At 66.1% G+C, this 56,734-nt stretch carries 51 protein-coding genes, 1 other RNA gene and 1 pseudogene (2 of these 53 cut by a window edge); 33 read left to right on the forward strand and 20 right to left on the reverse strand.

The genetic code is table 11. From position 1 onward, the window contains the following. Positions 1-49, forward strand: the 3' end of a protein-coding gene (rsmA, locus tag Q9K01_RS09565; protein WP_305930022.1) for a 16S rRNA (adenine(1518)-N(6)/adenine(1519)-N(6))-dimethyltransferase RsmA. 773 nt of this gene lie to the left of the window's left edge; the window shows 49 of its 822 coding nt (coding positions 774-822); its start codon lies off the left edge, out of view; its stop codon occupies positions 47-49. Positions 50-73: 24 nt separating this feature from the next. On the opposite strand, the gene Q9K01_RS09570 is transcribed toward rsmA, so the two are convergent. Then, positions 74-805 (reverse strand): Crp/Fnr family transcriptional regulator, encoded by a 732-nt coding sequence (locus Q9K01_RS09570; protein ID WP_305930023.1) that lies wholly within the window; start codon positions 803-805, stop codon positions 74-76. Positions 806-1,210: 405 nt separating this feature from the next. Between Q9K01_RS09570 and Q9K01_RS15465 the strand changes: the two are divergent. Both Q9K01_RS15465 and Q9K01_RS09580 read left to right on the forward strand, forming a co-directional pair. After that, positions 1,211-1,621: pseudogene (locus tag Q9K01_RS15465) on the forward strand (GAF domain-containing protein); the annotation flags it as partial. A gap of 102 nt (positions 1,622-1,723) precedes the next feature. Then, positions 1,724-3,451 carry a putative bifunctional diguanylate cyclase/phosphodiesterase gene (locus Q9K01_RS09580; protein ID WP_305930025.1) on the forward strand — a complete coding sequence of 576 codons (1,728 nt, stop codon included), beginning with the start codon at positions 1,724-1,726 and terminating at the stop codon, positions 3,449-3,451. Positions 3,452-3,454: 3 nt separating this feature from the next. Here Q9K01_RS09580 and Q9K01_RS09585 read toward each other — a convergent pair whose 3' ends face one another. Further along, entirely contained in the window at positions 3,455-5,557 is a 2,103-nt protein-coding gene (locus Q9K01_RS09585) for a malate synthase G (RefSeq protein ID WP_305930026.1), read from the reverse strand. Between the two features lie 168 nt (positions 5,558-5,725). On the opposite strand from Q9K01_RS09585, the gene Q9K01_RS09590 reads away from it, so the two are divergent. From Q9K01_RS09590 to Q9K01_RS09605, 4 genes are all read left to right on the forward strand, one after another. After that, positions 5,726-6,964 carry a hydrolase gene (locus tag Q9K01_RS09590; protein ID WP_305930027.1) on the forward strand — a complete coding sequence of 413 codons (1,239 nt, stop codon included), beginning with the start codon at positions 5,726-5,728 and terminating at the stop codon, positions 6,962-6,964. Continuing rightward, a complete protein-coding gene (locus Q9K01_RS09595) occupies positions 6,961-7,977 on the forward strand; it encodes an arginine N-succinyltransferase (RefSeq protein ID WP_305930028.1) in 1,017 nt (338 codons plus the stop codon). The genes Q9K01_RS09590 and Q9K01_RS09595 overlap by 4 nt, the downstream gene beginning before the upstream one ends. A 106-nt stretch (positions 7,978-8,083) precedes the next feature. After that, the gene (locus Q9K01_RS09600; RefSeq protein WP_305930029.1) at positions 8,084-9,334 is read left to right on the forward strand and encodes an N-succinylarginine dihydrolase; all 1,251 of its coding nucleotides are present in this window, start codon (positions 8,084-8,086) and stop codon (positions 9,332-9,334) included. A gap of 196 nt (positions 9,335-9,530) precedes the next feature. Beyond that, positions 9,531-9,770 (forward strand): hypothetical protein, encoded by a 240-nt coding sequence (locus tag Q9K01_RS09605; protein ID WP_305930030.1) that lies wholly within the window; start codon positions 9,531-9,533, stop codon positions 9,768-9,770. Between the two features lie 70 nt (positions 9,771-9,840). Here the strand turns inward: Q9K01_RS09605 and ssrA are convergent. Further along, positions 9,841-10,182, reverse strand: a transfer-messenger RNA (tmRNA) gene (ssrA, locus tag Q9K01_RS09610). Next, positions 10,169-10,669: a large conductance mechanosensitive channel protein MscL gene (mscL, locus tag Q9K01_RS09615; protein ID WP_305930031.1), complete on the reverse strand. Its 501-nt coding sequence runs from the start codon at positions 10,667-10,669 to the stop codon at positions 10,169-10,171. Before mscL ends, ssrA begins: the two co-directional genes overlap by 14 nt. A gap of 158 nt (positions 10,670-10,827) precedes the next feature. Between mscL and Q9K01_RS09620 the strand changes: the two genes are divergently transcribed. From Q9K01_RS09620 to Q9K01_RS09640, 5 genes are all read left to right on the forward strand, one after another. Continuing rightward, positions 10,828-11,469, forward strand: a complete 642-nt coding sequence (locus Q9K01_RS09620) for a LemA family protein (RefSeq protein ID WP_305930032.1) — start codon at positions 10,828-10,830, stop codon at positions 11,467-11,469. A gap of 38 nt (positions 11,470-11,507) precedes the next feature. Beyond that, the gene (locus tag Q9K01_RS09625) at positions 11,508-12,329 is read left to right on the forward strand and encodes a TPM domain-containing protein (RefSeq protein WP_305930033.1); all 822 of its coding nucleotides are present in this window, start codon (positions 11,508-11,510) and stop codon (positions 12,327-12,329) included. Continuing rightward, a complete protein-coding gene (locus Q9K01_RS09630; protein WP_305930034.1) occupies positions 12,330-13,004 on the forward strand; it encodes a TPM domain-containing protein in 675 nt (224 codons plus the stop codon). A gap of 128 nt (positions 13,005-13,132) precedes the next feature. Continuing rightward, a complete protein-coding gene (locus Q9K01_RS09635; protein ID WP_305930035.1) occupies positions 13,133-13,678 on the forward strand; it encodes an NUDIX hydrolase in 546 nt (181 codons plus the stop codon). Beyond that, the gene (locus Q9K01_RS09640; RefSeq protein WP_305930036.1) at positions 13,675-14,469 is read left to right on the forward strand and encodes an SDR family oxidoreductase; all 795 of its coding nucleotides are present in this window, start codon (positions 13,675-13,677) and stop codon (positions 14,467-14,469) included. Before Q9K01_RS09635 ends, Q9K01_RS09640 begins: the two co-directional genes overlap by 4 nt. 43 nt (positions 14,470-14,512) lie before the next feature. Here Q9K01_RS09640 and Q9K01_RS09645 read toward each other — a convergent pair whose 3' ends face one another. Continuing rightward, positions 14,513-14,728, reverse strand: a complete 216-nt coding sequence (locus Q9K01_RS09645) for a PspC domain-containing protein (RefSeq protein ID WP_305930037.1) — start codon at positions 14,726-14,728, stop codon at positions 14,513-14,515. Next, entirely contained in the window at positions 14,725-14,838 is a 114-nt protein-coding gene (locus tag Q9K01_RS09650) for a recombination protein F (protein ID WP_305930038.1), read from the reverse strand. Before Q9K01_RS09650 ends, Q9K01_RS09645 begins: the two co-directional genes overlap by 4 nt. A gap of 383 nt (positions 14,839-15,221) precedes the next feature. Here Q9K01_RS09650 and recF point away from each other — a divergent pair, with 383 nt between their 5' ends. Continuing rightward, entirely contained in the window at positions 15,222-16,313 is a 1,092-nt protein-coding gene (gene recF, locus Q9K01_RS09660; RefSeq protein ID WP_305930040.1) for a DNA replication/repair protein RecF, read from the forward strand. 9 nt (positions 16,314-16,322) lie between these two features. Here the strand turns inward: recF and Q9K01_RS09665 are convergent, their stop codons facing one another. Further along, positions 16,323-17,024 carry an arylesterase gene (locus Q9K01_RS09665; protein WP_305930041.1) on the reverse strand — a complete coding sequence of 234 codons (702 nt, stop codon included), beginning with the start codon at positions 17,022-17,024 and terminating at the stop codon, positions 16,323-16,325. A gap of 47 nt (positions 17,025-17,071) precedes the next feature. On the opposite strand from Q9K01_RS09665, the gene Q9K01_RS09670 reads away from it, so the two are divergent. After that, complete coding sequence (locus Q9K01_RS09670) at positions 17,072-17,788, forward strand: ABC transporter ATP-binding protein (RefSeq protein ID WP_305930042.1); 717 nt, start codon at positions 17,072-17,074, stop codon at positions 17,786-17,788. Further along, complete coding sequence (locus tag Q9K01_RS09675; protein ID WP_305930043.1) at positions 17,785-20,292, forward strand: ABC transporter permease; 2,508 nt, start codon at positions 17,785-17,787, stop codon at positions 20,290-20,292. The genes Q9K01_RS09670 and Q9K01_RS09675 overlap by 4 nt, the downstream gene beginning before the upstream one ends. A gap of 132 nt (positions 20,293-20,424) precedes the next feature. Here the strand turns inward: Q9K01_RS09675 and Q9K01_RS09680 are convergent, their stop codons facing one another. Then, a complete protein-coding gene (locus tag Q9K01_RS09680) occupies positions 20,425-23,067 on the reverse strand; it encodes a TonB-dependent receptor (protein WP_305930044.1) in 2,643 nt (880 codons plus the stop codon). Between the two features lie 254 nt (positions 23,068-23,321). Between Q9K01_RS09680 and typA the strand changes: the two genes are divergently transcribed. Further along, positions 23,322-25,151: a translational GTPase TypA gene (gene typA / locus Q9K01_RS09685; RefSeq protein WP_305930045.1), complete on the forward strand. Its 1,830-nt coding sequence runs from the start codon at positions 23,322-23,324 to the stop codon at positions 25,149-25,151. 7 nt (positions 25,152-25,158) lie between these two features. On the opposite strand, the gene Q9K01_RS09690 is transcribed toward typA, so the two are convergent. After that, entirely contained in the window at positions 25,159-25,956 is a 798-nt protein-coding gene (locus Q9K01_RS09690) for a hypothetical protein (RefSeq protein WP_305930046.1), read from the reverse strand. A 70-nt stretch (positions 25,957-26,026) separates the two neighbouring features. Beyond that, on the reverse strand, positions 26,027-28,369 hold the full coding sequence (locus Q9K01_RS09695; RefSeq protein ID WP_305930047.1) for a TonB-dependent receptor: 2,343 nt from the start codon (positions 28,367-28,369) through the stop codon (positions 26,027-26,029). Between the two features lie 156 nt (positions 28,370-28,525). Between Q9K01_RS09695 and putP the strand changes: the two genes are divergently transcribed. The 4 genes from putP (at position 28,526) to Q9K01_RS09715 (ending at position 32,919) form a co-directional block, all read left to right on the forward strand. After that, positions 28,526-30,010 (forward strand): sodium/proline symporter PutP, encoded by a 1,485-nt coding sequence (gene putP / locus Q9K01_RS09700; RefSeq protein ID WP_305930048.1) that lies wholly within the window; start codon positions 28,526-28,528, stop codon positions 30,008-30,010. Further along, the gene (ggt, locus tag Q9K01_RS09705; protein WP_305930049.1) at positions 30,010-31,806 is read left to right on the forward strand and encodes a gamma-glutamyltransferase; all 1,797 of its coding nucleotides are present in this window, start codon (positions 30,010-30,012) and stop codon (positions 31,804-31,806) included. Before putP ends, ggt begins: the two co-directional genes overlap by 1 nt. Positions 31,807-31,817: 11 nt before the next feature. After that, positions 31,818-32,186: a VOC family protein gene (locus Q9K01_RS09710; RefSeq protein ID WP_305930050.1), complete on the forward strand. Its 369-nt coding sequence runs from the start codon at positions 31,818-31,820 to the stop codon at positions 32,184-32,186. A 67-nt stretch (positions 32,187-32,253) separates the two neighbouring features. Next, positions 32,254-32,919 carry an extensin family protein gene (locus Q9K01_RS09715; RefSeq protein WP_305930051.1) on the forward strand — a complete coding sequence of 222 codons (666 nt, stop codon included), beginning with the start codon at positions 32,254-32,256 and terminating at the stop codon, positions 32,917-32,919. A 15-nt stretch (positions 32,920-32,934) separates the two neighbouring features. On the opposite strand, the gene Q9K01_RS09720 is transcribed toward Q9K01_RS09715, so the two are convergent. From Q9K01_RS09720 to Q9K01_RS09745, 6 genes are all read right to left on the reverse strand, one after another. Next, positions 32,935-33,690: a proteasome-type protease gene (locus tag Q9K01_RS09720; protein ID WP_305930052.1), complete on the reverse strand. Its 756-nt coding sequence runs from the start codon at positions 33,688-33,690 to the stop codon at positions 32,935-32,937. Between the two features lie 43 nt (positions 33,691-33,733). Then, positions 33,734-34,549 (reverse strand): transglutaminase family protein, encoded by an 816-nt coding sequence (locus Q9K01_RS09725; protein ID WP_305930053.1) that lies wholly within the window; start codon positions 34,547-34,549, stop codon positions 33,734-33,736. Next, positions 34,549-35,493 (reverse strand): alpha-E domain-containing protein, encoded by a 945-nt coding sequence (locus Q9K01_RS09730; RefSeq protein ID WP_305930054.1) that lies wholly within the window; start codon positions 35,491-35,493, stop codon positions 34,549-34,551. The genes Q9K01_RS09725 and Q9K01_RS09730 overlap by 1 nt, the downstream gene beginning before the upstream one ends. After that, positions 35,493-36,917 carry a circularly permuted type 2 ATP-grasp protein gene (locus Q9K01_RS09735; protein ID WP_305930055.1) on the reverse strand — a complete coding sequence of 475 codons (1,425 nt, stop codon included), beginning with the start codon at positions 36,915-36,917 and terminating at the stop codon, positions 35,493-35,495. The genes Q9K01_RS09730 and Q9K01_RS09735 overlap by 1 nt, the downstream gene beginning before the upstream one ends. A gap of 78 nt (positions 36,918-36,995) precedes the next feature. Continuing rightward, the gene (locus Q9K01_RS09740; RefSeq protein WP_305930056.1) at positions 36,996-37,769 is read right to left on the reverse strand and encodes an esterase/lipase family protein; all 774 of its coding nucleotides are present in this window, start codon (positions 37,767-37,769) and stop codon (positions 36,996-36,998) included. A 69-nt stretch (positions 37,770-37,838) separates the two neighbouring features. Then, a complete protein-coding gene (locus tag Q9K01_RS09745) occupies positions 37,839-38,384 on the reverse strand; it encodes a DUF3617 domain-containing protein (protein WP_305930057.1) in 546 nt (181 codons plus the stop codon). Between the two features lie 144 nt (positions 38,385-38,528). On the opposite strand from Q9K01_RS09745, the gene uvrB reads away from it, so the two are divergent. Beyond that, on the forward strand, positions 38,529-40,724 hold the full coding sequence (gene uvrB, locus Q9K01_RS09750; RefSeq protein WP_305930058.1) for an excinuclease ABC subunit UvrB: 2,196 nt from the start codon (positions 38,529-38,531) through the stop codon (positions 40,722-40,724). Between the two features lie 85 nt (positions 40,725-40,809). Then, positions 40,810-41,322, forward strand: coding sequence for a hypothetical protein (locus tag Q9K01_RS09755; RefSeq protein ID WP_305930059.1), 513 nt, complete (start codon positions 40,810-40,812; stop codon positions 41,320-41,322). Between the two features lie 546 nt (positions 41,323-41,868). On the opposite strand, the gene Q9K01_RS09760 is transcribed toward Q9K01_RS09755, so the two are convergent. Then, a complete protein-coding gene (locus Q9K01_RS09760) occupies positions 41,869-43,926 on the reverse strand; it encodes a protein-disulfide reductase DsbD family protein (protein ID WP_305930060.1) in 2,058 nt (685 codons plus the stop codon). Positions 43,927-44,044: 118 nt separating this feature from the next. Between Q9K01_RS09760 and Q9K01_RS09765 the strand changes: the two genes are divergently transcribed. Then, positions 44,045-45,286 (forward strand): FAD-dependent monooxygenase, encoded by a 1,242-nt coding sequence (locus tag Q9K01_RS09765; RefSeq protein ID WP_305930061.1) that lies wholly within the window; start codon positions 44,045-44,047, stop codon positions 45,284-45,286. Between the two features lie 9 nt (positions 45,287-45,295). On the opposite strand, the gene Q9K01_RS09770 is transcribed toward Q9K01_RS09765, so the two are convergent. The 3 genes from Q9K01_RS09770 to hemC are packed head-to-tail and all read right to left on the reverse strand — an operon-like array spanning position 45,296 to position 47,902. After that, a complete protein-coding gene (locus Q9K01_RS09770) occupies positions 45,296-46,201 on the reverse strand; it encodes an MICOS complex subunit MIC60 (RefSeq protein WP_305930062.1) in 906 nt (301 codons plus the stop codon). A 22-nt stretch (positions 46,202-46,223) separates the two neighbouring features. Then, positions 46,224-46,952 (reverse strand): uroporphyrinogen-III synthase, encoded by a 729-nt coding sequence (locus Q9K01_RS09775; protein ID WP_305930063.1) that lies wholly within the window; start codon positions 46,950-46,952, stop codon positions 46,224-46,226. Continuing rightward, positions 46,949-47,902, reverse strand: coding sequence for a hydroxymethylbilane synthase (gene hemC, locus Q9K01_RS09780; RefSeq protein ID WP_305930064.1), 954 nt, complete (start codon positions 47,900-47,902; stop codon positions 46,949-46,951). The genes Q9K01_RS09775 and hemC overlap by 4 nt, the downstream gene beginning before the upstream one ends. Before the next feature lie 45 nt (positions 47,903-47,947). Between hemC and tsaD the strand changes: the two genes are divergently transcribed. The 10 genes from tsaD to maiA form a co-directional block, all read left to right on the forward strand. Then, positions 47,948-48,976: a tRNA (adenosine(37)-N6)-threonylcarbamoyltransferase complex transferase subunit TsaD gene (tsaD, locus tag Q9K01_RS09785; protein WP_305930065.1), complete on the forward strand. Its 1,029-nt coding sequence runs from the start codon at positions 47,948-47,950 to the stop codon at positions 48,974-48,976. Further along, complete coding sequence (locus Q9K01_RS09790; RefSeq protein ID WP_305930066.1) at positions 48,973-49,959, forward strand: NAD(P)H-dependent glycerol-3-phosphate dehydrogenase; 987 nt, start codon at positions 48,973-48,975, stop codon at positions 49,957-49,959. The genes tsaD and Q9K01_RS09790 overlap by 4 nt, the downstream gene beginning before the upstream one ends. Positions 49,960-49,961: 2 nt before the next feature. Continuing rightward, the gene (locus Q9K01_RS09795; protein ID WP_305930067.1) at positions 49,962-51,497 is read left to right on the forward strand and encodes a lipopolysaccharide biosynthesis protein; all 1,536 of its coding nucleotides are present in this window, start codon (positions 49,962-49,964) and stop codon (positions 51,495-51,497) included. A 64-nt stretch (positions 51,498-51,561) separates the two neighbouring features. Then, positions 51,562-53,259: a vWA domain-containing protein gene (locus Q9K01_RS09800; protein ID WP_305930068.1), complete on the forward strand. Its 1,698-nt coding sequence runs from the start codon at positions 51,562-51,564 to the stop codon at positions 53,257-53,259. Positions 53,260-53,314: 55 nt separating this feature from the next. After that, entirely contained in the window at positions 53,315-54,055 is a 741-nt protein-coding gene (locus Q9K01_RS09805) for an OmpA family protein (protein WP_305930069.1), read from the forward strand. A gap of 1 nt (position 54,056) precedes the next feature. Further along, complete coding sequence (locus Q9K01_RS09810; RefSeq protein ID WP_305930070.1) at positions 54,057-54,185, forward strand: hypothetical protein; 129 nt, start codon at positions 54,057-54,059, stop codon at positions 54,183-54,185. Continuing rightward, a complete protein-coding gene (locus tag Q9K01_RS09815; RefSeq protein ID WP_305930071.1) occupies positions 54,182-54,775 on the forward strand; it encodes a hypothetical protein in 594 nt (197 codons plus the stop codon). Before Q9K01_RS09810 ends, Q9K01_RS09815 begins: the two co-directional genes overlap by 4 nt. Positions 54,776-54,870: 95 nt before the next feature. Next, positions 54,871-55,227, forward strand: coding sequence for a response regulator (locus Q9K01_RS09820; RefSeq protein ID WP_305930072.1), 357 nt, complete (start codon positions 54,871-54,873; stop codon positions 55,225-55,227). A 123-nt stretch (positions 55,228-55,350) separates the two neighbouring features. Then, positions 55,351-56,526, forward strand: coding sequence for an acyl-CoA dehydrogenase (locus tag Q9K01_RS09825; protein ID WP_305930478.1), 1,176 nt, complete (start codon positions 55,351-55,353; stop codon positions 56,524-56,526). Between the two features lie 130 nt (positions 56,527-56,656). Further along, on the forward strand, positions 56,657-56,734 hold the 5' end (the start) of the coding sequence (maiA, locus tag Q9K01_RS09830) for a maleylacetoacetate isomerase (protein ID WP_305930479.1). 564 nt of this gene lie beyond the right edge of the window; the window shows 78 of its 642 coding nt (coding positions 1-78); its start codon is at positions 56,657-56,659; its stop codon lies beyond the right edge, outside the window.

Consider the following 56,734-nt stretch of genomic DNA (forward strand, 5'->3'; position numbering starts at 1 on the left):
AACGCTGGCGGTGGAGGATTTCGTCGGGATCGCGCGCCTGCTGGGCTGACGCGAAGACGCGCCGGCTCCGGTCTCAGCTGCCCGTAGACTGGTCGTCCGGCATTTGTGGATAGCGCGGGGTGAAATCACCGACCGAGGTCAGCATCTCCCAATCGATCACCTCGATCATGCGGCGGTTGCGCGAGATCAGTTCATCGTTCTCGAGTTCTTTCAGCACCCGGCTGACATGCATCGGAGTTACCCCGATGATGTCCGAAATCTGTTCCTGCGTCAGCGGGAGGACGAAATCATGCCCCTCGGCACCTTGTGAATGCGACAGCCGAACGGAGAGTTCGCACAGCAGATAGGCAATCTTGGTGCGCGAGTCCCGCCTGCCCAGATTGGCCATCCACTCGCGCGATATCGAAGCGTTCAACGCCGTTTCGCGGAACAATGCCTTGCCGATGGCGGGATGTTCGAAAACCACCTCCATCAGGTCTTCGCAATGGAACCGAGACATCGTGCATTCGGAAATCGCCTGCACGTTGAAGTCGATCGACGGCAGGAACAATCCGTCGAAATCCAGCAATTCACCGGCGAAGAAAACGCCGACGATCTGGCGCCCACCGTTACCCACGATCTTGTGGCTCGCGGCGACGCCAGAGGTGAGCAAAGAGCAGGTGGTCGGACTGGTTCCGTCGCGGACCGAAAAATCTCCTGGCGCCACAACCCGTGCTACGCTCTCGAGCGCCTTCAGCCTGGCGATATCACCTTCTTCGAGTTCGGAATGCCTTCTTAGCCGGTCGATGAATTTCTGAAGCGACACGCAGATTTCCCTCAGGCCGAACCGTTGCGATTCTGCGGCGAACTCACACCTGCCAGTGGTAAGATAGCTTCGGCCATATATCTCACGTTAATGACCCCGTTTATATACATAGATTTAGTTAGCAAAATGAGCGATGGGGCGGGAAGGCGCGCGGATCAAAGATAAGTCTCTGCTGCAGAGGCGTATTATAGAGGGCAGAACGAGAAACAAGATTATTGCTGCGCAGACTGTGCCGACAACAGATCGGATGATTGTGAGCAGCGAGACTTTGCATTTCGACTGGACCCGCCCGTTGCGTCGAACCCGCGCTAGCGGAGCGCCGTTCCTTTTGACGACACCCGCGATCCGAAAAGCACGAAATTGATCTATTATGACAACCTATCGCAATTCACGGAGCGAAGCGTTTTGAAACACGGATCTCGCGAGGAAACCCTGCGCGGAGAACTCGCATCTTCCTTTGAGAATGTCGCCGATCGGGTCCGTGCCTCGCTCGACCGGATCGTAACCCATTGTGCAGATGAGTTCGCGTGTCGCATCTCCCTGGTTTCGCTGGTCAAATCGACCGAGCAGAGATTCCTCGCAGGTGTGGGTATGGAAATCGACAGCGCGCCTCTCGCTGCCTCGTTCTGCGCCCATGTGGTAAATACGCAGCAGCCGCTGGTCGTCGGCAACGCCCGCGACGACGCCCGTTTCCGCGAGAATCAATGTGTGGTCGGAGAACCGCATATCAGCTCCTACATGGGCTACCCGCTCCGACATTCGCGTGGAGCCTTCGTGGGTGCGCTGTGCGTGATCGACAGCCGTCCGGACCGCTTCGCGCCTGATAATCTTCCTCGTCTCGAAATCTTTGCGCGCGTCGTCGAAGACATCCTCGAACTCCACACCATTCATCTCGAAGGGCAGAAACTGACCAGGGAGGTGCATGATCAGAATCATCGCCTGCTCACCTCGAACCGGATCCTGCGACAGGCCGAGGCTGTCGCCAGGATGGGGGCCTGGGAGTTGGACATCGAAGCCGACCAGATGAAATGGTCCGAGGGGACCCAGGCCGTCTTCGAAAGCTCGCGAACCGGGGGCGGAACTCTCAAGGCCTCGATGAAGGGCTACGAGCCTGCTGACCGGCGCGAAATCGAGGAGCGCTGCGAGAAAGCGATCGAATCGGGAACACCATTCGATATCGAAACCGACCTGTTGCTCGGCGAGGGGAAGCGGAAGCGAGTCAGACTTGCCGCCGAACGGGTCGAGGCCGATGGCATGCACCCGGCACGGCTGGTCGGGGTAGTGCAGGATGTAACCGAATCCTACCGCGCGCGCATGGCGCTCCACCATGCCGCCGAGCACGACAGTCTGACCGGACTGTACAATCGCTTCGCCTTCGACCGGACGCTGCAGCAACGGCTGTCGGAAGCGAACGGAACCGGCGAAGAGGTCGCAGTCCTGCTGATCGATCTCGACGGGTTCAAGGACGTGAACGACGTCGTCGGCCATATCGTTGGCGACATCATCCTCAAGGAGGTCGGCGAGCACATCGCCAAGGCTACGCCCGAAGGCGGCTTCGCAGCGCGCTGGGGTGGCGACGAATTCGCCGTGGTTCTTCCGCCCCAGACCGGGAGCAAGCAGGCAAGGGCGATCGGTAAACAGCTGCTGGAGCAATTGCGGTACCAATCCGACATTTCGGGCCATCTCATCGAAATGGGCGCCACAGCAGGCCTGGCGATCGGGACGAGCGGAACCAGCGTCAAGGAACTCGTCCGCCGCGCCGATACCGCACTCTATCACGGCAAGAAGCGCGATCCGGGTAAGGTCCATGTCTACGAGGCCGGTCTCGAACAGGGCAATGTGGCGCGCCAATACGCGTTGAACGAAGTGCGCACGGCAATCCGCGAGGATCGCATCTTTCCCGCCTACCAACCCGTAGTGGAACTGCGCACCGGGCGGCTGGTCGGGTTCGAGGCCTTGATGCGAATTACCAGCCGCATGGGTCGTCGGATCACCGCAACCGAAGTCTTCCCCGCGCTCATCGACCCGTTCCTGTCGCGCGAGGTCAGCACCTGCATGATCGAGCAGGTCGCCAACGAATTCGTCGCGCTCAAGCGCTCCGAACCGGCGCTCGAATTCGTCAGCATCAACGCCAGCGAAGCCGATCTGCTGGCCAGCGGCTTTGCCGCCCAGCTAATGGCACAAATGCGCGAGAAGCGGATCGACCTGTCGCGGATCACGCTGGAAGTGACCGAGACCATGCTGCTGGTCGACAACGCCCAGGCGGTGCGGCGGGTCCTCACCGAGCTGCGCGACAACGGCGTCAGCATCGCGCTGGACGATTTCGGCACCGGCTATTCCTCGCTCAGCCATCTGCGCGATTTTCCCATCGACAAGGTCAAGATCGACGGCAGCTTCATCCAGGCCATGGCGAACGATCAGCACGCCTCGAAGATCGTCCGCGCGCTCATCGGGATGGCCAGCAGCATGGGACTGAGCGTCATCGCCGAAGGGGTCGAAACCGCCACCCAAAGCCGCCTGCTGCAGCAGATGGGTTGCGAATTGGGTCAAGGGTTCCTGTTCGGGCACGCCGAGGACCTGGGCCAGCTGACGCTGGGGCGCTATGGCGATGGCGAGCGGCGATCGCTCTCCTCGGCGGCGGCCTAGGTCCTATTCCGCCTTCTTGCGAGCGCGCCACGCATGGAGGAGCGGCTCGGTATAACCGCTGGGCTGCTCCACGCCTTGGAAGATCAGCGCCTTGGCCGCGCTGAAGGCGGCGCCGTCCTCGTTCGCCAGCAATGGCTCGTAGGCCGGATCGCCTGCATTCTGTTCATCGACCTTGGCGGCCATGCGGTGCAGCGAATCCATCACCTGACCTTCGTTCACCACGCCATGGAGCAGCCAGTTGGCGACGTGCTGCGAGGAAATCCTCAGGGTGGCGCGATCCTCCATCAGCCCGACATCGTTGATATCCGGCACCTTGGAGCAGCCCACCCCGTGATCGATCCAGCGGACCACATAGCCGAGCAGTCCCTGGCAATTGTTGTCGAGTTCCTCGCGGACTTCCTCGTCCGACCAGTTCACCCCCTCGGCGAGCGGGATGGTGAGCAATTCGTCGAGCCCGGGCACCTCGCCCAGCCCCCGCTGGAGCTCGAATACATCCTCGCGGTGATAGTGGATCGCGTGGAGCGTGGCCGCAGTCGGGCTCGGGACCCAGGCGGTGTTCGCGCCGGCGCGCAGATGGCCGATCTTCTCGATCATCATCTTGCCCATCAGATCGGGCGCCGCCCACATCCCCTTGCCGATCTGCGCACGACCCGACAGGCCGTGGCGCAGTCCGATGCCGACATTGCGCGTCTCGTAGGCCCTGAGCCAAGCAGTATCCTTCATCGCGCCTTTGCGCAGCATGGCACCGGCTTGCATCGAGGTGTGGATCTCGTCGCCGGTGCGATCGAGAAAGCCGGTATTGATGAAGACGATGCGGTGCTTCACCGCATGGATGCAGGCGCCCAGATTGGCGCTGGTGCGGCGTTCCTCGTCCATCACGCCGACCTTCATGGTGTGCCGCGGGAGAGCCAGCAGGTCTTCCACCGCATCGAACAGATCGTTCGTGAAACCGCATTCCTCGGGCCCGTGCATCTTGGGCTTGACGATATAGATCGAGCCGCTGCGGCTGTTGCCCAGGCGCGTCTTGCCCGCCACGTCCAACGCCCCGATCGCCCCGGTGACGATCGCATCCATCAGCCCTTCGGGAATATCCTCGCCTGCGAACCGCATCGCCGGAGTGGTCATCAGATGGCCGACGTTGCGAACGAACATCAGGCTGCGCCCCGGCAGCGTGAAGGTCTGCCCCTGCGGATCGCTGTAGCGGCGATCCTCGGCCAGCCTGCGGGTCACGTTCTTGCCGCCCTTGGCGAAGCTTTCTTCCAGATCGCCGCGGATCACGCCGAGCCAGTTGCGATAGCCCAGCAGCTTGTCCTCGGCATCGACCGCGGCGACCGAATCTTCCAGATCGGCAATCGTGGTAAGCGCCGCCTCGAGCAGGATGTCGCTGATCCCCGCTCTGTCCTGCCGCCCGACGGGGCTGGCGGGGTCGAACTGGACCTCGATATGCAGCCCGTTGTTGCGGAACAGCCGCGCGTTCTCGCTCTTGCCGACGAACTGGCTCTCGTCGGCCAGAGGAATGTGATCGTCCCCGATTGCCGTGAGTGCCGCCCAGCTCTTGCCGTTCGCGAGCGGCAGCGTCTGGTCGAGAAAGCGCTTGGCCTCGGCGATCACCGCCTGGCCGCGCAATTCGTCGTAGCCACCCGGCAGCGCAGGCGGCGCATCGAGCGTATCGGTGCCGTAAAGCGCGTCGTAGAGGCTGCCCCAGCGCGCATTCGCCGCGTTCAGCAGGAAGCGCGCGTTGAGGATCGGCACCACCAGCTGCGGGCCGGCCATGGTCGCGATTTCGGCATCGACATTCTCGGTACCGATCCGGAATTCGCCCGGCTCGGGTACGAGATAGCCGATCTCCGCAAGAAAGGCGCGATAGGAGTCCGCATCATGCGGCTGGCCGGCGCGCTCGCGGTGCCAGGCGTCGATCCTTGCCTGCAGTTCCTCGCGCTTCGCCAGCAATTCCCTGTTGCGCGGCACGAACCTGCCCAGCAGGTCTGCACAACCCGACCAGAAGGCCTCGGCATCGCAATCCAGCGAGGCGAGCACCTCGTTTTCGAGGAATTCGGCCAGTGCGGTATCGACTTCGATACCGGCGCGTGTCGTATAATCATTCATGGAATCTGCTCACCCGTATTGGCGACCGCACAGGGAGGCGGTCAGACTGCTGTGTGAATCCCGGGGAGGAGATGGCGCGCATATGGCGGGCTGCGCCAGGCTTGGCAAGCGGATGGGCCTGCGGGGCGGGGTTGGACATGTCGCGCCCGCGGTCTAAGGGCCTTGGCGATGACGATGGACGCTCCCACCAAGGAAATACTCGCCCGCATCGATGGCGACGCGATGCTCGAACAGGTGCTCGACTGGGCGGCAGTCAACAGCGGGACCGGCAATCTTTCCGGCCTGGCGGTGATGGCCGAGAGACTGGGCGCGGCCTTCGCGCGGCTTCCCGGCGAGGTCGAGCTGGTCGAACCTGCCGAAGTTACCGCGATCGCGGCGGACGGCAGCGAATTCGCCAAGCCGCACGGGCACCACATGGTGCTGCGGGTGCGGCCCGAGGCGGCGCGCCGCGTCGTGCTGACCGGCCATATGGACACCGTCTTCCCTGCCGATCATGCGTTCCAGGCGGTCGAATGGCTCGACGAGGAAACGCTCAATGGGCCCGGCACCGCCGATATGAAGGGCGGGCTCTGCGTGATGCTCCACGCGCTGCTGGCCTTCGAGCAAAGCGCGCAGGCCGGCGAACTGGGCTATGATGTGATGATCAATTCGGATGAGGAGACCGGCAGCCTCGCCAGCAGCGGTCTGATCGACGAATTGGCGCGAGGCAAATACGCCGCGCTGACCTACGAACCCTCCGCCCTGCCCGACGGTACTCTCGCCCATGCGCGCGGGGGCACGGGCAATTATTCGATCACCGTCCGCGGCCGCTCGGCGCATGCCGGGCGCAATCCGCAGGACGGGCGCAACGCCGTGGTGGCGGTTTCCGATCTGGTCCTGCGCGTCGCGTCGCTGGCGGGCGAAGACATCACCGTCAATCCGGCGAAGATCGAGGGCGGCGCGGCGAACAATGTGGTGCCCGATCTCGCGATCCTGCGCTTCAACATTCGCCCCAAGACCACAGCGGCGATGAACCGCTTCGATAGCGAGCTCGATGCGCAGCTGCGCGCGATCGAGGCGGAGCACGGGGTCTCGGTCGCGCGCCACGGCGGCGTCACCCGCCCGCCCAAGCCGGTCGATGTCCGCGCGCAGAAATTGTTCGATCTGGTCCGCTCCTGCGGCGCGCAGCTGGGGCGCGAGATCGGCTGGCAGCCGACCGGCGGGGTGTGCGACGGCAACAACATCGCCGCCTCCGGCGTGCCGGTGGTGGACACTATGGGCGTACGCGGCGGCAAGATTCATTCATCCGAGGAGTTCATGATCGTTCCTTCGTTGGTCGAACGCGCCGCCCTGTCGGCGATGGTGCTTGAGAGGCTGGCATCGGGCGATCCGCTCGCCTCCGTCGCTGCTGCCGGAGAGCGCAAGTGAGCTTTCGCCTGCGCGCCTCGCGCCTCGAGGATATCGAACCGCTCTACGAAATGGCCAAGCTGACGGGGGGCGGGTTCACCAACCTTCCCGCGGATCGCCAGTCGCTGGGCGCCAAGCTCGAACGCGCCGCCACTGCCTTCGCCCGCGACGACGATCGCCTCGGCGACGATCAATTCGTGCTGGTGCTCGAAAACACCGAAACCGGTCAGGTGCGCGGCACCTGCCAGCTGTTCACGCAGGTCGGGCAGCAATGGCCGTTCTATTCCTACCGCCTCACCACGCTGACCCAGCATTCGCAGGAATTGGACCGTACGGTCCGGGCCGAGCTGCTCAGCCTGACCACCGATCTGGAAGGTTCGAGCGAGGTCGGGGGCCTGTTCCTGCATCCCAACGAAAGGGCCGGCGGGCTCGGTCTGCTGCTGGCGCGCAGCCGCTATCTGTTCATCGCCATGCACCGGCTGCGCTTCGCCGACCGGATCATCGCCGAATTGCGCGGCATCATCGACGATGCCGGCGGTTCCCCCTTCTGGGACGGGGTAGCGGGGCGGTTCTTCGGCATGAGCTTCCAGGAAGCCGATTATTTCAACGCCATCAACGGCAACCAGTTCATCGCCGATCTGATGCCCAAGCATCCGGTCTATGTCGCCATGCTCGACGAGGAAGCGCGCAAGGTGATAGGCCTGCCCCACCCCACCGGGCGCGCGGCGATGCGGATGCTGGAACACGAAGGCTTCGCCTATGAAGGCTATGTCGACATCTTCGATGGCGGCCCGACCATGTCGACTCGCATCGACCGGGTGCACAGCGTTCGCGATGCGCGCCCGGGCAAGCTCAGCGCGACCGATCTCGACATCGGCCAGCGCGCGCTGATCGCCACCGGAACGCTCGATAGCTTCCGCTGCGCCTATGGCCAGTGCGAGATCGCCGAGGACGGCACGATGGCGATCGACGAAGCCTGCGCGCGGACGCTCGATGTCGTCGCGGGCGACGAGGTGTGGAGCGTGCCGCGGTGACGAAACTGCATCGCGTTATCCCGGCGGAAGCTCGGATCCCTCTTCGCAGGGACGGAGCTTGCGGAACGAGGCCCCGGATCAAGTCCGGGGCGACGAGACCCATGCAATGAGCCTCGTCGAAATCAATTTCGACGGCATCGTCGGTCCTAGCCACAATTACGCCGGCCTCAGCCTGGGTAATATCGCCAGTGCCAGCCACAAGGGCGAACCGTCCTATCCACGCGCCGCCGCGCTGCAGGGCATGGCCAAGATGCGGTCGAACCTTGAGCTGGGGTTGGCGCAGGGCTTCCTGCTGCCGCTGCCGCGCCCCAATTTCGCTCTGATCCGCGAACTCGCGCTCGATGCGGCGAGCGAGCCGGCGCTGATCGCAGCGGCGTGGTCGGCGAGCTCGATGTGGACCGCCAACGCCGCCACGGTCAGTCCCGCACCCGATACGGCGGATGGCCGCTGCCATCTGACCCCGGCCAATCTGGTGACCATGATCCATCGCGGCCAGGAATGGCGCGATACCAGGCGGCAGCTGGCATTGGCCTTTGCCGACGAGCGCCATTTCGCAGTTCACGACGCGGTACCCGCCAGCTTCGGCGACGAGGGCGCGGCGAACCACATGCGGCTGTGCGAGAGCCATTCCGCCACGGGTGTCGAGGTGTTCGTCTATGGCCAGCAGGGCGGCCGCTTCCCTGCCCGCCAGCACGAGCAGGCCAGCCGTGCGGTGGCGCGCAAGCACGGGCTCGATCCGGCGCGCTGCGTTTTCATCGAACAGAACCCCGAGGCGATTGCCGCGGGCGCGTTCCACAACGATGTCGTCGCGGTGGCGAACGAACATGTGCTGTTCACCCATGCGCGCGCCTTTGCCGATCAGCACGGTGCCTATGAGGCAATGCGCAGCGCCTTCCCCGCCCTCGAAGTGGTCGAGGTGCCCGAGGAGGCGGTGAGCCTGGAAGAGGCGATCCGAACCTATCTGTTCAACGCCCAATTGCTCACACTGGCCGATGGGGAGATGGCGCTGGTGGTGCCGAACGAATGCCAGGAGAGCGCTTCGGTTTGGGCATGGTGCGAGCGCATACTCGCGGGCAGTGGACCGATCCGACAGGTCCTTCCCGTCGATGTTCGCCAATCGATGGCCAATGGCGGCGGTCCGGCCTGTTTGCGGCTGCGCGTGGTCGCCGATCCCGCGACGGTGGATCCCCGCTTCCTGCTGGACGAGGGTCGGATCGAGCGGGCGGAATCCGTCATCGCCGAGATGTGGCCCGAACAGATCGACCCCGTCGATATCGGTAGCGAAGCGCTCGCCAAGACCGTGATCGAGGCGCGCGAGGCGTTGCTTGGAGTGCTGGCACTCGACGAACTGGCCTGACCCGGGAGCAAGACGGCAGAGCCGCAATGACCCGCGGCGGGACAGGGTAAAAACGATCGCTGATTTCCGGCGAGCCGCGCTGGACACCGCCTGTCGGCGAACCTTACAGCCCAGCATGCAATTAACCCTTGGAACCGCCGCTATGCCTCATTGGTATAAGGCTTGCATTCCTAGCGGTTAACCCAAGGGAGCAGGCGTGCTGCGCAGGATCAAAAGGCTGTTTGTCATCAAGACGCGCTTCGAAGCGTATCTGATCATCTTCGCCTTGGCTCTGGGCGCGATGACCCGCGGCGTGCAATACACGGTGCAATATCCGGGTATCGGCGGCTATCTGCTGTGGGCCGCAACCGCGGGTGCCGTATTCCTGGGCGGCGCCAAGATCCTCGATGCCATCCGCTACGAACAGGCAGCCAGACGAGCCGAGCAAAGCCGGTAGGCTGCGCGCTGCGATCTGCCGACACTATGAAGAAGGTGGGGGTTTCTGTTGCTAGCTACCCCCGGAGCCCCGGAATCCCTTCTGTTGCCCGGTGGGTCCAACCGCGCTTTGGCTTTGTAAATTCAGGCCGCTAGGCCATCAAATTACGCAGCGAGAGCGAGTGCTTCATTGTCATTGGCACTTATGGTTTTGAGCCTTGAACGGGTTACTCAGCCCGAGCAAAAACTGCGCTTTTCAACACACGTCGATCCTAGTTCGGCCCCAGCATCAAAGGCGGTTTCTCGCCGCTGGTGGTGGAGCCGCCGGGTACTGCCCCCGGGTCCGTTGTGCCTATTGTACGCAGCACTTTATCGCCATAGTCGGCCGAAACCGACCCGCCCCATATAGCGATGCGAAGCTTAATGTGAAGTGGACGAAGGATCGGAGGGCGTGGCGGGTTCGCGTTTGAGCTCGGCGAGAATCTTCTTGAGCACGTCGAGCTGCGGATCGGTAGGCACTTCGGGATTCTGCGAACTGTCCTCGGTCGCCGCCTGCTTGCGCTGCATTTCCTCGGTCACGCGGTTGACGCTGCGCACCAGCACGAACAGCGCCAGGGCGACGATCAGGAAGTTGATCAGTGCGGTCAGCAGCGCGCCATAGCCGATCATCGCCACCCCCGCTTCCTTGAGTTGTTCGTAATTGTCGAGCGCACCTTCGTACCCGTCGGGCACCTCGCCCAGCAGCAGGAACCAGTTCGAAAAGTCGATGTCTCCGAAGATCCAGCCGATCAGCGGCATCAGCACGCCTTGCGTCAGCTGCGTGATGATCCCGCTGAAGGCCGCGCCGATCACCACCCCGACCGCGAGATCGATGACGTTTCCGCGCGCGATGAACTTCTTGAACTCGGATCCCAGTTTCATGGCGTAGCCCCCCGGTTGGCTTATCTTTCGCGTATCGTGGCCGTCCCCCTGCCACGGCGGAGAATCCGCCTCAAGCCTTACCGAAGGAGCCGCTCCCGCTTGAAAGCGACGGCAGCCGTGCTATCTAGCTAAGACAGTTTTCCATCGAGGGGTACGCCATGAATCGCATCGCAACCATCCGCACCGCAGGCAAGGCACTCGGCATCGCCGCCATGGCGCTGACCTTGTCCGCCTGCGGCATCAATTCGGTCCCCGCCGCGGAAGAGAACGCCAAGGCGAAATGGGCCGATGTCGAGGCCCAGTTCCAGCGCCGCGCGAATCTCATCCCCAACCTCCAGCAGGTGGTGCTTTCGTCCGCCGAGCAGGAGCGCGGCACCTTGCAGAGCGTGATCGAAGCGCGCGCCGCCGCTACGCGTCCCGAAATCCAGATCGACGCCGATGATCTGGACGACCCACAGGCGATGCAACAGTATCAGCAGGCGCAGAGCCAGCTGGGTAGCGCGCTGTCGCGGCTCCTGGTCTCGGTCGAACGCTATCCGGAACTCCGCAGCCAGGAGAATTTCGGTCGTCTGATGGTGCAGCTCGAAGGTTCGGAAAACCGCATCTCGACATCGATCCGCGACTACAACGAGGCGGTGCGTCAGTACAACACCACCATCCGCACCTTCCCGGACACGATCGGCGCCAACATCATCCATGGCGCAGAGCCGCTCGTGCCCTATGAGGCCGCGACCGAGGGCGCCGAGGTCGCGCCTACGCTCGACATGGGTCGCAGCGACACCGCCCCCGCCGCCAATTGAGCGGGGCCGACATCGCCCGCATGACCCACCCGGTCGGAATGCTTCGCCGCCTTCTCGTGCTGCTGACCGCCTTCGCGCTGGCGCCCGCCGCGCTGGCTCAGGATTTTCCCGAGCGCGGCACCGCGCCGATCGTCGATGCCGCGAACATCATCGACGAAGCGACCGAAGCGCAGCTGACGCAGCAGCTCGACGCGTTCGAGGAGCGCAACCAGCGCCAGTTCGTGATCGTCACTCTCCCCGATCTGCAGGGCTATGAGATCGCCGATTACGGCTATCGACTGGGCCGCGAATGGGGGATCGGCGACTCCGAACGCGATGACGGTGTGCTGCTGATCGTCGCACCCAACGAACGGCAGATGCGGATCGAGGTCGGCTACGGGCTCGAAGGGATCCTGCCCGATGGCTTGGCGTTCGAATATATCGAGGAAATGAAGGACTTCTTCCGCGACGGGCAATTCTCCGCGGGGATCGCGCTGGGTGCCGAGCGCATTCTGACCCAGCTCCAGCTACCCCCCGAAGAGGCCGCAGCGATCGCTCAGCAGGCCGCGCAGGAGCGCGAGCGCGCAGGCGAAGGCGGTTTCCCGATCGGCGCTCTGATCTGGCTTGGCTTCATTCTCTTCTTCTTCGTGCTGCCGATGTTCGGCCGCCGCGGCAAGCGGCGCTATCGCGGCAGCGGCGCCGGCAATTTCGCGCGCGACATCATTCTGTGGGAAGTCGGCAAAGCGGTGATCGGCGGATTGTCCGATCATGATGGCGGCGGTTTTGGCGGCGGCGGCTTAGGTGGAGGCGGCGGCGGGTTCGGTGGCTTCTCGGGTGGCGGCGGCAGTTTCGGGGGCGGCGGCGCCTCCGGGGGGTGGTAGATGGCCTATTTGACGCAAGACCAACACGCCATCGTCACCGATGCAGTGGCGCAGGCCGAAAGCACCACCAGCGGCGAGATCGTTACCGTGCTCGCCGATCGCTCGGACGGTTATACCGATGTGGTGCTGATGTGGTCCGTCGGGATCGCCTTTACTGCGATGAGCCTGTTCGCGCTTCTGCCGCAGCCCTTCCTCGATCTGTGGGATTCGCTGATCGGCGGCTGGACGCATGAATGGACCACGGGCGAGATCGCGACGATGACGATCATGCTCGGGCTGATCGCATTCGCGCTCGCCTGGCTGCTGCTGACATGGGATGCGCTCAAGTTCCGCGTGGTCCCCGGACCGGTCAAGACCGCACGCGTCCACGACCGCGCGATCTCCCATTTCAAGGTCGGCGCCGAGCGCCGCACGCATGGGCGCACGGGGGTGCTGATCTACCTCTCGATGCAGGAGCACCGCGCAGAGATCGTCGCCGACCGTCCGATCGCGGAGCAGGTTTCCGCCGAGGTCTGGGGCGAGGCGATGGCCGACATGCTGGTTGAAATCAGGCGCGGCTGCGTGGCCGAAGGGCTGGCCGCCGGGGTCCGCGATGTCGGACAGGTATTGGCCGAGCATTTCCCGCGCAGCGCGGACGACGAGAACGAATTGCCCGACCGACTGATCGAGGTTTGATGCTCCCCGGGATATTTTCCGACACTTCGTCATTGCGAGCGGCGAAGCCGCGCGGCAATCCAGAAGCGGCGCGGATGGCTCTCTGGATTGCTTCGCTCCGCTCGCAATGACGAAATGAGAACGACCGCATGACCGTCGACCGCGACGCGCCGGAAGAAATCGTCTGGCAGGGAAAATATGTCGTCGCCAAGACACGGGGGCGCTGGGAATATGTCGGCCGTACGCGGAACATCCGCGCCGCGGTGATCCTCGCGCTGATCGACGACGACGTGATCCTGGTCGAGCAGTACCGCGTGCCTATGGGGCGCAATTGCATCGAACTGCCCGCCGGGTTGATCGGCGACGCGGACGGTGGGGAGGACGAGGACGATCTGGCCGCCGCCGGACGCGAGCTCGAGGAAGAAACCGGTTATCGCGCCGGAAACATCGAGGATTGCGGCACCTTCTATTCTTCGCCTGGCATGGTCAGCGAAAGCTTCACCCTCGTTCGGGCCACGCAATTGGAACAGGTCGGCGAAGGCGGCGGCACCGAGAGCGAGGACATCACGGTCCACCGCGTGCCCCGCACCCAGCTTGCGCAATTCCTCGAGCGCAAGCGCTTCGAAGGTTGCGGCGTGGATGTGCGCCTGCTCTTGCTGCTGGGACACAGCATCATTGCGGGAGAGCAAACATGACAAAAACCAGAGGCAATCGCTGCGCGGGCAAGCTGGCACTGGTGACCGGCGCGGCGCAGGGGCTGGGCCGCGCGCATGCGACCCGGCTGGCAGAGGAAGGCGCGCGCGTGCTGTGCACCGACATCAACGGCGAAGGCGCGCAGGAAACCGCGACGCTGATCAATGCGCAGCTCGGCGCCGGCACCGCCTTTGCCATCGTCCACGACGTCACCAATCCGGAAGCTTGGGAAGCCGCCGTCGAAGCCGCGCGCGACCATCTCGGCGGGCTCAACGTGCTGGTCAACAACGCCGGGATCGGCGTGGGCGGCAATATCGAGACCTGCGATTTCGACGAGTGGAAGCGCTGCTTCTCGGTCAATGTCGATTCGATCTTTCACGGCTGCCAAAAGGCGCTGCCGCTGATGCGCGAGCACGCGCCCGGATCGATCGTGAACATCTCGAGCATCGCCGGGCTGATCGCCAGCGACACCATGCCCGCCTATAATTCGTCCAAGGCGGCGGTGTGGATGCTGTCGAAATCGATCGCGCTGCATTGCGCCAAGAACCGGATGAACATCCGCTGCAATTCGGTGCATCCGACTTTCGTCGACACGCCCATCCTCGATGGGACCGCGCGCCATCACAATCTCGACAAGGCGGTCCTGCTCGAGAAGCTGGCGCGCCAGATCCCGCTCAAGACGGTCGGCGAGCCCGACGATATCGCCAATGCGGTGGTCTATCTCGCCAGCGACGAGAGCAAATTCATGACCGGCGCGGAGCTCAAGCTCGACGGCGGCATCTCGGCCATGTGATCGAACTTGGTGACGAGAAGAGGCGCGGAACGCTCCGCGCCTCTCAATCCGCGATCAGGCCGATCGCGAGGTAGATCAGGATCGGGCTGCCGAAGCCGACCAGCGTGGCGAGCACGAAACCCAGCCGCACCAGCATGACGTCGATCCCAAAGTAGTTGGCGATGCCGGCGCATACGCCCATCAGCTTGCCGCTCTGGCGGTCGAGCCGGAAGCTCTTCGATGGCGGACCGCCGGGACCGGATTGGCGCAGATCGCTCATGCGATCACTCCTGCGGGTGAAGCGGGGACGATGGCCATGGCCAGAAAAATCCCCGAGAGCGCCAGCGAGAAACCGGCGGCGAACAGCTTGCTGCTTGAGAAATTGAGCATGATTTCCTTCCTGCTTGAGTGAGGTTATTGTGCGATGCTTGGATCAGGCGATGAAGCCGGTCGGGCTGGCGGGGACGATCGCGGCGGCCATGACGACGACCGAGAAGGCGATGGCGGCGACGGCGGCGAGGGCGTTGTTGACGGTGTTGAACGACATGGGGCTGGTCCTTTTCTATTCCTGAACCCCGGCCATTCCGGGGACATCGGGTAGTTTGCAACCCCCGTGCCAATTCGCGAAAACCTCTCAATTCAGCCATTGTTCACCATTCCGCCGCCCAATACACCCCTCACCCTTCCGAAAGGTTGGGAATTTTCACCAAGTTTTGGAACCTGCGTTTCCGGCTGGCCTCGCTCGGGGGCCCCCGCTATCGCTCGGCAAGCCCATGGCGCTCGACCGCATCTCGCTTCGTGACTTCCGCAACCACGCCCAGAGCACGCTCGAAGGCGCGGCGCGGATGAACCTGATCGTCGGCGCCAACGGCGCGGGCAAGACCAATGTGCTCGAGGCGCTGTCGCTGCTCTCCCCGGGGCGCGGAATGCGGCGCGCGGCGCTGACTGACATGGTGCGCAGCGGCGCCGGCGACGGGTTCGCGGTGGGCGCGAGCCTTGTTGGAGCAGACACCGGCGCGGACGATCCGGTCAGGCTGGGCACCTACACGCAAGGCGCGCAGCCGGGGCGTCGCAGGGTGCGCGTCAACGGTGCCGAAAGCGCCGCGGTCGCGCTGGGCGAATGGCTGGCGATCGGCTGGCTGACCCCGGCGATGGACGGCCTGTTCACCGGCGCAGCGCAGGACCGGCGGCGCTATCTCGACCGGCTGGCGCTGGCGATCGATCCGATCCACGCGCGCCATGCGGGGCGCTACGAGACCGCGCTGCGCGAACGCAATCGGCTGCTCTCCGACGATCGCGAGCCCGATCCGCGCTGGCTCGATGCGATCGAGGCGCAGCTGGCCGAGCACGGCACCGCGCTGAGCGAGGGGCGCGCGCGGCTGGTCGATGCGCTGATGGCGGAGATCGTGGCGCAGCCCGAAGCGCCCTTCCCCCGCCCCGCGCTGAGCTACGCAGCCGGCGGACCGCTCGGCTACGAAGGCCTTTCGCAGGCGCTGCACGACCATCGCCGCCGCGACCGCGCAGCGCAGCGCACGCTCGACGGCCCCCATCGCGACGATCTCGAGGTGCTCTACGCCGCAAAACGGGTGCCTGCCGCGCGCTGCTCGACCGGAGAGCAGAAGGCCCTGCTGCTCGCGATCACCATCGCGCACGCCGCGCTGGCGGCCAAGGGGCGCGCGTCGCTGCTGCTGCTCGACGAAGTCGCCGCGCATCTCGATCCCGCGCGGCGCGAGGCTTTGTTCGAGCGGCTGCGCGCGGGCGGCGCGCAGGTCTGGATCACCGGAACCGAGCTCGCACCCTTCGAGGCGATCGCCGACGAAGCCGCGGTCTGGGCCGTCGCCGAGGGGTCGGTGGAACGTCGATAGGCGCGCGCCCTATTCGGCTTGCGGCAGCGCCGCCTGAACCTCGTCCAGCGTGTCGGCCACCAGCGCCTCGATCCCCGCTGCCGTCGGATGGATCCGGTCGGACTGGAACAGCGAGGGGTTCTGGTAGATGCTCTCCAGCCAGAACGGCACCAATGGCGCATCGTACTCGCGGGCCAGCTCGCCATAAAGCGCGTCGAAACTCTGCTGGTATTCGGGCCCGTAATTGGGCGGCGCGCGCATTCCCATGATCAGCAACGGAATGTCGCGCTCGCGCAATTCGCCCAGCATGGCCGCGAAATTGGCGCGGGTCTGATCGGGCGAGAGCCCGCGAAGGAGATCGTTTCCGCCCAGCTCGAGCAACACCAGATCGGGCGGTGTCTCCAGCGCATCGAGAGTGAACGCAAGGCGTTGGCGCCCGGCGGCGCTGGTGTCGCCCGACACCCCGGCGTCGATCACGCGAGCGTTCAAGCCCTGACCCCGCAGCGCGGCCTCGAGCTGTTCCGGATAGCCTTCGGTCTCGCCCAGACCATAGCCTGCGAACAGGCTGTTGCCGAAGGCGAGGATTCGCCGCTCCTCGCCGCTGACCGCCACCTCGAGCGCAGGCGCTTCGACGCTCGCTTCGTCGGCGACAGCAGGGGCCTGCGTCGCCTCGCCCGAACAGGCGGCAAGCGCCAGCGCGGCGCAGCCAGTCGACCAGTTTCGTATGTTCATCGGTGTGCTTCCTTGTGCGACCACCTTCCCTATGCCATCGCAGGATCGTGACAAACCCCTCCCCCACGATCCTCGCCCAAAACCTCACCCTCACACTCGGAACCGAGCAGGCCCCGGTCGAAATCCTTCGCGGGATCGACCTGCGGGTCGAGACGGGCGAGACCGTGGCCCTGCTCGGCCCCTCGGGTTCCGGCAAGAGTTCGCTGATGGCGGTGCTGTCCGGGCTGGAACGCGCCAGCGGCGGCACGCTCAGCGTCGCCGGCGAGGATTTCGCCGCGATGGGCGAGGACGCGCTGGCCCATGCCCGCCGCGGCCGGATCGGCATCGTACTGCAAGCCTTCCACCTGCTCCCCACCATGACCGCGCAGGAGAACGTCGCCACGCCGATGGAGCTCGCGGGGGAGAGCGATGCCCAGCCCCGAGCGCGTGCCGAGCTCGAAGCGGTCGGGCTCGGCCACCGGCTCGACCATTATCCGCAGCAATTGTCCGGCGGCGAGCAGCAGCGCGTCGCCATCGCGCGCGCCACCGCGGCGCGCCCCGCGCTGATCTTCGCCGATGAGCCGACCGGCAATCTCGACGCCGCGACCGGTCACGAGATCGTCGACCTGCTTTTCGCCCGCCGCGCCGAGACCGGCGCGACGCTGCTGGTGATCACCCACGATCCCGAGCTCGCCGAGCAATGCGGCCGGATCATCACCCTCGCCGATGGCCGGATCGCAACCGACACAAAGGCCGACACCGGGGAAGCGGCGGCGCGCGGATGAGCTGGGCGACCGCCTGGCGGATTGCGCGGCGCGATCTCAACGCCCGGTTCCGCGGCTTGCGGCTGCTGCTGGTCTGCCTGTTCCTGGGCACCGGGGCACTTACCGCAATCGGCTCTCTGACCGCGGCGATCGAACGGGAAATCGCCGCCAGCGGGCAGGAACTGCTTGGCGGCGATCTCGAGATCGAGCTGTGGCAGCGCGGTCTTGACGATGAGGAAACCGCCGCGCTGGCCGAATATGGCGAACTCTCGCGCGGTTATCGCATGCAAGCGATGGCGCGCGCAGGGGAGCAGGCGGTCCCGGTCGGGCTCAAGGCGGTCGACGACGCTTATCCGCTCTATGGCGAATTGGCGCTCCAGGACGGGCGCTCGGTGGGCGCGCCGCCAGCCGGAGAAGTCTGGCTCGGCCAGGGTGCGGCCGACCGGCTCGGCATCGCGACAGGCGACGCGGTCACCATCGGGACGCAGAGGCTCACGGTCGGCGGCATCATCGCCAGCGAACCCGACAAGCTCAGCGAAGGCTTCCAGCTCGGCCCTATTGTGATCGCCGCCGAAGAGCTGCCGATCCGTGCCGGTCTGATCGCGCCGGGCTCGATGTATCAGACCAAGACCCGCGTCGCCTTCGACTCGATGCGCGATCCGGTGGAGGTGCGCGAGGCGCTGGAGGCCCGCTTCCCCGAAGCCGGGTTCGATTTCCGCACCGCCGACCGCGCCTCGCCGGGCGCCGACCGCTTCGTCAGCCGGATGAGCGAATTCCTGACGCTGGTCGGGCTCGCCGCGCTGGTCATTGCCGGAATCGGCATCGGCGGCGGCGTCACCTCCTATCTCGATGCTCGCCGCCAGGGCATCGCCACGCTCAAGATCCTTGGCGCGAGCAGCGGCGATATCGCACGCATCTACGCGCTGCAGATCTTCGCTGCGGCCATGGTCGGCAGCCTTGCCGGCATTGTGGTGGGCATCGCCGTCACCCCGGTGCTGGCGCTCGCGCTGCAGGGCCTGTTGCCGGTGGACAGCGGCGTGGTGATCGATCCCGGCGCAATCCTGTTGGCGCTGGCCTATGGATTGCTGGTCGCGCTGATCTTCGCCGCTCCGCCCCTGATGCGCGCTCGACAATTTCCCGCGATGGCGCTGATGCGTGCGCGGATCGCCCCGCTCGGCCGCGACCGCCGGGCCTGGAAGATCGTGGCGGCAGGTCTCGTGGCGATCGTCGCGCTGGCGCTGCTGACCGCCAGCCGCCCCGAACTCTCGGCGATGTTCCTTGCCGGAGCCGCCGTCGCGCTCGGACTGCTCGCGCTGCTCGCCATGGGAATCCGCCGCCTCGCCGCCGCGCTGCCGCGCCCGTCCAGTCCGATCGCGCGCAATGCGCTCGCCAATCTTCATCGCCCGGGATCGAACACCACCGCGCTGGTGACCGCGCTCGGCTTCGGTCTTGCCGCCTTCGTCCTGCTGGCAGCGGTGCAAACGGCGATCGACGGCAATATCGAGCAGCGCGTCCCCGAGCAGGCGCCCGATTATTTCGTGCTCGACATCCCGCGCGATCGGGTGGGCGATTTCGAACGGCTGGTCTGGGCCGAGGACGAACAGGCAAGCATCCGTGCCGTCCCGGCGTTGCGCGGAGCGGTGCTCGCCTTCGGCTCCGAAGGCGAGATGACCCGCACCGCCACGCTCGAAGAGATTCCCGACGGGGCCTGGGCGCTGCGCGGCGAGCGCGGCCTGACCTATGCCGACGATGTCCCCGACGGCAACACCATCGTCGCGGGCCAGTGGTGGGGACCGTTCCATAGCGGCGAGCCGCTGGTTTCGATCGACGAGGAATTCGCCGAGGCAGCCGGGCTGGAGATCGGCGATTTGCTGACCTTCGGGGTCCTCGGGGTCGAACGAACCGTGCGGATCGCCAATCTCAGGCGGATCGACTGGGAAAGCCTGGGCTTCAACTACGTCTTCGTACTCAGCCCCAACGCCATCCGCGACGCACCGCACAATCTCGCCGCCACCATCGAGCTGACACAAGGCACCCCGACCGGACCCCTGCTGCAGGCGCTGGTGCGCGAATTCCCCTCGAGTTCCGTGATCGAGGTCGGCAATGTGCTGCAACAGGCGCGCACGCTGCTCGAACAGGTCGGGCTGGCGACGCTCGCTGCCGCAGGCGTGGCGGTGCTGGCGGGGCTCGCCGTGTTGTTGGGCGCGATCGCCGCTGCCCGCGCGCAGCGGACCTACGACACCGTGATCCTGCGCGTGCTCGGCGCCAATCGCCGCCAGATCCTGACGATGCAGCTGGTCGAATATCTGCTGTTGGCCGGTGTGCTGGCGCTGGTGGCACTCGGGCTCGGCAGCCTCACCGCCTGGCTGGTGGTCACCCAACTCTTCGAATTCGACTGGCTGCCCGACTGGCTCACGGTGCTGGCGGTGCTGGGGCTGGGGATAGCGGTGGTGCTGGTGTTCGCGGTGATGGGCTCGTTCCCCCTGCTGCGGGCGAAACCGGCGCAGGCCTTGCGCACGCTCTAGGGAGCGACGGCAGCAGGCGCAAAGCCGCCCGCGTCTTCCTGCGCTTGCGATTTCTCCCCGCGACGGCAGACAAAAAAAGGGGGCCGCGAAGCCCCCTTTTCCCATCGTTTCCCTTGATCGGCGGCTTGCCGCTCAGAAGCGGAAGCGAGCCGTCACGCCGTAGGTGCGCGGTGCGTTGGGGTAGCCCGACACCGTCCCTGCCTGCGCCACACCGTCGAACACCGCCGTGAGGTAGCGTTCGTTGGTGAGGTTGCGGACGTAGCCCGAAAGCTCGAAGCCATTGTCCATCACGAAGGCGAGCGAGGCGTTGACCTGGTTCACCTCGCGGCGGAACTGGCGCGCCACCGCGATGCCCTGCGCGATGGTCGGAAAACCGGTCAGGCCGTTGACGATCTGCGTGTTGCTCTCGTGGTAGAAGTCCACCCGCCCGATCAACAGATTGCCGCTGGCTCCGAATTCATGCGTATAGGTGCCCGAAGTGGCGATGGTGAATTCGGGGATATCCGCCGGACGCTGGCCCGTCAGATCGCCCAGCGTCGAATTCGTGAAGCTGTCGTAGATCGGGTCGAGGTAGGTCAGAGCGAAGGTGAACACCAGCGGATCGGCGGGCGTCACGGTTGCGTCGAATTCGAAGCCCCGGGTCGACTGCTCTTCCGCGTTGGCCAGCGCAAAGCCGGTACCGGTGAAGACGTTCGACTGGAAATTCTCCAGCGTCTGATCGAACAATGCGAGGTTGAACCCGATCCTGTCGAACTGTGCCTTCAGACCCAGCTCGTAGACCATGGCCTCCTCCGGCAAGGCAAAGCGCGTTCCGGTGGTGAGGTTCGGCACTGCCAATCCGGCATCGCGGATCGGCGACGACGGAGCAAGGATCGTGCTGCCGAACGGACCCGGCGTGTAGTCGCTCGGGAACGGACGGCTGTCACGCGACAGATTGACCGAGCTCGCCTTGAAGCCCGTCGCATAGGTGAAATAGGCGTTCACGTTGTCGGTGATGTCGTAGGCGGCGCGGAGCGTGTAGCTCCAGTCGTCGTCGCGGGTCTGGCCCGGCTCAATGGCATTGGGCACGTTCAGGAACGGCGGCAGGAACTGCAGCGGACGCAGCGCCAGCAGCGGGTTGGTGGCAGGGTTGGTTGCCGCAGCCGCGATCGCACCAAAGGCTGCCGGATTGCCTTGCGCGAACTGACCGATCACCGTCGGAGTCACCTGGCCCGGCGCGATGCCCAGGGCACCGGCGATCTGACCGACGATCACCGCATCCACCAGATTGACGTTGGCCAGCGGGTCGAGCGACTGCTGCGCCAGCGTGAAGTCCTTCTTGTCGTCGGTGTAGTTGAAGCCGCCGGTCAGCGTCAGCCGGTCGGTGACTTCGAAATCGACCGTGCCGAAGATCGAGTAGCTTTCGTTATCCAGCGTGAAGAACTCGCGGGTGCTGGGGCCGGTGGCGAAGATCGAACCGCTCTGGAAGCCGAGCGCCGCTTCGACGCCCGCCAGCGTGCCGGGGACGCCCCGACCCGCGAGCAGATCGAAGAACGGCCGCGCCTGCGGGCCGTTGGTCAACCCGCTGTTCTGAGTGACGTCTTCCTTGAAGTAGAAGCCGCCGAGCAGGAAGTTGAGCGGTCCGTCGAAGTCGGAAGTGACCCGCAGTTCCTGCGTGAAGGTGTCGATCGCCTGGTCGCGGAATTCGGAAACCACGTCGGCGCTGGAGAAATCGACATCCTGCTCGCTGAAGCTGCGCAGCTCGCGATAGGCGGTGATCGAGGTCAGCGAGATCGCGCCCAATTCATAATCCGCCTGCAGCGAACCACCATAGCTTTCGATCTCGTTGACCGGCAGCTGGTTGAGATAAGTGCGGTCGGAGAACACGTCCTCGGGCACGATCTGACCGCCGACTGCGAAGATCAGCGGAACGGTCGGGCCGGCGATGAGGTTGCCGGCGTAGCAGCACAGCTCGTCGATCTTGGAATAGTCGCCGATGGCACGCAGACGCAGCGGACCGTTGTTGTCGAACAATAGCTGGCCGCGCACCGAGTAGCGGTTGCGCTCGTTGATCTGCTCGTCGAGATTGACGACATCGACATAGCCGTCGCGCTTGTTGAAATTGCCGTCGAGCGAAAAGGCGACGCTGTCGGTCAGCGGGCCGGTGACATCGCCCTTGAGCACGATGTTGTCGTAATTGCCATAGGTCGCCGAGACCGAGCCGCCGAAGGCAAACTGCGGCTCGCGGGTGACGACCGAGATCACGCCGGCGCTGGCGTTCTTCCCGAACAGCGTGGATTGCGGACCCCGCAGGACCTCGACGCGCTGGACGTTCGCCATATCGTTGATCTGGGCTGCCGACCGCGAACGAAACACGTTGTCGATGAACACGCCGACCGAGGGCTCGACGCCTGCATTGTTGGCGCCATTGCCGAACCCGCGGATGATGAAGGTGGTGTTGGCGGAGCTCTGCAGTTGGCTCACGCGCAGCGAGGGTGACACCGTCTGCAGGTCCTGCAGGTCGCGGATTTCGGCGCGCTCGAGGGTTTCTCCGGTGGTCACGCTGACCGACACGGGAACCTCCTGCAGCGTCTGTTCGCGCTTGGTGGCGGTGACGACGATGACATTGGGATTGGTCGCCGGGGCGACGTCGGCCACATCGTTGGTCAGTTCGGAATCATTGTCCTGGGTGCGGACCGGATCGTTTTCGGTCACGTCCTGCGCAAACACGCTGGCAGGGGTCAAAGCAAAGGCAGCGGCGCCGACAAGCAGGCGCGCGGAAACGGAAATGTGCATGAAAGGTCCTCTTTGTGCGAACGCGACGCGCGTCTCTCCCGTGCGTCTCTGAGGTGGCCCTTAGGGGGAGGATTCGGGTCGCTCAATCCCATTGTTGCGTCGTTGGTCGAATTGTTGCGCGATTGTTGCAGGCAATTCACACCCGCGGCGCCAGCGGGCATTTCGAGCCCTGCGCGCTTGCCGTTGGCGGGCACCTGCGGTAGGGGCGCGCGAACCCGACACCCCCCACACTCCCCCACGAAAGCACCCGCCCCATGTCCCGCGATCTGCGCAATATCGCCATCATCGCCCATGTCGACCATGGCAAGACCACGCTCGTCGACCAGCTTTTCCGCCAGTCCGGCACCTTCCGCGAGAACCAGCGCGTCGAGGAACGCGCGATGGATTCGGGCGACCTCGAGAAGGAGCGCGGGATCACCATTCTCGCCAAATGCACCAGCGTCGAATGGGAGCATGACGGCACCAATACCCGGATCAACATCGTGGACACCCCCGGCCACGCCGATTTCGGCGCCGAGGTGGAGCGCATCCTGTCGATGGTCGACGGCGTGATCCTGCTGGTCGATGCCGCCGAAGGGCCGATGCCGCAGACCAAATTCGTCACCGGCAAGGCGCTGGCGCTGGGCCTCAAGCCGATCGTCGTCGTCAACAAGATCGACCGTTCCGACGCGCGCCCCGACGAGGTGCTCGACGAATGTTTCGAGCTCTTCCTCAGCCTCGACGCCAATGACGAGCAGCTCGACTTCCCCTCGCTCTGGGCCTCGGGCCGCGACGGCTATGCGAGCGCGGACAAGGATGCGCGCTCGGGCGATCTCGATCCCCTGTTCAAGCTCATCGTCGATCACGTGCCCGCGCCGGGTCTCGACCCCGACAGCCCGTTCAGCTTCCTTGCGACGCTGCTCGACCGCGACAATTTCATGGGCCGCGTGCTCACCGGGCGGATCCAGTCCGGCACCGTCCGGGTCAACGATCCGATCCATGCCATCGACGTCGACGGCAAGGTGGTCGAGGTCGGCCGCGCCACCAAGCTGATGAGCTTCGACGGGCTCGACCGCGTTCCGGTCGAAACCGCTCAGGCGGGCGACATCATCGCGCTCGCCGGGCTCGAGAAGGCGACCGTTTCCAACACCGTCGCCGAGCCTTCGGTCAAGACGCCGATCCCCGCACAGCCGATCGATCCGCCGACGCTGGCGATGCGCTTCAGCGTCAACGACAGCCCGCTGGCCGGCCGCGAAGGCTCCAAGGTCACCAGCCGCCTGATCCGCGACCGCCTGCTGCGCGAAGCGGAGACCAATGTCGCCATCCGCGTGACCGAAGCCGAGGACAAGGACAGTTTCGAGGTCGCCGGTCGCGGCGAATTGCAGCTCGGCGTGCTGATCGAAACGATGCGCCGCGAAGGCTTCGAATTGGGTATCAGCCGCCCGCGCGTGCTGTTCCGCGAGGAAGACGGCAAGCGGCTCGAGCCCTATGAAACCGTGGTCATCGATGTCGACGACGAGCATTCGGGCACCGTCGTCGAGAAGATGCAGCGCCGCAAGGCCGAGCTGACCGAGATGCGCCCCAGCGGCAGCGGTAAGACCCGCATCACCTTCTCGGCGCCCAGCCGCGGGCTGATCGGCTATCACGGCGAGTTCCTTTCCGACACGCGCGGCACCGGGATCATGAACCGGCTGTTCGAGAAATACGGCCCCTACAAGGGTGCGGTCGGCGGGCGCCAGAACGGCGTGCTGCTCTCCAATTCCTCCGGCGAAGCGACCGCCTATGCGCTGTTCGCGCTGGAGGAACGCGGCGAGCTGTTCATCGGTGCTGGCGAGAAGATCTACGAGGGCATCATCATCGGCGAGAACGCCAAGCCCGAGGATCTCGAGGTCAACCCGCTCAAGTCCAAGCAGCTGACCAACTTCCGCTCGACCGGCAAGGACGACGCCATCCGTCTCACCCCGCCGCGCGCGATGACGCTGGAGCAGGCGATCGCCTATATCGACGACGACGAGATGGTCGAGGTGACCCCGCAGACGATCCGCCTGCGCAAGGCGATCCTCGATCCCAACGAGCGCAAGAAAGCCAAGCGCAAAGGCGGGTGATCCGCGTTCAGGCGCTCAGCGCCTGTTCGCTCAGCACCAGTGCCGCATAGAGCAGCGTGCCGCCTGCGAAGGGGAGGAAAAAGCTTTTCCTCTCCTCGGGCAGCTCTTCCTTGAGCACCACGAGGACGATCGCGCCCGAAACGAAGGCGAACAACCCGCCGATGGCGATCTCGGGCACGGATAATTGCGTGCCCAGCAACCAACCCGCCAGTGTGGCCGCGCTCAGTATCCAGCGGCCGCGATCGTCGTAGAGTTCGGGATGGTCGCCGCGTGTGCCGAAGTCGGCGGTCACGAAGTGCAGGATCATCGCGAAGAAATACAGCGCCAGCCCGATCAGGCTGGTGTCTTCGCGGTGGTTGAGCAGATAGCCGATGACGAACATCAGCAGGCTGCTGACGGCGATGTGCAGCCAGAACACGCTGCTCTCGGGCCTCGCCTGCTCGATCTGGTCCTTGTCCTGCCCCCGACTGCGTTTCAGCGCCCGCTCGGTGCCGTAGAAGGCCGCCACTCCGAACAAAGCGAGCAGATAGACCGCGCTTTCGGCCATCACCTCGTCGAGTCCAGTCGCACGGTGGAACGCGCCTGCATTTGCACCGAGTTCGGGCAGCATGTGGAGAAAGACGTAGGCCACCGCGACCCCGCCTGAGAAGCTGAGCCAGCGGCTGCGCGGATTCCGGTCGAGAAAACGCAACTGCCCGACGAACAGGTGCACCAGGCAAAACGCCAGGGCCATGAGGCCGGTGAACAGGGTGAGCGAGGCGGTCAAATCCGACCGGTCCCACCTGGCAGCGAACAACGGGAACATCGGGTCATGTCCCGACGATAGCCTCCGCCCTCCCGCTTGGCGAGAGGGCGAAGCCCTTCCAAACCGGCGGTCAGATACGGCCGGTGATCTGAATCCCGTAGAAGCGCGGTTCGGCCGGAATGAAGGTCGGAATGCCGAATGCTCCGCCCGTATTGCCTGCGTCGAGCAGGTAATCCTCGTCGGTCGCATTGCGGATGAAACCTGCAACCTCGAGGCGATCGTCCGCAAAACTCAATCCGGCACGGGCATTTATCAGCGTGACCGGACCTTGCGAGATCAGCGGATCGTTGGGCACCTCGAAGAATATCCGGCTGCGATAGGTGATCGACGGCGTTGCAAAAAAGCGAATTCCGCCGCCAAGCGGCGCGTCGATCGTAAACCCGGCCGCCGCCTGCCATTCGGGCTGGAGACGGAATCGGGCGCCGGCGAACTGCGGGGCGAAATCATTGCCTTCGTCGATGCCGCCGTCGATGTAGCCGACATTGCCAAAGACGCTGAGCCAATCGGTCGGATCGACCGCCAGTTCCGCCTCGACGCCGAGATTGCTCGCCGTGCCCGCGCTTTCGGTGCGCGAGCTGCCGTCGTCCTGAATGACGCTGATCTGGAAGCCGTCGTACTTCTGGTAATAGACGCCGAGCGAGCCCGAGACGATGCCGGTCCCGAACTTCAACCCGCCCTCGTAATTCCACACGGTTTCCTCGGGCACGACCTGCAGGTTGGGCACCGCCACGCCGCCGGCGCGAGCGGCGCTCAATTGCACGACCGGCGACCGGCGACCCTTCGACGCCGTCGCAAAGACGTTGAAATCGTCGTTGAGGCGATAGAGCACGTTGAAACGCGGCAGGACGGCGGAGAAGCTGCGGTCGGCGGTGAACACCTGACCGTTGGTGTCGATCTGTCCGGGGATCAGCGGCGCGCCGCTGAGCACCGAATCGGGCACATCGGTGGTATAGGCCGAGCGCCGCTCCTCGATCAGCAGCCGCGCACCAGCGGTCAGTTCGAGACGGTCGGTCGGGAGCCAGGTGACGTCGGCGAACACCGAATAGCTGTCGTTGTCGCCGCGGTTCTCGAAGGCGGAAGTGTAAGGTATCGCGGTGGCGGCACCGCGGGTCGCGAGGGCGGTCACCAGGCTGGCGGGAACGCTGCCATCGGGGCCGACGCAGGGAATGCCGGGGATCAGCGGCCTGGGCGTCGCCAGGCTGGTGAGGCACTGCAGGAAGGTCCCTTCCTCGGTCGAAAAGGGCACGTTCTGGCGCCCGTCCTCGGTGAAGAAGTTCCAGCCGAACGCCGCGCGCCAGGAACGGTCGACATAGGAAAAGCGCCCTTCGTGGCTGAACTGCCAGCCATCGGCGATCTCCGCGAATTCGAGGAACGGTGCGGGTCCGCCATCGGCATCGAACACTTCGGCGCTGTCGAATTCGCGATAGCCGTTCACCGTCGTGAAGGTCCAGCTGTCACCGAAGGCATATTCGGCGGTCAGGTTCACATCGTAGATTTCGCGCTCGAGCCCGAGCTGGCTGTTGCCCAATGCCGCCTCCGAATAGGGGGAGCCGCCCAGGAATGCGTCGCCGAAGGGATCGGCGGGGCCGGCCGGAGTTGCAAACCTGCCCGATATGAAGGGCGTGCCGCCGTTGCGCTGGCGGTCGAAGGTGCCAATCAGATCGACCGTGAGGTCGGAGTTCGGGGTGAAGCGCAGCGAGCCGCGGACGCCCAGATTGTCCTGCGAATAGAGTTCTTCCTCCTGGCTGGGTGCCAGGTTCTCGACATAGCCGTCGCGGGTGCGCCATTCGAAGGCGATCCGTCCGGCGAGAACATCCGAACCCGCGTTGACATAGCCCGACAGCAGCGTCTGGTCGTAATTGCCGTAGCCGCCGGTCAGTTCGGCGGAAAAGCCCTCGCGCGGTCGCGCGGAAACCAGGCTGATCGCGCCCACCGCCGAGGCGGTGCCGAACAGCGTCGCCTGCGGGCCCTTGATCACCTCGACCCGGTCGAGATCGTAGATCGCCTGATAGGAGCCCCGCGAGCGCGAGATATCGACGCCGTTGTAATAGAGCGTGACGCGCGGACCCTGCTGCGAGGAGCCCGAATCCGAGGTGATCCCGCGGATGACGATCCCCGGATTGTTGGCGCTCTGCTCCTGGATGTTGAGCCCGGGGACATAGTTGGAGAGTTCGTCGAGATCGGTGACGCCGAGCTCGCTGATCCGCTCGCCGGTGAGCGCCGAGATGGTGATCGGCACATCGACCGCGCGCTGTTCGATCTTCTGCGCGGTGACGATGATCTCATTGCCGCGAATGGCTGCATCCTCGGCAGGGCCGTCCGGCTGAGCGGCGGCTTGCGCAAACGCCGGGGCAAACGGGACGAGCGCGGTCGTCGCGACGAAGAAGGCGAAGGCGGAGCGTCTGGCAAGCATGTCGAGGGGCCTTTTTTTTTGGAGGTTCGCCGCGCCCCTGCGCCGCTGTGGTGACAGGGCCACGACACTTATGTTGCGGTGCGGTGAAACGGCGCGAAAAACCCCCCGCAGCCGTGCGAGTGGCAATTCTCCCTCGCCTTTGTTAATCGCCGGCTCATGCAAACCGGAACCCTGATCACCCTCGCCCTCTATTTCATCTTGATGCTTGCCATCGGTCTGTTCGCCTGGAAGCGATCGACCGACACCAGCGAAGGCTATCTGCTGGCCGGCCGCAATCTGTCGCCGGGCGTGGCGGCGCTCTCCGCCGGGGCCTCGGATATGTCGGGCTGGCTGCTCTTGGGGCTACCCGGCGCATTGTTCGCCGCCGGGCTGGTCGAGGCCTGGATCGGGATCGGCCTTTTCCTGGGTGCGGTCGCCAATTGGTTCATCGTCGCGCCGCGGCTGCGCCGCCAGACCGAGGATCTGGGCAATGCGCTGACCATTCCCGAATTCCTCGCCAATCGCTTCCCCGACAAGGCGGTGGTGCTGCGCGTGGTAAGCGCGATCGTGATCGTCGCCTTCTTCACCGTCTACACCGCGGCCGGGCTTGTCGGCGGCGGCAAGCTGTTCGAAACCGCCTTCGTCGCATTGCTGCCTGGAATCGGCATGAGCGATTACATGCTGGGCATCTGGATCACCGCCGGGGTGGTGCTGGCCTACACCATGGTCGGCGGCTTTCTCGCGGTCAGCCTGACCGATTTCGTCCAGGGCTGCATCATGGTCGTCGCGCTGGTGCTGATGCCGCTGGTGGTGATGTTCGGCGAAGGGGGCAGCGGCGGCGCCTCGCTCGCCGAAGTGCCGGTGGAAGGCTTCCTCAGCCTCACGCAGGGGCTGACCGCGCTCGGCTTCATCAGTGCGGTGACCTGGGGGCTGGGCTATTTCGGGCAGCCGCACATCATCGTTCGCTTCATGGCCGTGCGCAGCGTCGAGGATGTGCCGGCTGCGCGCAATATCGGGCTGATCTGGATGGCGGTCGCGCTGGCCGGTTCGCTCGGCGTCGGGCTGGCCGGGCGCGCCTATGCCAATCGCAACGGGCTGGTGGTCGACGATCCCGAGACCATCTTCATCGTCCTGTCCGAACTGCTGTTCCACCCGCTGGTCACCGGCTTCCTGCTCGCCGCGCTGCTGGCCGCGATCATGAGCACGATCAGCTCGCAGCTTCTGGTCTCCTCCAGCTCGCTGACCGAGGATTTCTACCGCCTGTTCCTGCGCAAGCACGCCAGCGAGCGCGAGGCGGTGAATGTCGGGCGGATCTGCGTCGCACTGGTCGCGCTGGCCGCGATCGTCATCGCCGCCGATCCGGACAGCGAAGTCTTGGGGCTGGTCGCCAACGCCTGGGCCGGGTTCGGCGCGGCGTTCGGTCCGCTGATCCTGCTGGCGCTGACCTGGGACCGGATGACCGGCGCGGGCGCGGTGGCCGGGCTGGTGGTCGGCGCGGGCACGGTCGCGCTGTGGATCGCGCTGGGGTTCAACGCCGACTTCATCGGCGGACAGGGGCTCTACGAGATCGTCCCGGGCTTCATCGCCAGCTGGCTCGCCATCGTGCTTGTCAGCAGGGCGACGCAGCCTCAGAGTGCCAGCGGGAATCTGGAGAGAGCATAATGAAGCCTTATACGCTGCTGGCCGGCATCGCCGCGCTCGCGCTCGCCGCGACCGGGGGCCAGGCGCAGGAGACGCCGGGCGCGCGCCCGATCGAACAGCAGATCGGCGCCGGGGGCCGTCCGGTCGGCGCGAACTGGTCGCGCAGCCCGGTGATCGCCGAGCACGGCATGGCCGCCACTGCGCATCCGCTGGCGACGCAGATCGCGCTCGACATCCTCAAGGCGGGCGGCAGCGCGGTCGATGCTGCGATCGCCGCCAATGCCGCGCTGGGGCTGATGGAGCCGACCGGCAACGGCATCGGCGGCGATCTGTTCGCGATCGTCTACGATCCCGCGACAGACAAGCTCCACGGCATCAACGGGTCGGGCCGCTCGCCCAGCGGCCAGACGCTGGCGCAATTGCGCGCCAAGCTCGGCGATGCTGAAGCGCTGCCACCGGTCGGCCCGCTCCCCGTCACCATCCCCGGCACCGTCGACGCCTGGTTCGCGATGCACGAGCGGTTCGGAAAGCTGCCGATGAGCGACGTGCTCGCCCCCACCGTGCGCTACGCCCGCGAAGGGCATCCGGTAGCGCCCGTCATCGCCATGTATCTCGAGCGCAGCCTGCGATCCTTCGAGGCGCGGCAGCAGACCATCCCGTTCGACTTCACCAATGCGCGCGCCACCTGGTTCGCCGACGGCAGCGCGCCCGAGGCGGGCGAGATCTTCCACAACCCCGATCTGGCCGCCACGCTCGAGACCATCGGACGCGAAGGGCGCGATGCCTTTTACGAAGGCGAACTGGCCCAGGTGATGGTCGATTACCTGCAGGCGCAGGGCTCGGCCTACACGCTCGCGGACTTCGCCGCGCATGACAGCGAATGGGTCGACCCGGCCTGCGCGCTCTACCGCGACGGCTATGAATTGTGCGAGCTCCCGCCCAACAGCCAGGGCTTCGCGGCGCTGCAGATGGTCAATATCCTCAAACATGTCGATCTCGCGCAATGGGAGCGCGGCAGCCCCGAGGCGATCCATTACATCACGGAAGCCAAGCGGCTCGCCTATGCCGATGTCGCGCGTTTCTACGCCGATCCGGACTTCGCCGCACTGCCCGCCGAACTGCTGAGCGAGGAATACGGCCGCGAGCGGTTCGCGCTGATCGATCCGGCGCGCGCCACCCCTGAATTCGGACCCGGCGAGCCCAAGCTCGAGGGCGAAGGCGACACCACCTATCTCACCGTAGTCGATGGCGAGGGGATGATGGTCAGCCTGATCCAGTCCAACTACCGCGGCATGGGCGGCGGGCTGACCCCCGACGGGCTGGGCTTCATGTTTCAGGATCGCGGCGAGCTTTACAGCCTCGATCCTGCGCATCCCAACGCCTACGAACCGAACAAGCGCCCCTTCCAGACCATCATCCCTGCCTTCGTGAAGAAGGACGGCAAGCCGTGGATGACGCTGGGGCTGATGGGCGGCGGGATGCAGCCGCAGGGCCATGTCCAGGTGCTGATCAATCTGGTCGACTACGGGATGAACCTGCAGGAAGCGGGCGATGCGTCGCGGATCAACCACGATGGCGGGCGCCAGCCCACCGAACCGCTGACCGGCCCATCCGCCGATCCGCTGGGCACGCTGTTCGTCGAACCGGGCATTCCGGCGGCCACGGTCGAGCGCTTGCGCGCGATGGGCCACAAGGTCGAGGTGATCGACGACGGCATCATGTTCGGCGGTTATCAGGCGATCGCCCGTGACCCTGAAACGGGCGTGCTGACCGGTGCGACCGAGATGCGCAAGGACGGGCAGGCAAGCGGCTACTGAGGAGAGCAGCGATGGCGAAGGTTACCGGACTGGGCGGGGTCTTCTACGTGGTGAAGGACCCCGAAGCGACGCGCCTCTGGTATCGCGAGGTGCTTGGGATCGAGGGTGACTACGGCCCGCAGCTGATGTGGTCGGAAGAGCCCAAGGAGCAGCCCTATTCGCTCGTCAGCCATTTCAAGGATGACGATTATATCAAGCCGGGCGTCGGCGGCTTCATGATCAATCTACGCGTGGACGATTGCGACGCCATGGTTGCGCAACTTGAGGCCAAGGGCGTCGATGTGCTCGACAGCGCGGACGAGGGCTATGGCAAGTTCGCCTGGCTGCTCGATCCCGACGGCATCAAGATCGAGCTGTGGGAGCAATGCGCGGCGCCATAAAGGCCGCGCACGGGCGGGTCGCTGCGCCTTAGGCATTGGTTAAGCATGATTGCGGTAAACCGCGCCCATGCGGTCGTTCTTCTGCTTCCTTGCGATCATCGCACTCGGCGGTTGTTCCGCAGTGCCTCAGTCGCGTGAACCCGACCGGCCCGGCGTAAGCGGTGCGACCAGGCCCGCGGTGTCGATCCGCCCCGAAGGCGCCCAATGCCTCGCGGATCTGGCGCGCGCAGGATCGCTCTATTCCCCCCTTCCCGATCGCTACGATGGCGCCGGTTGCCAGATTTCCAACAGCGTCAGGCTCGACCGGTTGCAGGGCGATGTGGATGGCTTCGCGCTCTCCAATCTGGGCCCGGTCGCCTGTCCGCTGGCAAACACCTTTGCCGGCTGGGCGCGCTACGGGGTCGATCGCGCCGCGCGCCAGCTGCTCGGCAGTCCGCTCGAGCGGATCGAGACCATGGGCAGCTATTCGTGCCGCAACGTCGCCGGTACCGGACGTCTATCGGCGCACGCCCGCGCCGAAGCGATCGATATCGGGGCATTCGTGCTAGCCGACGGACGGCGGATCAGCGTGATCGACGGCTGGTCGTCGCGCGACCGCGACGAACGGGAGTTCCTGCGCGTGGTCCATGGCAGCGCCTGCAAGCGCTTCGGCACCGTCCTCGGACCCGACTACAACGCAGCGCATCGCGACCATCTGCATGTCGAACTCGGGCGCGGCAGCTTCTGCCGGTGACCGTGCAAGGCCCGGCTATTCGCCGTCGTAATCGCTGAAGAAGCTGTAATCGGGAAGCGAGTGGAAGGCGGTGCGCAAGGCGTCGCCCCAGCTAGTCGAGATCGCCAAGAAATACGGATCGTCATGCGCGATCCGACGCTGGTGCGTCACTTCGAACTTGTCGCGCTCGATCACCATCAGATCGAGCGGCAGCCCGACCGAAAGATTGGCCTTGAGCGTGGAATCGAACGAGACCGTCAGCAGCTTGACCGCATCTTCCATGCTCATCGAGCGATCATAGCCGCGCAGGATGATCGGGCGCCCGTATTTGGTTTCGCCGATCTGGAAGAACGGCGTGTCGGCGCTGGCCTCGATGAAATTGCCCTCGGGATAGACCATGAACAGGCGCGGCTCCATCCCGGCGATCTGCCCCGCCACGATGATCGAGGCGGTGAAGCGGCCCTTGCCGCGCTCGCCATTGGCGCGCTGGCGTTCGGAGATGGTTTCGCGGACCAGCTTGCCGATCTCGCTCGCCACCTGGAACATGGTCGGCGATTGCAGCAGCACATTGTCGCGCTGATCGGGTTCCTTGGTGCGCTCTTCAAGCTGGCTCACCACCGCCTGGGTGGTCGCCAGATTGCCCGCGGTCATCACGGTGATGATGCGTTCGCCCGGCACCTGCCAGTGGAACATCTTGCGGAAGACGGAAATGTTGTCGACGCCCGAATTGGTGCGAGTGTCGCTCATCAGGACGAGACCCTTTTCGACGATCATTCCCACGCAATACGTCATGCATTCTCTCTAGCTTGAATCTGCGGTTCAGTTGAACCCGGCGCTATTGCTGAACCTGGCGCTGGGCCACGGCGACCTCGACCTGCAGTTCCTGCGAAGCGCCGCCGAAGGTAATACCGGTGATCGGCGCCGCTTCGCGGTAATCGCGCCCGGTGGCAACCCGGACATAGCGCTGGTCGGGGCTGATCCCGTTGGAGATATCGAAACCGACCCAGCCCAGCCCTTCGACATAGGCCTCGGCCCAGCCGTGGGTGGCATCCTGTTCGACGCGGTCGTCCATCATCAGATAGCCGCTGACATAGCGCGCGGGGATATCGAGCGCGCGCGCCGCACCGATGAAGATCTGCGCGTGATCCTGACACACCCCGTGACCGTCGCAGAGCGATTGTTCGGCGGTGGTGTTCACATCCGTGGTGCCGATCTCGTAGCTGACCGCATCGATGATCCGTGCCGACAGCGTGTGCAGCATGTCGAGCGGTTGCTGGTCTTGCGCGCGGACGCTCTCGGCCAAGGCATTCATCGTCGGCCCCGGCCTGGTCCGCGGGGTCTGGCCGCGGAAGCTCCACAGCGGCAGATGGCCGGCGTGACGCCCGATCACGCCTGCATGATCCGAGGTGTCGACCTCGCCGCTGCAGATCACCGTGACTTCGCTGGCGCCACCGTCCACGGCCACCAGAGTCACCCTGTTGTGATGCTGATCGTCATAGGCCAGTTCCTCGTGCGCGTGTTCCAACTCCATGTTCCAGGCGAGGATTTCCTGGCCCTGGGTGGCCTTGGGCGTCAGCCGCAGGCGCTGGAGCGCGTGGACGACCGGTTCGGAGAAGCGGTAGCGGGTGGTGTGGCGGATCTCGAGGCGCATCAGGCAAGGAACCTGTAATCTTGGGCGATCGCCTGGCCGATCGCCGAGTTGGCGGCGGTGAAATCGGTCAGGAACTGGTGCAGCCCCTTGTCGAAGACGTCTTCGATCGAGAGATCCGATAGCCGCGTGTCGGATTCCCGCATCAATTCGTTGCTCAGCCCTTCGACGCCGTGGATGCGCGCCAGCGCGGCGAGGTTTTCGCGCAAAGCCGCGTGCGAATAGGCGAGGCTGCGCGGAAACCGCTCGTCCAGCACGAGGAAGCTGACGATGCCGCGCGCCTCGATCTGGCCGGCGTTGAGCCAGCGATAGGCGCTGTCTCCCGAGACCGAGCGCAGCACCATGTCCCATTGCCCGGTATCCATGCTCGACCCGACATAGGAGAGCGAGGGCAGCAGCAGATAGTATTTGATGTCCATGATGCGCGCGATGTTGTCGGCGCGTTCGATGAAGGTGCCAGCGCGAGCGAAGTGGAAGCCTTCCTCGCGCAGCATCGACCCCAGCACCGCGCCATGCGCCAGCGTGCCCGCGCGGCGCACCGCGGTGAGGACCTCGCCGACGCGCTGCTCGCCGACCGGGCGTGCGAGCATGTCCTTGATCTGCAGCCAGCTGTCGTTGACCGCTTCCCAGACCTCGCTGGTGATCGCGCTGCGCGCCTCGCGGGCGTTGGAACGGATCTGCTGGAAGGTGTTGAGGACGCTTGCCGAACTGTCCTTGTCGCGCAGGATGTAGTTCCACGCCTGCATGCCCGTGTAGGTGGCATGCTTGGCCTCGTAGCCGCGGCGGTGACCGGCGGTTTCGATGACCGAGCGCCATTCCTCCTCGGCACTCACCGAATCGCGGGTCAGCGCCATGCGCAGCCCGGCATCGAGCAGGCGCGCAGTGTTTTCGGCGCGTTCCAGATAGCGGAACATCCAGAACAGCGAATTGGCGGTCCGACCCAGCATCAGTCTTTCAACACCCAGGTATCCTTGGTGCCCCCGCCCTGGCTCGAATTGACCACCAGTGAACCCGGCTTCATCGCCACGCGGGTCAGCCCGCCCGGGGTGATGTCGACCTTGTCGGGCGACACCAGCACGAAGGGGCGCAGATCTAGATGGCGCGGTGCAAGCCCGCGATTGGTGAAGATCGGACAGGTGGAGAGCGCCAGCGTGGGCTGCGCGATATAGCCGTCGGGATCGGCCCGCAGCTTGGCGGCGAAATCGCTCAGCTCGCGCTTGCTCGCCGCGGGTCCGATCAGCATCCCGTAGCCGCCCGACCCGTGGACTTCCTTGACCACCAGCTCGGCGAGATTATCGAGGACATAGGCCAGACTGTCCGGGTCCGAGCAGCGCCAGGTCTGGACATTGGGCAGGAGCGGCTTCTCGCCGGTATAGAATTCGACGATCTCGGGCATGAAGGAATAGATCGCCTTGTCGTCGGCGACCCCGGTGCCCGGCGCATTGGCGATCGTGACCCGACCGGCGCGATAGACGTCCATGATGCCCGGCACGCCCAGCACGCTGTCGGGGTTGAAGCTGAGCGGATCGAGGAATTCGTCGTCGACCCGGCGATAGATCACATCGACCGGCTTGTAGCCCCTCGTGGTGCGCATCGCCACGCGCCCGTCAACCACCCTGAGATCCTGCCCCTCGACCAGTTCCGCGCCCATCTGTTCGGCGAGGAAAGCGTGCTCGAAATAGGCGGAGTTGAAGATGCCCGGGGTCAGCACCGCGACCACCGGTCGGCCTTCGGCGCAATCGGGCGCGCAGGCCGCGAGGCTCTTGGCGAGCCGGCGCGGATAGTTGGAGACGCTCTCCACCGGCACCCGCATGAACAGTTCGGGGAACATCGCCATCATGGTTTCGCGGTTCTCCAGCATGTAGGAGACCCCGCTGGGCGTGCGGGCATTGTCCTCGAGGACGAAGAATTCGTCCGGACCGGTGCGGACCAGATCGATCCCGACGATGTGGGTGTAGACCCCGCCAGGCGGCGTGAATCCGACCATGTCGGGCAGCCACGCGGCATTGTTGCGGAACAGATGCTCGGGCACCCTTCCGGCGCGGATGATTTCCTGCCGGTGGTAGAGATCGTGCATGAAGGCGTTGAGCGCGGAGACGCGCTGTTCGATTCCCTTGGTCAGCTTGCGCCACTCATGCGCGGTAATGATCCGCGGAACCATGTCGAACGGGATCAGCCGTTCCTCGGCCTCGTCCTCGCCATAAACGTTGAAGGTGATCCCCGTGCGCCGGAACGCGTTTTCGGCGTCGCTGTGCTTGCGCTTGAGGAAGGATTTTTCCTGCTCGCCATACCAGGCCTGGTAGCCCGCATAGGCATCGCGCACACTGCCATCGGGCTTGTGCATCTCGTCGAAAAATTCGCCTGTTGCCATGTTTCCCCAATTAACGCCGCGCCCGAGCCTTGAGTGGCGGGAGCCCGCAGCGATCGTACCCGTCACCATAACAAAGGTTCAGATCGCTTCGAGTTCCCCGAGAATCGTTTCGATGACTTCGGGGGAATAGACAAACCCCATGTGCGTGCAGTGCACGCCGATGGCGCGATCGCGCTCGCCGAGCTTGCCGCGGGCGCAGCGCGGATGGACCACGCCGTCGCGCGGACTCCACAGGGCGATCGTCTCGACCGGCGGCTTCTCGGCGGGTTCGGCATCGATCTCGGGTTCGTCGACCCGGTGTCCGGCGATCGCCTGATAGGCGCGCCAGCCGTTGTTGGCGCGCGGACTGCCCGAGAAGGGCGAGCCCAAGGTGACGATCTTGGCGACCTTCTCGGGGTGCAGCTTGGCGAGTTCGCGCGCCATCACCCCGCCCAGGCTCCAGCCGACCAGCACGATCGGCTCGCCGGCGCGCTCGTAAAGCTCGAGCAGCCGGTGCTCGACTTGTGCAAAGCGTCTCGCGGTGGCTCCGAAATTGTACCCGATGCCCCAGCGCTTGGCCGTATGCCCCGCCTTCTCGAGCATCCGCGCCATATAGCGCATCCGGATCGGATGCGCGCCGAAGCCGGGCAGCAGCATGACTGTCCGGGGTCGTTCGCTGGTAGTGATCTCGAGATTGCGGAACAACCGCTTGATCGGCTCGAACACCCATCCAAGCTCGGCCAGCAGCAGCCATACGCGCGGCGAACGGACATCCTCGGGGCACGGCTCGCTCGCCAGCGCCCAGCGCCGGGAGAGCTCCGCCCTGCTCCAGCCGCTGCCGATCTCGCCGTCCAAGGAACCGGGTGCCGTCATAGGATCGGATGTCGCCATGCCAGATGAATGGCGCATGAGGCAGATCGGTTCCCCCGGCTCACGGGCTTCCTACCCGCAGTCGCCGACCCGCTCATGCGTGGCCTTCATCCGCAGCGTGGATTCGCCCATGCCGGTCATGTTGCCGGTCATGGTCATGTTCATCACCGAGGAAGTCGGTGTCGCGGTTCCGGTCATCGCCATCTCGATCGCGCCGGGCCCCTGCCCCGTGCACACCATCCGGGCATCGATGTCCCCGCCATCCACCTCGAAGCGCTCGAAGCTGCAGTCGCCATCCTGCGACTGGCGGGCCATTTCCTCGTAGCCCTTGTCGACGTCTGCTTGGGTCAGGCAGTATTCGCGCGCTTGGCCATCCATCATCTGGCGCATCATGTCGCCCGCGCCGTCGGGTGCGCCGGGGATGTCGATCTCGATGACCTCCATCACCGCGCGGTAGCGCCCCGGTTGCGGTTGGACGGCGTCGCGCGCAAGCGCGGCCACATCGGACGTGCTCAATTCGCCGTTCAGTCCCTCGGCGGGCGCATCGGGTTCGGCCTCGCCGCAGCCGATCAGTGCGACAATGGCAAGCGGGGCCGCGAGGACAGACGTTCGCATCATTAAACTCTCCCTGAATTCCGATTGGCTGGGCCTGCAACCTGCACCCCCACGCCGCGCTTGCCAAGCTTCCCTTGTTCCACGGCACGCCGCCCTCGGTTTCAGCGCCCGTTGATCGGCGACCTGCCTTCCCCCATATCGGCGCGCATGGCCGAACTCGTAATCCGCCGGGGACTCGACGAACCCGATACCACCGGGGACTTCGTACCCCACAAACCAGCGCGGCCCGAGAAATCGATGCCCGGCCGCAAGTTCGAGCTGGTCTCGCAATACCAGCCCGCGGGCGACCAGCCGACGGCGATCGAGGAACTCGTCGCCTCGGTTCAGGATGGCGAGCAGACGCAGGTGCTGCTGGGGGTGACCGGCAGCGGCAAGACCTACACCATGGCGCAGGTCATCGAACGCGTACAGCGTCCGGCGCTGATCCTGGCGCCCAACAAGATCCTCGCGGCGCAGCTCTATGGCGAGTTCAAGAGCTTCTTTCCCAACAATGCGGTCGAGTATTTCGTCAGCTATTACGACTATTACCAGCCCGAAGCCTACGTTCCGCGCTCGGACACCTACATCGAGAAGGAAAGCTCGGTGAACGAGGCGATCGACCGGATGCGCCACTCGGCCACCCGCGCGCTGCTCGAACGCGACGACGTGATCATCGTCGCATCGGTCTCCTGCCTCTACGGCATCGGCTCGGTCGAGACCTATTCGGCGATGATCTTCGATCTCAAGAAAGGCGAAAGCGTCGACCAGCGCGAGCTGATCCGCAAGCTGGTCGCGTTGCAGTACAAGCGCAACGACGTCGCCTTCGCGCGCGGCAATTTCCGGGTGCGCGGCGACAGTCTGGAAATCTACCCCTCGCATTACGAGGACATGGCCTGGCGGATCGGTTTCTTCGGCGACGAGATCGAGGAAATCAGCGAATTCGACCCGCTCACCGGCAAGAAGGGGGCGAGCCTCGAAAAGGTGCGCGTCTATGCCAATTCGCACTATGTCACCCCGGGCCCGACGATGAAGCAGGCCGCCGAGGCGATCCGTTTCGAGCTGACCGAGCGATTGAAGGAACTGCACGCCGAAGGCCAGTTGCTCGAAGCGCAGCGGCTCGAGCAGCGGACCAATTTCGATCTCGAGATGATCGCCGCGACCGGCAGCTGCAACGGGATCGAAAACTACAGCCGCTTTCTCACCGGTCGCCTGCCCGGCGAACCGCCGCCCACGCTGTTCGAATATCTCCCCGAAAACGCACTGCTGTTCGTCGATGAAAGCCACCAGACGGTGCCGCAGGTCGGCGCCATGGCCAAGGGCGATCACCGCCGCAAGATCACACTGGCGGAATACGGTTTCCGCCTGCCGAGCTGCATCGACAACCGCCCCCTGCGGTTCAATGAATGGGACGCGATGCGCCCGCAGACCGTTGCCGTCTCGGCGACGCCCGGGACCTGGGAAATGGAGCAGACCGGTGGCGTCTTCGCCGAGCAGGTCATCCGCCCCACCGGCTTGATCGATCCCCCGGTCGAGATCCGGCCGGTCGAGGACCAGGTGCAGGATTGCATCGATCAGTGCCTCAAGACCGCCAAACAGGGCTATCGCACGCTGGTCACCACGCTGACCAAGCGGATGGCCGAGGACCTGACCGAGTTCATGCACGAACAGGGCGTGCGGGTCCGCTACATGCATTCCGACGTCGAGACGCTGGAGCGGATCGAACTGATCCGCGACCTGCGGCTGGGCGTTTATGATGTGCTGATCGGGATCAACCTGCTGCGCGAGGGGCTGGACATCCCCGAATGCGGATTGGTGTGCATCCTGGATGCCGACAAGGAGGGTTTTCTGCGATCGGAAACCTCGCTGATCCAGACCATCGGTCGCGCCGCGCGCAATGTCGACGGTCGGGTGATCCTCTATGCCGATCGCATTACCGGATCGATGGAGCGCGCCATGGCGGAGACCGACCGCCGCCGCGAGAAGCAGCGCGCCTACAACGACGAACACGGGATCACCCCGACCACGATCAAGCGCGACATCGCCGATATCGTCGCGCACAGCGCGGCGCAGGACGGGGTGACGGTCGACACCGGCGATCCCGCGGTCAACAATCTGGTGGGCCACAATCTGCGCGGCTATATCGAGGACCTCGAGAAGCGCATGCGCAACGCCGCCGCCAATCTGGAGTTCGAAGAGGCCGGGCGACTGCGCGACGAGATCCGCCGACTCGAGAACGACGAGCTTGGTCTCCCAGATGGCGAGAAGAAGGCGCCGCAGGTCGGCCGTTCGAACGAAGGCAAGCCGGGTACCCGCAAGATGCGCTACGGCAAGACCACCTACAAGAAGATGGGTGGAAAGCCCTAGCATTTACAGTTGGTTAACCATCAACGGGGGAACCCGCCGCGCGAGACACCGTTTCGAGCGCAGCCTCTTTGAAAGGAACTGCGCCTTGCGAAATTCTCTGGTCTTTCTCGCGCCCCTCGCGCTGGCCGCCTGCGCCGACGATCCGGGCGAGAGCGGCGACGCGGCAGCGTCCGTGGCGCAGAGCAGCCCCGCTTCCCAAGTCTCCGACCTGCAGGGCAATCGCTGGTTCTACAAGCCCGCGCCGCAGACCGCGCTGTTCGGCCCCGCGAATTCGGAAGGCATCGTGTCGCTCAGCTGCAATTTGTCGCTCGACGAAGACGATGCGACGGTCGCTTTCCAATGGCTTTCGGCGGCGCAGGAGGGCGCCGAGGAAACCGTCACGGTCGCCTCGGGCGACCGATCGGTCGAATTTGCGGTGACCGGCACCGCTAGTGCGCTCGGGCCCGACGCGATCTGGAACGGCGAGATTGCCGCCGACGACCCCGCAATCGCCTTCCTCGCAGCGGCCTCCGAACCGCTGACTTTCACGCTCGGAAACGAAAGCCTCACCACGCCTGCAGACGAGGCAATCGACCGGGTGGTGACCGCCTGCAACTGACGGGACTTGCTCATGGGCAGGGTGATCGCATACCTGCGCCGATGCGCTCCATCCTCGTCCTGTATGTCGCCGCCTTTCCGCTGCTCGCGCTCTTGTCGTGCAAGCCGCCCGCCGCCGACGACTATGTCGCGCGGATCGGTCTGGAGCAGCGATCAGGCCCGTCTGCCCCGCTGCAGTCGCCCGACACCGAGGAGGCCGGATGGGTCGCCAGCCGCGAGCCCGGACGGATCATCTACGGCAATCCGGGCGAACCGCCGCTTCTGGCTCTGGCCTGCGTCGAAAGCGGAGATACCGCGCAGATCGCCTATGAACGGATCGTCGCCGCCGATCCCGACTCCAAGGCGATCCTCGCGCTGATCGGCAATTCGCACGTCACGCGGCTGTTCGTCGATGCCGAGAAGACCGCCGAAGGCTGGCGCTGGCGCGGCGCCACGCCCGCCGAGGATCCCGCGCTGGAAGTGCTCACCGGTCCGCGGCAGGTCGAAGCCACGGTCCCTGGTGCGGGCAGCGTGATCCTGAACCCCAGCAGCCTGCCGCGCGAGCTGATCAACCAGTGCCGGGCGCTGGTTCGGGAGCAGGACTCGGATCAGATTCCGCAACAGGGGCAGGAGCAGTCGGGGGCGACGAGCCCCGAGCCTGCGCCAGATCGACCAGCAAATCCGGTGTGAGCACCTGCGGCAGGGTTCGTGCCTCTCCCTCGGGCGGGTACCACAGGTAGAGCGGCACCCCCGCCGCGCCCTGTGCCGTTAGGAAGCGCGCGATTTCCTCGTCCCGCCGCGTCCAGTCGCCGCGCATGGCGATCACCCCTGCCGCTTCGAACGCCTCTTGGGTCGCATCGCGCTCGATCGCGACACTCTCGTTCACCTTGCAGGTCAGGCACCAGTCGGCGGTAAACCAGAGGAAGATCGGCTGACCCGAGGCGCGAGCCTCCGCGAGAGCAGCGTCGCTGTATTCCACAGGATCAAGCAGTGATTCGACGTCATTACGCTGCTGCGAGACACTTTCCGGCAACACGAAGAAGGCGAAGACCACGAGCAGCGGAGCGAGCGCGGGCCATATGTAACCGCTAGTTTTTCCGCGCGCCCGCCGCCGACTCGTATAGACGAGCGCGGCGAGCGTCAGGCCGCACAGGAGCAGCGCTCCTATGCCGAACAGAGCGCCGCCGAGCCGCCAGGCAAGCCACAACAGCGCCAGGGCGGTGAGGCCCATCGGAATGGCCATTGCCTTGCGGAACGTGTCCATCCACGGCCCGGGCTTGGGCAATCGGCTTCTGAGCGCCGGGACGAAGCCAAGCAGCAGGAAGGGAAACGCCAGCCCCAGCCCCAGCGCGGCGAACAGCAGCAGCGCCTGCTCCCATGGCAGCAGCAACGCCGCTCCAAGCGCCGCGGCCATGAAGGGTCCGGTGCACGGGGTGGCGACGAAGGCGGCGAGCAGGCCCGTAGCAAAGCTGCTCGCCCCGCCCGTCCCGCCGCGCATGATCAGCCCGGGCAGTTCGTACGCGCCCGCGAAGTTGGCCGTGATCGCCACTGCCAGCACCAGGAGCCCGACCAGCACCGCAGGTTCCTGCAGCTGGAACGCCCAGCCGATCTGCTCGCCGGCGGCGCGCAAGGCCAGCAGCGCCGCCCCCAGAGCGAGACAGGCGAGCACCACTCCGGCGGTATAGGCCAGCGCATCGCGCCGCGCCGCGCCCTCCGCCCTCCCTGCCTTCGCCAGCGACAGCGCCTTGAGGCTCAGGATCGGAAAGACGCAGGGCATGATGTTGAGCAGCAGACCGCCGATCAGCGCCCCGAGCAGTGCAAGCCAGACCGAAGGCAGCTCGTCTGCGCCGGGCGCGAGCGCGGTTCCCGATGCGGGGACCGCCCCCGGCTGCGCCGTGAAGCGCACGCCCTCGCCGTCTCCGAAGGCCAGGATGCCAGACAGCGTCGCCGGGACCTCGCCTCGCCCCAGCGGGACCTCGGCGATCAGAGTGTCGCCGTCGCGAAAGAAGGCCTGAGTGGCGGTGTAGTCGACCAGATCGGGCTCGCCGACGAAGACATGCGGCGCGGCCAGTTCGAGCGCCGCAGGCACCGGGATGGCGATCCGCAGGCGGTCGTTCTCGATTGCAAAGCTGCCCTCGCGGTCGAGCAGCGGGGCAATCTCCGCCCGCCAGCGATCGAAGCGCGGATCGCGGGCAGCATCCGACGGATCGAGCGTCAGCCGCGCCTGCTGCGGGACGCAGATCGTATCGGTGCAGGCGAGATAGTCCGCCTCGACCGAGATCGCGGGCGGATCATCGATATCCGCTCCCGCGGGCACCCGGATCGGGACCAGAACGGTGTAGGGCCCTTCGTAGATGTGGTTCATCAGCCCGGAGATCACCAGCTGTTCGGGCACCGGATAAAGCGGCTCGCCCGCTTCCCAGCCCGGGGGAAGCTGCCAGTCCAGTTCCATCCCGTAGCCCGCATCGCCGGGATTGCGCCAATAGCCGTGCCATTCCTCAGCGACGGGGGTGAAGTGCAGAGCGAGCGTCCATTCCTCGCCCGCCTGAGCGGGCCCGTCGGCGAACAATTCGGCGCGGATCGTGTTCTCGCGCGGCGCCTGCGCATCGAGGGCGGTCGCGAACAACAGCGCGCAGGCGAATAGCGCCAGCAGGCTTCGCAACCCGTTCAACATCCTTGCCTCGCTCACGCGACAGCCTCTAGGGCGAGGGACTGCTCCGCGCAACGAGGGGACGACGAACGCCATGACCGATACGCCCGGCACCGCACTGCAAGACACCAAGCGCGACCTGCTCATCCTGGGCGGCGGGCTCGTGGGCATGACGCTCGCGCTGGCTGCCGCGCGCAAGGGGCTCTCGAGCCATGTCGTCGACCGCGCCGATCCGGCGGAACTGACCGCCGAAGGCTTCGACGGCCGCGCCTCGGCGATCAGCACCGCGAGCTGGCGGCTGTTCCGCCACATCGGACTGGAAGACCGGCTCGAACCCTTCGGCTGCGCGATCGCCTCGATCGCGGTGACCGACCAGATGAAGCCGGGGCGGATCGATTTCGCGCCCGAGCCGCACGAAGGCACGCTGGGGCGGATGTTCGCCAACCGCGAATTGCGGCTCGCGCTGTTCGAGGCGGCGCGCGACGAGCCGCTGATCTCCTGGCATTCGCGCGCCGAAGTCGTCGCCCGCACCCGCGGCGAGCATGGCGTCAGCGCGACGCTGGCCGATGGAACCCGGCTCGAGGCCAGCCTGATGGTCGCCGCCGAAGGCCGCACATCGCCCACGCGCGAGGATGCGGGGATCCCGATTGCGCAATGGCAATACGACCACCGCGCGGTGATCGCCGGACTGACTCACGAAAAGCCGCATGGCAATGTGGCCTGGGAGATCTTCTATTCCGCCGGCCCCTTCGCGCTGCTGCCCATGCTCGACGGGTCCGATGGCGCGCATCGCAGCGCGCTGGTCTGGACCGTGGACGAGAAAGACGCCGCCGGCACGCTCAAGCTGGGCGATCGCGCCTTCCTCGCCGAGGTCGAGAAACGCATGGGCGGCATCTTCGGCGCGATCACTGCCGTCGGTCCGCGCGCGTCCTGGCCGCTCGGCTTCCATCACACCGCGACTATCACCGATACGAGGCTCGCGCTGATCGGCGATGCCGCGCATGGCATCCATCCGATCGCGGGACAGGGGCTGAACCTGGGCCTGCGCGATGTCGGCGCGCTGGTCGAAGTGCTCGACGGGGGCCTGCGGCTGGGGCTTGAGCCTGGCGATGCGCAGGGGCTGGCGCGCTACGAGCGCTGGCGCGGGCTCGACAGCTTCACCGTGGCGTTGGCTACCGATGGCCTCACCCGCCTGTTCGGCGTGCCGGGCACGCCGGCGAGCGCGCTGCGGCGGCTGGGAATGGCCGGGGTGCAGCGGATGCCGGTGCTCAAGCGCTGGTTCATGGACGAGGCGCGCGGGATCAGCGGCGATCTTCCGGAATTGCTGCGCGCCTGACGCGAAGCATCACGCCTCGGGCGCGACCGCCGGGCTGACCTGTTCGATGCGGTTGCCGACCCCGTCGCGCAGCATCCGCGGCTCGAGCACCGCCGAGGTTTCGATCAGATCGAGCGCCTGCTGGGTCGCGGCGAAGCGCTGCGCATCGGCGATCCAGTCGGCGGCATTGTCCGCACCCGGGAGTTTGCTGACTTCCTCGATCGCCGCTTCGACGCGGCCGCTCTCGATGAACAGCCGCGCGCGGTCGAGCCTTCTTTCGGGCTGCGGCGAAGGCGTCGTCTCGCGGCGCACCACGAACAGCTGCGACAATTCGTTGCGGATGAGATCCCACGAGAACTGGCGATTGCCCTCCGACAGGCGCGGCGCGATGCCCTCGAGCCGCGCGATCAGCTGGTCGAGCGTCACCGGGTCGCGCGAATTGGCGATGATGGTGCGGACTGCATTGGGCAGCGCATCGCCGAACCGCAACCGCAGCTGATCGGCGAGGAAGCCCAGCTCGGCCCCCTTCTCGATCGCGCGGCGCGCGGCGAAGGCGATCAGCAGGCCCTCGGCGCGCGCGGCATTGCCCGCCGCCGCCTGCGCCTGGATATCGAGCCGCGCCAGCCGCTGTTCCGCCGCCGCGAGCCGCTGGTCGATTCCGCCCTGCTGCTCGGCCACGCGCTCGACCGCCTCGTTGGTCTGGCCGATGGCAGCGGTGGTCGTGGGCGAAGGCACGGGTTCGGAGGGCACGCCGGTCGCCGCCGTCTCGACCTGCGGATCCGCAACCACCGCTTCGACCGGCTCTTCCTGCGAGCGGGTCCAGCGATAGACGCCGTAACCCACGATCGATCCGCCCAGGATGAAAGAGATGAGCACCGCGATAAGCACCGGCCGCATCGAAGGCCGCTTGCTGCGCTGTGAGGTGAATTCGTTCATAATTGCCTTTGTTGCGATCCCGTCAGTCGGCCTGGTCGGCGCTGTGCGCCTCACCATCCGCCCCGTTCGGTTCCTTGCACAGAATTTCTGCCGATGCCAGCAAGGCGCTTTCGTCGGCGCTGGGAGCGATGTGAACCGCGCGCCATCCCTCGCCCACCCGTTCGAGCAGCCGCGGGCCGATCAGCACCAGGGTCAGCTTGGCGCGATCGATCGCCAGTCGGGTGCTTTCGGCGACGAAATGCCGTGCAGTTTCGCCCGAATGCAGCACCACCACCCCGCCCTTCGCGAGCTGATCGCGCGTTTCCCGTTCCACCGGCAGATCGACCGCGCGATAGACCACTCGTTCGACGATCGCGGTTCCGGACGGAGCGGCCAGCGGAACGCGCCGTTCGCCGCAAAGGCGCAAGAATCTACTCCTGGCCGGCTGCATTCCGTCGAGCAACGTCTGGAGCCCGCCTGATCCAACGCGCTCCACGGCGAACCCCGCCGCGCGTGCCGTCGCCGCAGTGGTCTCGCCGACTGCGAAGACCGGAAGCCGGGTCAGTTGCGCCAGCCCCTCGCCCCCGTGGCGGAAGACATTGGCGCTGCCGACCAGTATCGCGTCGAAGCTGGAGGGATCGGGAGCGGCCCACCCGACAGTCTCGATCCGGCTGAGCGGTTGCCCCGCCACGTGCAAGCCAAGCTCGCGGGCCGCATCGGCGGTCGCGCTCCATCCCGGCGGGGGCCGGAAGACGAACAGGGTCGCGCTCATGCCGGTCCGCTGAAGGATCCTGCGACCAGCGCCGGCGCCCGCTCCAGCAGCTCGCGCGCCAAGGCGCGCGGAGGCTCGTCGTGGCCGGGGGTCAGGCGAGTCTCGCCCGCGATCCGCACTTCGCCGTCGGAACTGTAGATCGCGGCGCGCAAAACAAGCGCCTCGCCATCCCAATCGGTCAGCGCCGCGATCGGACTGTGGCACGAGCCGCCCAGCCCCGCGAGCAGCGCCCGCTCGGCGCACACCTCGGCATGGCTCGGCGCATGGTCGATTGCCGCGAGCAAGGCGCGCATCGCCGCGTCGTCGGTCCTGCATTCGATCCCGATCGCCGCCTGTGCGGGCGCGGGGAACCAGTCTTCAGGGTCGAGCCGCACTCCGACGGCATCCTCGCCCAGCCGGATCAGGCCCGCCGCGGCCAAGAAGGTCGCGTCGACATCGCCCGCCGCCAGCTTGGCCATCCGGGTCGCGACATTGCCGCGAAAGTTCACCACATTGCAATCGGGGCGGGCGTTGAGCAGTTGCGCGGCACGGCGCGGGGCGCTGGTCCCCACCACCGCCCCCGGCGGAAGTGCGGCGAGCGAACGCGCTCCGAGCAGCCGGTCGGCGCGATCCTCGCGCGCGAGCACGGCGGTGATGGTCAGTTCGGGCGGGCGGATCGTCTCGACGTCCTTCAGCGAGTGGACTGCGGCGTCGATCGTGCCGTCGCCCAGCATCTGATCGAGCTCGCGCGTCCACAACGCCTTGCCGCCGATATCGGCCAGCGGTCGGTCGCGGATCTTGTCGCCGCTCGCCTGCACCGGCACCAGTTCGATCGCCGCCTCGTCCCAGCCATGCGCCGCGCACAGCCGCGCACGCGTCTCATGCGCCTGCGCCATGGCCAGCGGCGAGCGGCGGGTGCCAAAGCGGATCGGACGGTCGGAAAACGGAGGCGGTGTGGAAGGTTCTGGCATTGCGTCGCCTTGCCCTAGCGCGCCGGGGCGCTAAGGGAAAGCGGGATGGGATTGGTACTCGGCATCGAATCGAGCTGCGACGAAACCGCGGCAGCGTTGGTGACCACCGACCGCTGCATCCTCGCCCAGCGGATCGCCTCGCAGGATGCCGAGCACGCGCCCTATGGCGGCGTGGTCCCCGAAATCGCGGCGCGCGCGCATGCCGAGCGGCTCGCTCCGATCATCGAGGGCGTGCTGGCCGATGCCGGCAAGACGCTGGCCGATTGCGACGCGATCGCCGCCACCGCCGGACCCGGGCTGATCGGCGGGGTGATGGTGGGTCTGGTCAGCGCCAAGGCGCTGGCCATGGCCAGCGACACGCCGCTGATCGCGATCAACCACCTGGAAGGCCATGCGCTCAGCCCGCGGCTGGTCGATCCCGAGCTCGGTTTTCCCTATCTGCTGCTGCTGGTTTCGGGCGGGCATTGCCAGATCCTGCGCGTCGAGGGTGTCGGTCGCTATCGCCGGCTCGCGACCACGATCGACGATGCGCTGGGCGAAGCCTTCGACAAGACCGCCAAGATTCTCGGCCTCGGCTTTCCCGGTGGCCCTGCGGTCGAGCGGCTGGCGCTGCAGGGCGACCCGCAGGCGGTGCCGCTGCCGCGCCCGCTGGTCGGCAGCGGCGAGCCGCATTTCTCCTTCGCGGGGCTGAAGAGCGCGGTGTTGCGCGCGCAGCAAAGCGGCGAACACCAGCCGGCGGATATCGCCGCGAGCTTCCAGCAGGCGGCGCTCGATTGCGTGCTCGACCGCTTGCGGATCGCCTGCGCCGCCGGCGAAGCCCTGCCCGCGCTGGTGGTGGCGGGCGGCGTCGCGGCCAACCGGTCGATCCGCACCGCACTGGAGCGTTTTGCAGACGCCCGCGCCATGCGCTTCGTCGCCCCGCCACCCGCGCTGTGCACCGACAATGCCGCGATGATCGCGTGGGCGGGCTGCGAACGCCTGGGGCAGTCGGACCCGCTCGATATCGCCGCGCGGCCGCGCTGGCCTCTCGATCCCACAGCCGAGCCGGCGCGCGGCGCGGGGGTCAAGGCATGAGACCGGTCGGCGTCGTGGGCGCAGGCGCATGGGGCACCGCGCTGGCGCAGATGCTGGCGAGCGACGGGCGCGAAGTGCTGCTGTGGGCGCGCGAGAGCGAGCTGGTCGAGGAAATCAATGCCAGCCGCAGCAACACCCTCTACCTTCCGGACGCCGCGCTCGCGCCGACGATCCGCGCGACCGGCGATCTGGCGGACATCGCCGCGCTCGATATCGCGCTGGTGGTGACCCCGGCGCAGCATACCGCCGCAGTGCTTGATGCCATGCCCGCGCATCCCGCCGATCTGGTGCTGTGTTCAAAGGGGATCGAGGCGGGCAGCGGGCGGCTGATGAACGATGTCGCGCGCGACGCCGCGCCGCGCTCGCACATCGCGGTGCTGTCGGGCCCGACCTTCGCGCACGAGGTCGCCGCCGGGCTGCCGACTGCGGTCACGCTGGCCTGCGGCGGCGGCGAGGCGCAGTGGGAGCGGATCGCGCCGGTGATCGCGCGCCCGGCGTTCCGCCCCTATTACTCCGCGGATGTGACAGGCGCGGAGATCGGCGGCGCAGTGAAGAACGTACTCGCGATCGCCTGCGGAGTGGTCGACGGGCTGGCGCTGGGCCAGAACGCCCGCGCCGCGCTGATCGCGCGCGGCTATGCCGAGATGCTGCGCTTCGGCGAGGCGCGCGGGGCGCAGACGGAGACGCTCGCAGGGCTGTGCGGGCTGGGCGATCTGGTGCTCACCTGTTCCTCCACCTCGAGCCGCAATTTCTCGCTCGGCAAGGCGCTGGGCGAAGGCCGCAGCGCCGCCGAACTGATGAGCGATCGCCGGACCGTGGCCGAGGGTGCGCACACCGCGCCGGTGCTCGAACAGCTGGCGCGCGACATGGCAATCGCCATGCCGATCGTCGCTGCCGTCACTCGGCTGCTCGCGGGCGCCGAGGCGCGCGGAGTGGTCTCGGACCTGCTGGCGCGGCCCCTGCGCGCGGAGCGCTCGGACTAGGCATGGCCTATACCCCACCCGCCGCACCGCCGAGCGACGGCAGCGGCGATATCGCTGCGCTCGCCAAGGGCGGCCAGACCAATTTCATCGGCTTCCTGCTGCGGCTCGCGGCCCGGCTGCCTTTCCTGTTCATCGCCGGGCGGCTCTACGGCGCCGAGGCGCTGGGCCGCTTCGCCTCGGCGCTGGTGGTGGTCGAACTGGTCGCGCTGCTGTGCTCGATGGGCGAGAAGCGTGGCCTCGCCCAGCGGCTGACCGAGGGCGAGACCAGCGAGGTCAATCTGGTGTTCGACGGCATCCTCCTGGCGGTGTTGTTTTCGACCATCGCCGCGCTGTTCTTCTGGTTCGTACCGGCGCCGCTGTTCCCCAGCGGGCAATTCACGCAGCTCGACCGGCTGATCGTGCTCGCCATTCCCGCCTATGCGCTCACCGAGATCGTGCTGGCGGCGCAGGCCTATCGCTACGATATCGCCACCACGGTCCGCGCTCGCGCGATCGTCGAACCATGGACCATCTCGATCATGGCGGGCACGCTCTATTTCATTCCCCAAACCAGCGAGTCCGGTCTGTCGCTGGCCTATCTGATCTCGGTCTACGCCGGGCTGGCGACGGGATTGTGGACCTTCCTGCGCTGCTATGGTCTGCCGCGCGCCTGGCGCCCGCACCCGGTGGCGATGACCCGGCTGACCGTGCGCGCCTTCCCGCTGGCCACCGCCGATGCGATCGAATGGGGCACGCGCCGGATCGACATCTTCATCCTCGGACTGTTCGCCGCCCCCGCCGCGGTGGGCGTCTATTACGTCGCGCAGCAGGTCGCCAGCCTGCCGCAGAAGCTCAAGACCAGCTTCGAGCCGATCCTGGGGCCGGTCATCACCAAGAACCTCAAGGCGAAGAACTACGCCGCCATCGCGCAGCAGGTGTGCCAGGTAGGGTTCTGGATCGTCGCCGCGCAGGCGGGGATCGCGCTGGCGCTGGGGATGCCCGGCGAAGCGGTGATGGGGCTGGTCGGGCCCAATTTCGTCGGCGGGACCGGCGCGCTCGCCTTCCTGCTCGCGGCCGAGGTCGTCGCGGCGACCGCGGTCGTCTCCGAGGCGGCGCTGATCTACGTCGCCCGGGTCCGCAATCTGTGGATCTCGATCGCCACGATCGGCTTCCAGGCCGCGCTCACCGTCGCGCTGATCATGCTGGTCGAGCGGCTCGGCTATGGCGAGCCCTACAAGGCGGCGGCGGCGGCGCTGGCGCTGATGCTGGCGCTGGCTCTGGCGAGCCTCGTCAAGGCGCTGCTGCTGGGGCGCATTCTCGGCCATCGGGTGAACAATTGGCGCTGGGCGCTGGTCTGGGCCACCGCGCCGGCAGTGGCTGTGGGATACCTGGCGACCCTGCTGCCCGAATGGGCGGAACTCGCGTTCGGCATCCCGGCGATCCTCGCGACCTATGGCTGGGTCATCTGGCACCGCGGCTTCGGCCCCGAGGACCGCGTGCTGTTCCGCCGCAACATGGGCGGCGAAACCGAGGTGAAGCCGGCTTCCGTGCCCGACTAGATCGGGTTCACCGCCCATTCACGACGCGCTGCAAGGATGGCTTCCACCTTTGGGGGAGGACCACATGACGAAGCCGCTGCACCTCTTCACCGCCTGCGCCGCGGCAGCCCTGTTGGCGGGCTGCGCCACATCGGCATCGCAGGAGCGGACCGATCCCGCCGGTCCTGCGCCAGGCGCAGAAGCGGCTACGCCGACATCTCCACCGCCACCGCCACCGCCGCCGCCGCCGCCGCCGAGCCCGAGCGCCATGGTAATGGTCACCGGCTCGCGGGTCGCGCAGGCCGCCGGACCCGAAGCGGGCGCTGCACCGATCGATTCCAGCTATCGCTATGTCCCGCCCGGCGTCGTGCCCACCGAACCCGATCGCGAGCGCTACGAGGGCGAGGCGGTTTCGCCGGTCAAGCTGGTTGCGGCCGAACCGGTCTCGACCTTCTCGGTCGATGTCGACACCGCCGCCTATGCCAACGCCCGCCGCTTCATCAAGGACGGGCAGATGCCCCCGGCAGACGCGGTGCGGACAGAGGAATTCATCAACTACTTCCGCTATGATTACGACACGCCGCGCGCGCCGTCCCAGCCCTTCACGGTCGCTCTCGACGTCGCCGCGAGCCCGTGGAACGCCACCAGCCGCCTCGTCAGGATCGGACTGTCGGGCTACGAGATGCCGCCGCAGGACCGCCCGCCCGCCAATCTGGTGTTCCTGCTCGACGTTTCGGGTTCGATGAACAGCCGCGACAAGCTGCCGCTGGTGAAGACCGCGCTGCGCAGCCTGGTCAACCAGCTGACCGCGCAGGATCGCGTCTCCATCGTGGTCTATGCCGGTGCCGCGGGGCTGGTGCTCGAACCCACCAGCGATGCCACCGCGATCCGCAATGCGCTCGACCAGCTCGCAGCGGGCGGATCGACCGCGGGCGGCGCTGGGCTGGAACTGGCCTATCGCATCGCCGAGGGCACCCGCATCGAGGGCGGCGTCAACCGCGTCGTCCTCGCTACCGATGGCGATTTCAACGTCGGGGTGTCGGATCGGGACGCGCTTGTCGATCTGATCGAGCGCAAGCGCGAGTCGGGCATCACGCTGACCGTGCTGGGCTTCGGTCGCGGCAATGTGAACGATGCGATGATGGAGCAGATCGCCGATCACGGAAACGGCAATTACGCCTATATCGACAGCGCGCTGGAAGCCCGCAAGGTGCTCGGCGAGCAGATGGGCGCGACGATCTTCACCATCGCCAAGGATGTGAAGATCCAGGTCGAGTTCAATCCGGCGGTGGTCGGCCAGTATCGCCTGATCGGCTATGAGAACCGCGCGCTGCGCGAGCAGGATTTCGACGACGACGCGGTGGATGCGGGCGATATCGGCGCGGGCCATCAGGTCACCGCACTCTACGAGGTCGTTCCGGCCGGGGTCGAGGGCTGGATCGCTTCGCGCCGCTACGAAACCCCCACCGACAGCCGCGCGCGCGAACTGGCGGCCGAAGCGGCGCATGTGAAGCTGCGCTACAAGCTGCCCGATGGCGACAGCTCCACGCTGATCGAATATGTTCTGCCCGCCAGTGCGCTCGCCCGGCCTCCCGCTCCCCAAGGCGATTTCGCCTTCGCCGCCGCGGTGGCGGGCTTCGGCCAGAAGCTGCGCGGCGATACGCTGCTGGGCGATTTCTCCTATCGCGACATCGTCGGTCTCGCCGGACGGCAAGAGGATTTCTGGCGGCAGGAGTTCATCCGACTGGTCGAAGCCGCGCAGGAGCAATCAGCGGGCGGATAGAAAAACCCGCGCTTGGGGCCTTCCGCTCGGGCGTGGCGGTCTTTAGGACGGCGCCATGATCAGCCGTACCCCCATCGTCCTGCTTTCAGGTGCCGCGCTTGTCGCAGCGATCGGTTACTGGGGCGGTGCGCGCTACGGCGAAGCGTTTCTCGCTGCCAAGCAGCCGGCCGTGGAACGGGCGATCGCCGGCGTCGGGGGCGACCCGGCGCGGGCGCGGATGACCAATGGGGCGGGATCGCCCACCCGCCATCTGGTCCTGGAGAACGCCGAGACGCTGAACGAGGCCACCCGGGCGCGCGTGGCGCGAGCGGTGGCGCGAGTCCCCGGGGTGGGCGGAGTGTTCTGGGCCGACGGCAGCGCCGCCGCGCAGGCCGAAGCGCCGCAATACACCCCGCTCCACTGCCAGGAAGACGTCGAAGGCCTGCTGCGCTCGCGCACCATCCGCTTCGAGGGCGGTTCCTCCGAACTGGTTCCCGCCAGCCAGGTGTTGCTCGACGAAGTCGCGCAGGCGCTGCAGCCGTGTCTGGGATCGATCATCGCGGTCACCGGCCATACCGACAATTCGGGGCCCGAGCCCGGCAATCTGGAACTCAGCCGCGAGCGCGCGGTGGCGGTGCGCGAGGCGCTGATCCGCCGCGGCATCCCTCGCGACGGGCTGCGCGCGCGCGGCTACGGCTCGCGCGAACCGGTCGCAGGGTTCGCCCCCAGCGACCCCGCCAATCGCCGGATCGAATTCTCGGTCATCGCCACCGAACCGCTGCTACCCACTCCCGTCGATACGCCGGGAGCGCGCTGACATGCCGATCTGGTTCGAAACGATCGTGTTGATGCTGGTCGCCTATGGCGCCGGCGTGCTGCTGGGCTGGATGATCTGGAACAGCGCCGCTGAGCCGAGCGTGGACGCACAAGAAGGAGACGATTTGTGATTGAATTGATCGAGGCCAATTGGCCGCTGCTGCTGGTGGCCTTCCTGATCGGGCTGGCGCTCGCCTTCCTGGTGTTCAAGGCGAACCGCCGCACGCGGGTGACGGGCGAGACCGGCGATGTGCTCGACGAGGGCGCTTCGCCGGCCGCGCGCAATCAGGCGCTGATCGATTCCGGCACCCCCGCCGCAGTCGCCCCGGCCCGCTCCGAAGTCCCCACCCAGCCGGAACCGCCGGTCGCCCAGCCGGCGGAGCGTGTCCAGGCCCCCCAGCCGGTCGTACCGCCCACCCCAGCCGGTCTGGCGGGAACCGGAGCGGCGGTCGCCTCCGCCACCACGACGGTGGAACCCGCCGGCGACGATTTGACCCGGATCAAGGGCGTCGGGCCAAAGCTGGCGGCGCGTCTCGACGAATTGGGAGTGGCCGGATTCGCGCAGATCGCCGCTTGGGACGAGGCCGAAATCGACCGCGTCGATGCCGAGCTGGGCCGCTTCCAGGGCCGCATCCGTCGCGACAATTGGGTCGAGCAGGCGCGGTTTCTCGCCCAGGGCGACACCGAGGGATACGAAGGTCGCTTCGGTCGGCTCGACTGACCCGTCTTCGGCACCGCTTCTAGGTCAAGGAACCCGATCCGGGTGTCGCGCATTCGTAATGAAAGGGTCAGCGCGAGATTACGGAAAGGATGTCCATGCGGCAGCCGACGATACTTGTCGCCGAAGACGAATCCATGATCGGATGGGATCTTCGCAATACGGTGGAAGAAGCCGGCTATGCTGTCGAAGGTCCCTTCGTCGACATCTCCTCGGCCATGCTGTCTTACCAGAAACACAAGCCGGATCTGGCCATCCTCGATGTCCAGCTGAGCGATGGCAATGTCTTTCCGCTGGCCGAGAAACTGATGGCGGAGAACATTCCGGTGATCTTCCATTCGGGAAATTACCAGCCCGACGAGGTGCACAAGCGCTTCCCCGGATCGACCTCGTTGGCCAAGCCCTGCCCTCCCGCCGCGATCATCGATTCGGTCCATCAGGCGCTGGGCGACTGAAAGAGTTTGCTGAGCCAGCGCGGCGCAAGCCGGCCGCCGGCTCCCAGGCGCGCGCGGGCCTTGAAGCGCTGCGCCAAGCCTGCCATCGCTCCTGAGGCAATCTGAGGAGACTATATGGCCGGCATGGTGCCCTTCGCCTGGGACGATCCCTTCGGGATCGACGACCAGCTCACCGATGAAGAGCGGATGATCCGCGATTCCGCGCGCGGCTTCGCCCAGTCCGAACTCCAGCCCAGGGTGATCGAAGCCTTCTCCAAAGAGATCGATGCGCCCGAACTGTTCCCGCTGATGGGCCGGGCCGGGCTGCTGGGCGCGACCATCCCCGAGGAATATGGCGGCGCGGGCGCGGGCTATGTCGCCTATGGCCTTATCGCGCGCGAGATCGAGCGCGTCGACAGCGGCTACCGCTCGATGGCGAGCGTCCAGTCGAGCCTCGTGATGTATCCGATCCACGCCTATGGTTCGGAAGAACAAAGGCGCAAATACCTCCCCGGCCTCGCCAGCGGCGAATTGATCGGCTGTTTCGGGCTCACCGAACCCGATGCGGGTTCGGACCCTTCCGGGATGAAGACCGTCGCAAAAAAGGATGGCGACGGTTACGTCCTCAACGGCTCCAAGACCTGGATTTCCAACTCGCCCTTCGCCGATGTCTTCGTGGTCTGGGCCAAGAGCGAGGCGCATGGCGGCGGCATCCGGGGCTTCGTGCTCGACAAGGGTACCAAGGGTCTTTCCGCGCCCAAGATCGAGGGCAAGATCAGCTTGCGCGCCAGCACGACGGGCATGATCGTGATGGACGACGTCCATGTCGGTGCCGACGCGCTGCTGCCCGATGTCCAGGGGCTCAAGGGGCCGTTCGGCTGTCTCAACCGCGCGCGCTACGGTATCAGCTGGGGCGCGATGGGCGCGGCGGAATTCTGTTTCCACGCCGCGCGGCAATACGGGCTCGACCGCCACCAGTTCGACCGCCCGCTTGCCGCGACGCAATTGTTCCAGAAGAAATACGCCGACATGATGACCGATATCGCGCTCGGCCTGCAAGCCAGTCTGCGCGTCGGGCGGCTGATGGACGAGGGCAGGTTCGCGCCCGAGATGATTTCGATCGTCAAGCGCAACAATGTCGGCAAGGCGCTCGATATCGCGCGGGTCGCGCGCGACATGCACGGCGGCAACGGCATTTCCGAGGAATATCAGGTCATCCGCCACATGGTGAATCTCGAGACGGTCAACACCTACGAAGGTACCGCCGATGTCCACGCGCTGATCCTGGGCCGCGCGGTCACGGGGATCGCGGCGTTCTGATGTCTCCGGAATTCGTCATTGCGAGGAGCGACAGCGACGAAGCAATCCATGGACGGCGCGTGCGGAGCCGGGTGGGCCATGGATTGCCACGCGACCTGCGGCCGCTCGCGATGACGAGGAAATCAAGATGATGCGACTGCACGGTTATTACCGCAGCTCGACCAGCTACCGCCTGCGGATCGCGCTCGAGCTCAAGGGGCTCGCCTAT

Source organism: Qipengyuania benthica (assembly GCF_030717865.1).
In the GTDB taxonomy this organism is placed as follows: Bacteria; Pseudomonadota; Alphaproteobacteria; order Sphingomonadales; family Sphingomonadaceae; genus Qipengyuania; species Qipengyuania benthica.

Bases quoted from the DNA above. Each gene is read 5' to 3' on its own strand.
- Q9K01_RS09585 (WP_305930026.1), bottom strand. From the start codon at position 5,557: ATGAATGATTATACGACACGCGCCGGTATCGAAGTCGATACCGCACTG.
- Q9K01_RS09590 (WP_305930027.1), top strand. From the start codon at position 5,726: ATGACGATGGACGCTCCCACCAAGGAAATACTCGCCCGCATCGATGGC.
- Q9K01_RS09600 (WP_305930029.1), top strand. From the start codon at position 8,084: ATGAGCCTCGTCGAAATCAATTTCGACGGCATCGTCGGTCCTAGCCAC.
- mscL (WP_305930031.1), bottom strand. From the start codon at position 10,669: ATGAAACTGGGATCCGAGTTCAAGAAGTTCATCGCGCGCGGAAACGTC.
- Q9K01_RS09620 (WP_305930032.1), top strand. From the start codon at position 10,828: ATGAATCGCATCGCAACCATCCGCACCGCAGGCAAGGCACTCGGCATC.
- Q9K01_RS09625 (WP_305930033.1), top strand. From the start codon at position 11,508: ATGCTTCGCCGCCTTCTCGTGCTGCTGACCGCCTTCGCGCTGGCGCCC.
- Q9K01_RS09630 (WP_305930034.1), top strand. From the start codon at position 12,330: ATGGCCTATTTGACGCAAGACCAACACGCCATCGTCACCGATGCAGTG.
- Q9K01_RS09635 (WP_305930035.1), top strand. From the start codon at position 13,133: ATGACCGTCGACCGCGACGCGCCGGAAGAAATCGTCTGGCAGGGAAAA.
- Q9K01_RS09640 (WP_305930036.1), top strand. From the start codon at position 13,675: ATGACAAAAACCAGAGGCAATCGCTGCGCGGGCAAGCTGGCACTGGTG.
- Q9K01_RS09645 (WP_305930037.1), bottom strand. From the start codon at position 14,728: ATGAGCGATCTGCGCCAATCCGGTCCCGGCGGTCCGCCATCGAAGAGC.
- Q9K01_RS09650 (WP_305930038.1), bottom strand. From the start codon at position 14,838: ATGCTCAATTTCTCAAGCAGCAAGCTGTTCGCCGCCGGTTTCTCGCTG.
- recF (WP_305930040.1), top strand. From the start codon at position 15,222: ATGGCGCTCGACCGCATCTCGCTTCGTGACTTCCGCAACCACGCCCAG.
- Q9K01_RS09665 (WP_305930041.1), bottom strand. From the start codon at position 17,024: ATGAACATACGAAACTGGTCGACTGGCTGCGCCGCGCTGGCGCTTGCC.
- Q9K01_RS09675 (WP_305930043.1), top strand. From the start codon at position 17,785: ATGAGCTGGGCGACCGCCTGGCGGATTGCGCGGCGCGATCTCAACGCC.
- Q9K01_RS09680 (WP_305930044.1), bottom strand. From the start codon at position 23,067: ATGCACATTTCCGTTTCCGCGCGCCTGCTTGTCGGCGCCGCTGCCTTT.
- typA (WP_305930045.1), top strand. From the start codon at position 23,322: ATGTCCCGCGATCTGCGCAATATCGCCATCATCGCCCATGTCGACCAT.
- Q9K01_RS09690 (WP_305930046.1), bottom strand. From the start codon at position 25,956: ATGTTCCCGTTGTTCGCTGCCAGGTGGGACCGGTCGGATTTGACCGCC.
- Q9K01_RS09695 (WP_305930047.1), bottom strand. From the start codon at position 28,369: ATGCTTGCCAGACGCTCCGCCTTCGCCTTCTTCGTCGCGACGACCGCG.
- putP (WP_305930048.1), top strand. From the start codon at position 28,526: ATGCAAACCGGAACCCTGATCACCCTCGCCCTCTATTTCATCTTGATG.
- ggt (WP_305930049.1), top strand. From the start codon at position 30,010: ATGAAGCCTTATACGCTGCTGGCCGGCATCGCCGCGCTCGCGCTCGCC.
- Q9K01_RS09710 (WP_305930050.1), top strand. From the start codon at position 31,818: ATGGCGAAGGTTACCGGACTGGGCGGGGTCTTCTACGTGGTGAAGGAC.
- Q9K01_RS09715 (WP_305930051.1), top strand. From the start codon at position 32,254: ATGCGGTCGTTCTTCTGCTTCCTTGCGATCATCGCACTCGGCGGTTGT.
- Q9K01_RS09720 (WP_305930052.1), bottom strand. From the start codon at position 33,690: ATGACGTATTGCGTGGGAATGATCGTCGAAAAGGGTCTCGTCCTGATG.
- Q9K01_RS09725 (WP_305930053.1), bottom strand. From the start codon at position 34,549: ATGCGCCTCGAGATCCGCCACACCACCCGCTACCGCTTCTCCGAACCG.
- Q9K01_RS09730 (WP_305930054.1), bottom strand. From the start codon at position 35,493: ATGCTGGGTCGGACCGCCAATTCGCTGTTCTGGATGTTCCGCTATCTG.
- Q9K01_RS09735 (WP_305930055.1), bottom strand. From the start codon at position 36,917: ATGGCAACAGGCGAATTTTTCGACGAGATGCACAAGCCCGATGGCAGT.
- Q9K01_RS09740 (WP_305930056.1), bottom strand. From the start codon at position 37,769: ATGACGGCACCCGGTTCCTTGGACGGCGAGATCGGCAGCGGCTGGAGC.
- Q9K01_RS09745 (WP_305930057.1), bottom strand. From the start codon at position 38,384: ATGATGCGAACGTCTGTCCTCGCGGCCCCGCTTGCCATTGTCGCACTG.
- uvrB (WP_305930058.1), top strand. From the start codon at position 38,529: ATGGCCGAACTCGTAATCCGCCGGGGACTCGACGAACCCGATACCACC.
- Q9K01_RS09765 (WP_305930061.1), top strand. From the start codon at position 44,045: ATGACCGATACGCCCGGCACCGCACTGCAAGACACCAAGCGCGACCTG.
- Q9K01_RS09770 (WP_305930062.1), bottom strand. From the start codon at position 46,201: ATGAACGAATTCACCTCACAGCGCAGCAAGCGGCCTTCGATGCGGCCG.
- Q9K01_RS09775 (WP_305930063.1), bottom strand. From the start codon at position 46,952: ATGAGCGCGACCCTGTTCGTCTTCCGGCCCCCGCCGGGATGGAGCGCG.
- hemC (WP_305930064.1), bottom strand. From the start codon at position 47,902: ATGCCAGAACCTTCCACACCGCCTCCGTTTTCCGACCGTCCGATCCGC.
- tsaD (WP_305930065.1), top strand. From the start codon at position 47,948: ATGGGATTGGTACTCGGCATCGAATCGAGCTGCGACGAAACCGCGGCA.
- Q9K01_RS09790 (WP_305930066.1), top strand. From the start codon at position 48,973: ATGAGACCGGTCGGCGTCGTGGGCGCAGGCGCATGGGGCACCGCGCTG.
- Q9K01_RS09795 (WP_305930067.1), top strand. From the start codon at position 49,962: ATGGCCTATACCCCACCCGCCGCACCGCCGAGCGACGGCAGCGGCGAT.
- Q9K01_RS09800 (WP_305930068.1), top strand. From the start codon at position 51,562: ATGACGAAGCCGCTGCACCTCTTCACCGCCTGCGCCGCGGCAGCCCTG.
- Q9K01_RS09805 (WP_305930069.1), top strand. From the start codon at position 53,315: ATGATCAGCCGTACCCCCATCGTCCTGCTTTCAGGTGCCGCGCTTGTC.
- Q9K01_RS09810 (WP_305930070.1), top strand. From the start codon at position 54,057: ATGCCGATCTGGTTCGAAACGATCGTGTTGATGCTGGTCGCCTATGGC.
- Q9K01_RS09820 (WP_305930072.1), top strand. From the start codon at position 54,871: ATGCGGCAGCCGACGATACTTGTCGCCGAAGACGAATCCATGATCGGA.
- Q9K01_RS09825 (WP_305930478.1), top strand. From the start codon at position 55,351: ATGGTGCCCTTCGCCTGGGACGATCCCTTCGGGATCGACGACCAGCTC.